The sequence below is a fragment of the Thermococcus sp. genome (assembly GCF_015523185.1).
In the GTDB taxonomy this organism is placed as follows: domain Archaea; phylum Methanobacteriota_B; class Thermococci; order Thermococcales; family Thermococcaceae; genus Thermococcus.
On the sequence record NZ_WAKV01000035.1, the window covers coordinates 1 to 57,671 of the forward strand.

Sequence of the window (57,671 nt, forward strand, 5' to 3'; positions counted from 1 at the left end):
CCATAACCTTGTAGAGTACTCCAAAGCCGAGAACCGTTAGGCCGGCCACAAAGCTCGCCACTATTCCGACTGCCGAATCAGGTGTAAAGCCGAGCTTTTCAAGCTGGGCGATGATTAGAACGATTGCAATCGTGACGATGAGCGCCACGAGGGTAACGAGGGCGTAGCTGTTGAAAATTAAGGCCAGAATCATTCCTAGAACAGCTCCAAAGAGGAGCGCGTGAAAGAGAGCATGGGTCAGAAAAGCCAGTCCCTTGGTGTTTATCAGCGGGCTCAGAAGACCCAGTAGAACGCTGACCATTATGCTCGCGAGGATTGCCCTGAGGATAAACTCCGGAATCACAGGCCACCACCTCTGTGGATGTGGAAGTCACCCGTTATGCAGTAGAGCTTTCCGCCGACAGGAATAACCTTGGCCATCGGGCCATAAACGGACTTTATGACCTCATCTATCAGGACTTCTTCGGGCTTTCCAAAGGCTATGAGGCGTTTGTTAATCAGCATCACAAGGTCGCCTATCTCGAGGAGCGGGTTGATGTCATGAGTAGTTATAATCATCGTGACGTTCCTCTCTGACTTTATCTTGCTGAGGACGTTCGTAACTTCGACCCTCGCACTGGGGTCCAACGCAGAGAGGGGCTCATCAAGGAGGAGTAGCCTTGGGTCGCTCATCAAAGCCCTCGCCAGAAGAACCCTCTGCTTCTGACCGCCCGATAGTTCTCGGAAGAGTTCGTCCTTAACGTGGTTTAAACCGACGAAGGTCAAAACTTCCTCCGCCTTCCTGAGGATTTCTTCAGGGATTTTGAAATGAAAGAAGCCCCTCCGGTATATGCCACCCATGGCGACGACTTCCAGAGCCGTTAAAGGAACGCGCTCGTTGAGGGAACTGCTCTGGGGAACGTAGCCGATTAAACTCCTAGCATTACAGGGCTTTTTTCCAAACACAAGGAGCTTCCCTGAGTATTCGCGGTGAAAGCAGGCTATCGTCTTGAGGAGCGTCGTCTTCCCAGCACCGTTTGGGCCGAGAAGGAGGAGAGTTCTCCCTTCATCTAAGCCAAACGTTACGTCGCTCAAGGCCGGTTTTCCTCCGTAAAATATCGTTAGGTTCTCCGCCTCAACCGCCTTCATCTCGCTCCCACTTCAAGTGTTCCGGTTCTCTTTTAAACTTTGATGTTCCTGTAGTGAACAAATTTGGGTAATTCTTTTGCAAAAATTTTAAAAATCTAGTGGATTAGTTCCCTGCAGAATTTTTGCAGGGGTAAGCTTATAAGGGCTCAAACATAGCGGTGGGAGGTGATGCTCATGGCTCCAAAAAAGAAGGACAGAAAAGTTGAGGGTGACGAGGTAATTCGAGTTCCCCTCCCCGATAGGAGTAAAGGACAGCTCTTCGGCGTTATAGAGCAGGCCCTTGGCGCCGGATGGATGGACGTCCGCTGTGAGGACGGAAAGGTTAGAAGATGCAGGATTCCGGGCAAGCTCAGGAGAAGGATGTGGATGCGCGTTGGTGACGTCGTCATAGTCCAGCCCTGGCCCGTCCAGACGGATGAGCGCGGTGACATTGTTTACCGCTATACGAGAACCCAGGTGGACTGGCTCCTCAGGAAGGGCAAGATAAGCCAGGACTTCCTAACCGGCGGGGAGCTGTTGTTCTGATTTCCTGAGTGGTGGCGATGCACGAGGAAGCACTTGAGCGAGAAATCGAGGAGATACTTGGTCTTAGAGACAGGAGGGAAAAGGACAGCGAGCTCTACAAGATAGCCAACGAGGTCTTTGACAGGACAACAAAGGAGACACTAGCATACCTCCACAGGCGCGGGAAAATAGAGGAGCTCTATGGTGTCATAAGCACGGGAAAAGAGGCCAACGTCTTCGCGGGCGTTGATTCCAGGGGAGAGAAGATAGCAGTTAAAATCTACCGCACCTACACCACCGAGTTCCGCCGCATCTGGGAGTACTTGGCCGGAGACCCGCGCATCGGCTACCTTCCAAAGGACATGAGGAAGCTCATCTTCGCCTGGACGAGGAGAGAATTCAAAAACCTCCAGAGGGCCATAAAGTACGCGGTTCGCGTTCCTGAGCCGATAATCTTCCGGAACAACGTTTTGGTTATGGAGTTCATCGGCGATGAGCTTCCCGCTCCCAGGCTTAAAGACGTTGAGAAAAACCTCGAGAAAAGAGACTTTGAGGAGCTTTACAGTTACTTAATCGGCGTCATAGAGAGACTCTGGAAGAGGGGAGATATGGTTCATGGCGATTTAAGCGAGTACAACGTCCTCCTCTGGGACGGGCCGGTTGTGATAGACTGGTCGCAGGCAACGGTAAGGAGAAACAGGATGAGCCTTGAACTGTTGAAGAGGGACCTGAGAAACGTTACAAACTACTTCGCGAGGAAAGGAGTGGACGTTGAGGATTACGAGGTGAAGTTCCGCGAGCTTGTTGAGAGGTGAGAACATGGACGAGTTTGAGAGGCTCCTGAAGAAGTACGAGCGCGTTGATAAGGACGGAAAACCCGTTGAAGAGCCCGAACTGGGAGAGATTGATTACCTTGCCGAAGGTGAACAGGAGGAGTTCGTGAGGATTCCGAGGGAGAGGATAGCTGTTCTCATCGGAAAGAAGGGCAAAACGAAGAGGGAAATCGAAGAAAGGACCGGGACGAAAATAGAAGTTGACAGCGAGACCGGGGAGGTTTTTATAACCTCCACAAAGGATACCAAGGATCCCCTCGCCGTCTGGAAGGCTAGAGATGTGGTTCTCGCTATAGGGAGGGGTTTCTCGCCTGAGAGAGCCTTCAGGCTCTTCAACGAGGGTGAAATACTTGAGGTTGTCAACCTCAACGATATAGTCGTTGGAAACGAGAAGAACGCCCTGCCTAGGGTTAGGGGTAGAATCATCGGAAGGAAGGGCAGGACAAGGGAGATTATCGAGGAGATGAGCGGTGCAGATGTGAGCGTCTACGGAAAGACCGTCGCGATAATAGGTAACCCCATTCAAGTCGAGGTGGCCAGAACGGCCATTGAAAAGCTGGCCAGGGGCTCGCCCCACGGGGTAGTTTACCGCTACCTTGAGAGGAGAAAGAAGGATTTGGAACTTGAGAGCTCAAACTATTACGAGGCCCTTGAAGGCCATCTTGATGAGCTGGAGGAGGAATGAAGATGGCAGAGGCAAGTCAGCTCTTTAAGGAGTTCAAAATCCAGAGTGTCAGCGAGTTCTTCAGACGAAACGCAGCAATGCTCGGCTATACTGGAAAGGTTCGCTCCCTAACAACGCTCGTCCACGAGGCGGTAACGAACTCCCTAGATGCCTGTGAAGAGGCCGGTATTCCGCCCTACATAAGGGTCGAGATTGAAGAACTCGGAAGGGAGCATTACAGAGTTGTCGTTGAGGATAATGGTCCGGGAATTCCCGAAAAGTACATAACCCACGTCTTTGGAAAGATGCTCGCCGGAACCAAGGCCCACAGGAACATACAGAGCCGCGGTCAGCAGGGGCTTGGGATATCTGGAGCCGTGATGTTCGCTCAGACTACAAGTGGAAAGGCTACTCGAGTAATAACCTCAACCGGCGAGGAGATAATTGAAGCATGGGTTAAGATTGACGTTGACAAGAACGAGGGTAAAATAGTCAAGAAGGAAAAACACCCAAACCCCGATGACTGGCACGGAACGAGGATAGAACTCGAAGTCAAGAACGTTCGCTACATCCGCTCAAAGCAGGGTGTTTACTGGTACCTCAAGCTAACCGCGATAGCCAACCCCCACGCCCACATAGAGCTAATCGAGCCCGACGGAAGGCTCATCGTTTTCCCGCGCTCGAGTGATGAGATACCCAAACCACCCGTTGAGATGAAGCCTCACCCGAAAGGTGTCCTGACGGACGACGTTTACAGGATGGCCAAGAAAACAAAGCGCCAAACGGTAAGGCGCTTCCTCATCGGCGAGTTCTCAAGGATAAGCGACAAGAAGGTTGACGAGCTTATTGAATACATCGCCGCCCTGAGGCTGATTAAGACCGTCGAGGACAAGAAGGTTCAGGAACAGCTCTACGAGAGGCTCATGAAGGGCGAGGTTAAGGCCGTCCTCCGCTCCTTCAGGGGTTACACCAAGGTCATCAAACAGGTCGCTAAGATTATGGAAAAGCCACCGGAGAAGTTGACTTGGCAGGAAGCGGAAGAGATAGTCGAGGCCTTCAAGTACATGAAGTTCTTAGCTCCTCCGACCCACGGTCTAAGGCCAATAGGTGAGGAGAACATTAAGAAGGGCCTTAAGGGAATCCTCAAGCCGGAGTTCGTGACTGCCGTGACGAGGCCACCTAAGGTCTATTCCGGTGGAATCCCCTTCCAGGTGGAGGTCGGCTTAGCGTACGGCGGTGAGATTCCGAGCGGTTTTGAGCTCTTGAGATATGCCAACCGCGTTCCGCTCCTCTTCGATGCTGGTTCATGTGTAACAACTCAAGCAGCCCGCTCCATAGACTGGAGGCGCTACAAGGTAGATGACCTCGACAGGGCGCCACTGGTCCTCATGATTAACGTGGTTTCAGTTCACGTCCCCTACACCGGGACGGGGAAGCAGAGCATAGCGAGCGTTGATGAAATATACAACGAGATTCGCCTCGCCATAATGGATGTTGCAAGAAGGTTACAGACTTACCTCAGCGGGAAGCACAGACGCCTCTACCAGGTCAAGAGGAAGAAGACCTTTGAGAAGTACGTTCCCGAGATAGCGAGGGCCCTTAGCATACTAACCGGCGAGCCGGAGGAGACGATTAGGGAGTACTTCCTGAGGTTTATTGAGAGCCATTTTGCCTCCAAAGAGGCCCCCGTGGAGGTGAGCGAGAATGCCTAGGGCCATACGACGCGAGAAGCCCAAGGAGAAGTTCTCATACGACCCCAAAAAAGTCCTCAGCAAGCTTGAGGAGTACGGAAGGAGCGTCCTTGAGGCGATAAAATCCGGTAAAAACCCCTACTTCGACATACCGACCCGTGGTTTAAACAACGTCTACTTCGACGAGAAGAGCCGGCTAATCAAGATGGGCGATAAACTATCGAGGCGTTACTTCCTCAACGTGGCACACGCCAGAAAGTTCATGCAAACCTTACTCATAATGGCATACGTTAAGCGCCTGGTTGCCGAAGGCAAGCACGCGAGCCTTCGTGAAGCATACTATGCCAACAAGCACACTATTCCCGGGACGAAGGAGAACACCTTCGAGGACCAGCGCGAGAGCGACCCGATTATCGAGGACTTGGAGAGAATGCTCGGAGTTCTGCGCGAGGAGATGCACATTACAGCCGACAGGCGCGGTTACATCTACGGTGACATCGTGATTAGGGACGGTGAAGACGAGTTCAACGCGAGCAAGCTCGGAAGCGGTGGCTGGGCCGTTCCTGGAACGGTTGAGCACATTCAGTTCCCGGAGATAAACGTGGATTATGCACTCGTTGTCGAGACCGCGGCTATGGCTGACCGTCTCATTGAGGAAAAGTTCCCGAAGAAGGAAAACGCCCTAATCATAGCTACGCAGGGACAGGCTTCGCGTGGTGTTAGGCGTTTAATCCACAGGCTCCACTATGAGGAGGGACTGCCCATTATAGTCTTCACCGATGGCGACCCCTACGGTTGGTACATCTACTCCACCATAAAACAGGGTTCGATTAATCTGGCCTACCTCAGCGATAAGCTTGCCACTCCCGAGGCGAAGTTCGTCGGCATGACCATGGACGACATAAAGCGCTATGGTCTGGAGAACGTTACCGAGAAGCTGAAAGGCATACCCCCCAACAAGAAAGGTGGTCCAACCGGGGACTACAAGAGAATCCTCGAGGAGATGGAGTACCCGTGGTTCCAGAACAGGGAGTGGCAGAGACAGCTCAAGATGGCACTCAAGATGGGGGTCAGGATTGAACAGCAGGCCTTAGCAAACAAGTCCCTCGAATTCGTCGCCAAAGAATACTTACCAGAAAAGATAAACAACGGTGATTTGCTACCATGACGACAACGGAGGAGCTCGTAGCCCGGGTCAATAAGATACTCGACGACATAGGCATAGACCTGGGCGAGCTCTTCGAGAACTTTGAACCGGTGAGGTTAGCCTATACCCTAACCCGGAACGTCTCCCTTCTTTCCGACCTTCAAGATGAACTGGAGAGGCGCGTTGGGGAAACGGCCCCTTCAGTTCGCTTCATGGACAAGAAGAACAAGGACCCCCACCTCCAGTGGATTTACAGGAAGAAGCACAACAGGGCACTGGCTCTGGAAAGGCTCCGCTCGGCTATAACGGCCCACAAAATGGCCCTAGCGTTGTTATCGGCCAACTACACCTTCAAGCTCGGCAGGAAGGAAATAACGGTCGACAGGATAACGCGGGAGAACCTAGGAAAGGTCAAGGCCGTTGAAAAGCCCGTAAAACTCGGCAGGCTTGAAGTTCTCCCCCATTTGGCTTACTCCGGTGACGTCCTCAGGCTTCTAGCCAAGGAAAGCATCGAGGTCAGAGAGACTTTCAAGTTCATAAAGGGGAAGCTCCGCGAGAAGGGGACGGTAAGGACAAAAGGCATAAGGATTGAGGTTGAATACTTCGAGAACAACAGGCTCAAGAAGGCCAGACTGGACCTTCCGGCCGATTCCGACATCGAGATGGAGCTTAGAAAACGCTACGGGAGGAGGTTCCGCTGGAGGGTTCTCACCTTTGTGAAGACAAGGGGAGTTCTGATAAACAACCACTACACTGTTGACAACCTGGCTTTAGCCTACGCTTCCCTCGACCCGGAGAAAGGAGCGGAAAAGCTCGGCCTCGATATATTCCGCTACTACTTCTTGACATCCTCGACCGAAAGGGAAACCCTGGGAATCTTTCCCGGGATAAAGCTCTGCGTTGACTGCCATTACTCCATACTGGACTTGCCCTTCAGGCACGAGGGGAACTTCAAAACAGGGCAGGGTAGTATGTACGTCATAAGGAAGTGCGAGATGGAGGGACAGTTAACCGGTAGAAGGAAGGACCTGAGTGGCGTTCCCAACTACCTCCTCGGGGGAGCCCTGCTCTACGGCATGAGTGATTACGATGAAAAGAAGGTTGCCGAGATACTCGGAATTGATGAGGAAGAACTGAGGGAGGCGATTAAGAAGTTCGTAATCTCGGGCCTCCACAAGGTTCTGTTCAGCGAGAGCGAAGTTAAGAAGTTTGATAAGTTCATGCCGAAGAGCGACAAGGCGAAGAGGTTCCTTGACCTTCTCCAGGGGTGAGGTGATGAAGGTCAGAGTAAGCGCTAAAACCTATGACGAGCTCTTGAGAAAGCTCTCCTCGCTGAACGAGAACGTTACTGAGGTCTACGTTAGCCTCAGGCCTACCAAGGAGGTAGTTGTCAAAATCCTTGAGAACGCGCCTAACGTAAGGAGAATAAGCTGTCCTCCGAGCCTTTACCCGAAGGTTTCCAAGAAGGTCATCTACGCTTTAAACCAGCTCGGGATAGAGCTAATTCCTGAGAAGAGACCCCGCGGAAGGCCGAGAAAGTACGACGAAAAAACCGTGAAACTCGTCCGCGAGATGGCGGAGAAAGGCGTCCCCATGAAGGAAATCAGCAAGCGCCTCGGAATTCCCCTGAGGACGGTCTACTACATGGTGAACGAACTCCGGGCTTAACTTTAAAAGACCTTTTCTTAAGGCAACCCGGGTGAGAGAAGTGATTGAGACCCAAGAGGAAGTTCCGGAGATTAGAGAGCCGCTCAGGAGGGTTGGAATAACGAACCTTAGGAGCGTTGCAAAGATAAACTGGAAGGGCAGGGTTTATACTTTCCTCCCCCTCTTCGAGGTCACGATAGACGTCCCGGCTGAGAAAAAGGGAATACACATGAGCCGTCTCGTTGAGAGTATAACCGAGGCAATGAGCGAGGCCGTTGAAGAGGAAGTCATGGAGGCCCACAGTTCGCTTGAGGAACTTGGGAGGGCGATAATTAAACGGCTTGAGGGGAAGCACCCCCACAGACGCGCAGAGGTGTGGATAAAGACCCACCTTATAATCCCGCGTGAGACCCCCGCGAGCGGAAAGACCAGCTACGAGCCCTACGACGTCGAGGTTGGTGTCATCAAGAACGAGGACGGGACCTTTGAGAAGGTTCTCCGCGTCAGGGTTATAGGGAACACCGCCTGTCCCCACGCGATGGCCAACAACAACGGGAAGACCCACATACAGAGGGCTATCGGCGAGCTGGAAGTAAGAACCGACTTCGACGAGGAGATAGCCCTCGAGGACATGATTGACGTCGTTGAAAGTTCGTTCAGTCATCCAACCTATACACTGCTCAAGACGGTGGATGAGAACGCGGTTGTGCAGGGCATGTTCGCAAACCCGAAGTTCGTCGAGGACGTTGCCAGGGAGATTCTTGTGAAGGCGAGGGAGAAGTTCAGGGGCAAAATCCACGTTAGAGTTATCAGCAACGAGAGCATCCACAAGCACGATGTGATAGCAGAGACGTGGAGCTGAGATGATGAAACTCGTCCACGACCCTATACACGGCGGAATTGAGCTTGATGACTTTGCCGTTAGACTGGTTGACACGCCGGAGTTCCAGAGGCTCAGGAGGATTACCCAGTTAGGTCTGGCTTTCCTCGTCTATCCCTCCGCCAGACACACACGCTTTGAACACTCCTTAGGAACCTTCCACATAGCGAGACTTATATGGGTAAGGAACCCAGAAATAGAGGAAGGAGTTGCTTACTCGGCTCTTCTCCACGACCTTGGACACTATCCCTTCTCCCACACCCTTGAATGCCTCTACCCAAGGCACGAGGAAAACACACGGTGGCTCATAAAACACGGCGAAGTCGGAGACGTTCTGAAGGAGCGGTTTTCTATTGGTGAGTTCCTTGATTTTCTCAGGCATCCGCTCGTGAGCGGGGACATTGACGCAGACAGGATGGACTACCTTGTGAGGGACGCTTACTACACCGGCGTTGCCTACGGCCTCGTTGACCTTGAGAGACTCATTAGAAACCTCAAGTGGGACGGGAGAAGACTGGTCCTCGGCGAGAAGGGCATAATGGCCGGCCAAAACCTCCTGATATCAAGAAGCATGATGTATCCAACGGTTTACCAGCATCACACGGCAAGAATAGCGAGTGCAATGCTCTGCAAGGCCGTTGAACTAGAAGGAACTGCCGAGAAGGAAATACGACAGATGGATGAAATTGACCTCGTCGCAAGGCTCAGGGCGAGCGATAAGGGAGAAGTAAGGGAACTTATAGGAGCGATAGATGGGCGGAAGCTCTACAAACGTGTCCTCTGGAGCGGTGAAAGGCTTGAGCCGAGACTCGTTGATGAACTGAGGAAAGGACTTGAGGGGGAATTCGGCCACCTCGCCTTACTGGACTATCCTGAGATACCCAAGTTTGAGGAACGTAACGCCTTCGTGGAATACAACGGGGAAATCAAGCGTCTCAGTGAGGTCTCGCCGGTTGTAAAGGCCCTCGTCGAGGCTAAGGAAAACCACTGGCGGTGGGGGATTTACGCGAGGGAGGACATTGTGGAAAAGGTTGCAAGGTTTTTGAAGTCCTTCCTGTAAAAAGCGAGGGTAAAATCAAAACCGGTATAAAACCGGAAGAGAGACCCAAAACTAGGAGAGTGTCTTGAGGATGAAGGCCAGCAAATCGGTCAGCTCTTTCGCCCTCGTCTCTGGAGATGCGCCCATATGGCCGCTCTTGGTCTCAACGCGGAGGTAAACTGGAGCCCCAAGTTCTTTCAGCTTCATGAAGAACTTCAGTGCGTGCGCCGGGTGAACGCGGTCGTCGTGAAGGCCGGTGTAGATGAGCGTCGGCGGGTATCTGGCAGGCTTGGCGTTGTGGTATGGGGAGTACCTCAGCAGGAACTCCCTGTCCTTCGGGTCGTCAGGGTTGCCGTATTCGGGAATCCATACTCTCCCGATGTAGAGTTTATGAAACCTGAGCATGTCTATAACAGGATAGCCTATTAAAGCTGAATCCATAACGTCTGGCCTCTGGGTGAGAGTTGCAGAAACAAGAAGCCCGCCGTTGCTCCTTCCCCATGCGGCCACTTTATAGCCATCTTTTTTGAGCTTTTCAAGAACCGCTATGAAGTCGTCAAAGACGTTTTGCTTGTTCTCCCGCATTCCAGCGCGGTGCCACTCCTCGCCATACTCACTGCCCCCGCGCAGGTTGGCCGTCGCAAAGGTTCCGCCGCGCTTGATGAAGGGGATAACCTGAGGGAAAAACCTCGGCGTCAGAGAAACGTTGAAGCCACCGTAGCCAAAGACCCAGACCCGTTTGTTGTCTTCACTTCCCTTCACGTGGAAGTAGTGGATTTTCGTTCCGTCCTTCGAGACGACAAAGTCCTCCTCTACTCTGAAGTTCCCCTCGACTTCCTGCTTTTCGACAAGTTTAAGCTTTCCGCCGAACTCGTAGAGGCGATATGGAACGGTGAAGCTCTCGTATCTGAGGAGGGCTCTCTTCCCATCGCTGTCAAGCGGGTAGACGCTTCCAGGAAGGTCGAAGGTTATCTCATCGAGCTTTTCGCCATTGAGCGAGTAAAGCTCAAGCCTGTGGCTGGCATTAACCAGCCTACCGGCGAGGATTTTATCGCCAATGATTACCGCCCACTCCAGCGGGAAATTCCCTTCAGGAATCACCTCAATAGTTTTTTCACTATCGATAGCAATAATCTTTCCAAGGCCCCTGCCTTCCCTCGTGAGAACGTAAAGTCTGCCGTTAACAACATCTATAGGCTCCGCTGGGACTTCTGCGGAATAAACCCTCTCCCATTTTTCAGGCTCGTCAATCTGGCCCGTGTAAATCTCGGCGCTGTTCCATCCAAATGTAACGGTCAGCATCGCCGTCCTTCCATCTGTGCTTTCCTTTAGGTAGAGGAGGTGGCCGGAGCCGAGCCCCTCTCCAAAGACCATTCTCTCCCCGTTCTCATCTTTGAAGAAGAGCCTCACCGCTGGAGCCTTAATCCCGTCCGGCGCCTCTCCGTGGCGGTAAAAGCGCGAGAAGTAGTAGCCGTTATCAGTAAAGACGACGTTCCTTATCGAGGGCCTGAATTCCTCGAGGAGTTCACCCCTTTTAAGGTCAACTATCCGCGTTATGCCCTCGTCGGCACCGCCCATGGAGAAGCTGTAGGCCAGAAACCTGCCGGCCTTATCAACCGAAAACGTCTGAAGGAGGATTTCATTGTTGAACTCCCTCTCCAGTTCCTTGGAGTCGACAACGACCCTCCCGTCGAGCCACCTGATGACCTGTCTGTCCCGTTCCCTGTACATCGCGATTGTGCCTCTCTCCGTGAGCCTCGTGTTGTAGATGACGGGCATCGAGTAGTATTCCCATACCTCGGGAAAGAGCTCGTCGCTAAGCTCTCCGACGAATTTTCTAAAGCGTTTGTTCTCCTCCTCGACAAGCCGGAGAACGCGCTTATCGTTGAGGTTCTCCATCCAGACGTAGGAGTCTTCCATTGAAACCACCGTTTTAACGCTAAACCTGTGACAATAAAAACATTGTTAGAAGGGTCTCCCAGACATCTCAACAGCCCACCTGTTTTCAGCTTCAGTAACACCAAAAGCCATGACCTTGTGCTCAAGGGGGAGCTTTAAAACTTCCAAGGCCAGTTCTCCGGCCGAACTGAAGCCGTTCAGGCCGAGTTCAACGAAGCCATCTACGTTGTAGGTCGCCGTAACGAAGGCTTTGCCCTCCTTCAGTCTCAGGCTTCTTACCCAGAACTCATCCCTGCCGGCGAAGCCGAGCCAGCCCCGCTCGCTCCCGCGCTCTATAATTCCAGCTATCCTCGGCGTGTTGTAGGCATCTCTCTCGTAGTCCATTGCATCGAGAACGTGAACCAAAGCCTTCCTCGGCTTTTCCCACACGAGGGCTTGGGAGATGAAGTCCGTGTGGAGGCCGTTTGTAACCACCGCGTACATCTCGTTCGTTCGCACGACGGGGTAGCTCACGTAGGGGTTGTCCGTCTCAGTTTGATTGATTATGTAAGCGGCGTTGCCCTTAATCACGGCCTTCCTATTCGGGAAGGAGCGGGAGCAGAGGAGGTAGAAGGCGAAGGGCTTGCCGTTCATCAGGCCAATTCCGAGGGTTCTTCCTGTGTAGGTCATGTCACCACCTCCTCAAGCCTGTTCTCCTTGAGGGCGAGCCTTATCTCCCGCGCTATCCTCCTCCCGACACTCATCGGCTCTTCCCAGTAAATCCTCCCGTACCAGTGGAGGGCGTTGCTTCCTCCGTCTATCCGCGAGGCGAAGCCGATTGCCTTAAACTCCCCGTCGTAGGCGAAGTGGAGGGCAAAGGGGCCGATTATCCCCGGTGGTTCGAGCTTTCTCATCGCTTCAGCGAAAGCCAATCCATAGTCGTAGAGCTTCGGCAGGAGAGACTCCCTAAGGGCAACCCCCACGTTGCCCACTATAGTGTAGGGAAGCGGTTTCACCGGCCAGCGGGCGTTCCCGTCCGCTATAACTACCCGTTCATCAACGCCCAAAAGCTCAAGCCTGCCCAGGACTGGTGAGTAGAAGAAGTGGACGTAGAGGTAAACGCCGGGGATGAAGCGCTCCACACGGTAGTTACTCTCAATGCCCTCCAGCTTGCCCCCTAACTCCCCTCCAAGGGCGATAAAGTGCCTGCTACCACCCCTCGGTCCCTCAAGGCGGACGAAGTAAAGCTCGTTGGGCTCAATCTCTTCCGGCTCAATCACCTCAATGCGTGGTATTCCCGCTTTATCGAGTGCTTTGTCCTGCAGTTCAAAGGTTGTCTCCCACTTAAGGAAACGTTTGTTACCGAAGAACCTCGCTTTAGCTCTCTCTATCGCCTCGAGGCCGAGGTAAGCCACAAAAGAACCGTGTGGGACCACTATTCCATCATCATCAAGAATCGCTCCTATGTCCTCCGTAACGACAAGCTCGTCCACGAGTCTTGTCGAAGAGTAGAAGGCCTTCCTCCCGGGCTTCACGTAGAGCCTCGTCCTAAAGCCCTCGTCTTTGGCCCCAAGGAGAATCTGGAGAGAGGAATGGGAAGCTATCGTTGAGATTATCATCCAATCACCTCCAGCAGTTCTTCCCTGGTTAGAAACCTTTCATCCTTTGCCACGCGCATCGTGTCCCCGCTCAGCTCGTCTATAATCAAAAGCTCACCGTCCAGCCTGCCGAACTCGAGCTTGAAGTCAACAAGCTGAAGGCCCTTTAAGGAGAAGAACTCCCGCAGGATTTTGGCCACCTTCCTTGTAGTTTCCTTCATTTTTTCAATATCTTCCCCACTCGCGATGCCGAGGGCGACTACTGCATCTTCAGCTATCAACGGGTCGTCGAGGAAGTCATCCTTGAGTGTGAACTCGACTATTCCCAAAGGATGGAACTGTCTTACCCATCCTCTATATCTCCTCAGAAAGCTCCCGTAGGCGAGTTCGCGGTAGATTACCTCAAGCGGAATCCTTTCGGCCTTCAGGAAGCGCGCCTTTCTCTCGTCAATCCTCTCGACAAAGTGCGTCTTTATCCCGTTCTCTTCGAGGAGCTTGAAGAAGAACTCGGTCTGCTTCAAAACAACGCTCCCCTTTCCGGTCTTTTCGCCAACGACTTCGTTGCCCCCGCTGTCTTCTTTCCCTTTTCTGCCGAGGACTGTGTCCTTGAAGTGGAAAATGAGGTAAGGACCGTCTTCGTAGACGTCCTTGGTCTTGCCCGAATAGATGAGTCTCAAGCTCTCACCTCTTCTGCAGCATGTCGTTGATGAGTTTTATCGCACACAAATCACCGCACATGGAGCAGGCCTCAGTTTTTGTCGGTCTCTTCCTCCTTATCTCGATGAACCTCTCTTTGTCCTGGCTCAGCTCGAACTGCTTCGCCCAGTCGAGCCTTCCTCTGGCCAGGCTCATGAGGTAGTCCTTCTTAAAGTCGGCCTCGAAACGAGTCAGATTTACCGCATGCGCCGCTATCTTCGCCGCTATAATCCCTTCTCTAACATGCTCCACCGTTGGCAGTCCAAGGTGCTCTGCCGGCGTTACGTAACAGAGGAAGTCCGCACCGTTAAGAGCGGCTATTGCTCCTCCTATCGCGGCTGTAATGTGGTCATAACCGGGAAAGATGTCCGTAACGAGAGGCCCGAGGACGTAGAAGGGCGCGTTGTCCGTCGCTATCTTTGCCAGCTTCACCTGGGCCGCTATCTGGTCTATGGGTACATGCCCGGGTCCCTCGACCATCGTCTGGACTCCGACTTCCCTGGCTTTTCTTACGAGCCTTCCGAGGGTGTACAGTTCAGCTATTTGAAGCTCGTCGCCGGCATCTGGAAGTCCTCCGGGCCTCAACCCGTCGCCTAAACTAAGAACCACGTCGTATTCCTTTGCCAGCTCGAGCAGATAGTCGTAGTTTTTATAGAATGGATTTTCCTCGCCCCAGTGGAGTATCCAAGCCGCTAAAAACGTCCCACCGCGCGAGACCATGCCAACAACGCGCTTTGTCCTCTTCATCTTCTCGACGACTTCCTTGGTCACCCCAACGTGAATCGTCGTGTAGTCAACTCCATCTTTAAAGTGCCTCTCAACAGCCCTCCACATATCGTCCTCGCTCATCTCGATGATTGCCTTTCCCTTTGCCAGCATCCCCTCGGCGGCCTGATAGATTGGAACCGTTCCAATTGGCACATCAACGGTGTGCATTATGGTTCTCCTTATCTCGTCAAGGTCCCCGCCGGTTGAAAGGTCCATTATCGTGTCAGCGCCGTATTTGACGGCCGTCTTGGCCTTTTCTATCTCCACCTTGACGTCAACAATATCGCGGGATGTCCCTATGTTCGCGTTCACCTTAACTCTAACGACGTTGCCAACCGCGACCGGCTTCACCCAGTCGTGGCGGACGTTTCTGAAGATGACCGTGTGACCTTTAGCCACACTCCTCCTGAGCTTTTCAGGGCTTATTCCTTCCCTTTCTGCTATAAATCTCATCTCCTCGGTTATCTCTCCCCTCTTCGCGGCCTCAAGCTGTGTCATTCTTATCACCCGATTTTAAAACCTGTTTATAACAAAGTTTTTAAATTTCAAAACTAAGTTTTGACCGCGGCTTAAAAGGTTTTGGGTGGTCACTATGAGGGAGGTTGAGATAAGCAGGGCGATAATCGAGGCATACTTCAACGACCTTCTCGAGAACCTCTCGCTCGACGTTGCAATTGTAGGTGCCGGCCCCTCCGGAATGGTTGCCGGCTACTACTTAGCCAAGAACGGTGCAAAGGTGGCAATCTTCGAGAAAAAGCTCTCAATAGGAGGTGGAATCTGGGGCGGTGCGATGGGCTTCAACAGGATAGTCTTCCAGGAGGAAGCGAAGGAAATCCTCGACGAGTTTGGGATAAACTACAGGCCCTTCAGGAACGGCCTCTACGTTGCCGATGCGATAGAAACAGCAACAACCCTTGCAAGCAGGGCCGTTAAGGCCGGGGTGAAGTTCTTCAACATGATTGAGGTCGAAGATTTAGTCGTCAAGGAGAACCGCGTCGCCGGAGTCGTAATCAACTGGACGCCGGTGATGATGACGGGTCTTCACGTGGACCCCCTTACAGTTGAGGCGAAGTTCGTGGTCGATTCTACCGGTCATGGAGCGCAGATAAGCCAACACCTCCTCAAGCGCGGGATGATAGAGAGGATTCTTGGAGAAGGACCTATGTGGGCCGAAAAAGGAGAAGAGCTGACGGTGAAACACACGAAGGAAATCTTCCCGGGCCTGTACGTTACAGGCATGGCGGCGAACGCTTTGGCTGGAGCACCTAGGATGGGGCCTATATTCGGCGGGATGTTCCTGAGCGGTAGGAAAGCGGCCTTCGAAATCATCAAGAAGCTGAGGTGATAGGGTTGGCCGTTTTAATTATAGCAGGCCTCGACACGGGGGGCGGAGCCGGTTTAAATGCCGACATCGAGACTGTCTCAGCTTTGGGCGAGCACCCGCTCCCCGTTTTAACCACCGTCACCTACCAGAACCCTTCGGAGGTCAAGGGTTATCATACGCTCCCGCCTGAGGTCGTGAGGGAGCAGATAAGGGCAGTCAAAGGGCACCTTGAAATCAGAGCGGTTAAAATCGGAATGGTCGGAAGCGGAGAGATTGCCGAGGCAGTAACGCAGGAGACGGAGGGCCTAACGAGGGTTCTTGACCCTGTCATGGAATCGAGCACGGGCGCAAAGCTCGTGGACTCGGTTGAGTCCGTTAAGGCCCTCATCCCGGGTTCGATAGTAACCCCAAACGTTCCCGAGGCGGAAGCGCTAAGCGGGCTGAAAATCTCCTCGGTTGACGATATGAAAAAAGCGTCTAAAACCATCGCCAAGGAGCTTGGAGCAGAGGCTGTCATCGTCAAGGGCGGGCATTTAAGTTACACGGACGTCCTCTACTGGAAAGGTAAGTTTTACGAGTTTCCCGGCGAGAGAGTGGAAGGCTTCACCCACGGAACGGGCTGTGCCTTCTCATCGGCTTTAGCCACTTTCCTGGCAAAGGGCCTTGAGCTTCCGGAAGCAGTGAAAGGAGCCAAGCGCTTCGTTGAAGGCTCAATAAGGTTTTCGAAGGTCGAGGCGAGAGCCGTTAATCCACTCTGGGAACTTGAGAGGGACGCATACCGCTGGAGGGCCAAGGAAGAGCTTGAGAAGGCCGTCGAAGGGCTCGTAGAGCTTGGCGAGAGAATTAATCCCCTCATCCCTGAGGTCGGGACGAACTTTGCCCTCACCACAACTTTTAACGAGGTCTTCGCGGTCAAGGGCAGAATCGTTCGCTATGGGAATACAATAAAACCCGTTGGCCCGGTCGAGCTTGGAGCGAGCGACCATCTTAAAAGGGCCCTCCTCAAGATGCGCGAGTTTTATCCAGAGGTCAGGGCAGTTCTGAACCTCCGCTATTCGGAGGAACTCGTTGAAAAAGCCAAAAGGCTCGGCCTCGTCGTTTCCTTCTACGACAGGGGGAAGAGCCCGAGGAGGTGAAAAGGGCCGAGAAAGGAACCATGGAATGGGGCATCGAGAGCGCCGTGAAAAGAGCAGGTAGGAGGCCAGATTTAATCTACCACCTCGGGGACTGGGGTAAGGAGCCGATGGCTTTGGTGTTTGGGAGGAGCGCGCGGGAGGTCGTTGAGCGGGTTGAACTGCTCTTAGATAGTCGCAGTATGGGAAAGTTTTAATATCCACTCCTCTCTCAAATTTAGGTTAGGTGAGGCAGAGTGGATAAGATAGAGGCCCTTAGTAGAGATCTCGAAGAGCTCGTCACAATGGAGAAAATCCCGCTCCAGGAAGTTGATGAAATAAAGTCAAAGCTCAGGAGCGAGGATATGAGGGAGTACCTGGAGGCCATTCTTGAGAGGGCAAAACCTGAAGAAAGTCTGAGGCAGAAGTTCTTCTACAAGGGATCGCCGATAATGGGGTTTTTAGGTGTTAAGGGGTCTCCAGAGGTAAAAGTGGGTTCCGGATACGTTGATTTAATACTCAGGGATTCTCTCGGAAGGAAAATCATCGTCGAGTTCAAACGCCTCTTCGAACTTAGGAGAAACAAACTTGCAAGAAACGAACTGGACTGGAGAGAGTACGAGGAGCAGATAAAAAGGTACGTGTTCTCGGAGGAGGCAAGGTTTGTGGTTTTAACGAACCTTTATGAGTGGTACTTCTTCAGCTCAAAGACCATTGTGAGGGGCTTTGCTCCGTTCCACTATGCAACATTCTCCGACCTTGTGGACGACTTGAAGAAATATGGGAGCCTCTATGAGCTCCTCGAAAGGAAGGAGCATGGGATAAAGAAGGGCGAACTCGACGAGCACTTCTTTGATAGTCTGCGTGAGTGGATAAAAATCCTTGATGGGGTTGAGTTTAACGCCAGTGAGAGGGAAAAGATGCACCTTATCCTCCACCTAATTAACAAGTTCATCTTCATTCAGACCCTCGACGATTATGGTGTTATAGAGTTCAACTGGCTCTACAAGAAGTGGGCGAGCTTCCATGACAGGATTCAGCTGGCAGAAAAACACAAGAACAAACCTGAAGTCGCTGGGAAGTACTACCGGGCATTCATCTGGAAGTTCCTTGAGGAGATAAACGACTTCTTCTATCCCCTCTATGACACGGAGCTGTTCTCCGACAGTTTGCTGGAAAAAGTTAAGGACGAACCGGAGAACTGGGCGCGTTTTTACAGTGCACTCGCCACGGTCCTTGGTTTTACTCCTTGGCAGGAAACCGGGCTTAAGATGGGAATAACCCAGTACGACTACAGCCAGATAGACGAGGACATCCTCGGAAAGGCCTACGAGACCTACCTCGCGGAGGAGAGGAAGGAAAAAGGCATCTACTACACGCCAAAATACATCACCCAGTTCATAGTCGAGGAGACGCTTGGAAAAAGGCTCGCAGGGCTAAAGGAGGGCATAGCAAAGGCCATTATGGAGAACGACTTTGAAACTGCCGAGAAGCTCAGCAGGGAGCTCTTTGATATCCGGGTGGTTGACCTTGCCTCCGGCTCTGGCTCATTCCTGATAAAGGTTCTCAGAGCCTTATGGGACGTTTATTCGGCTGTAATTGAAAGCCTACGCGAGAAAGAGAACGAGCTAGTGGGCAAAAAGACCCGCAACTTGTCGCCACTCGTTCAGAAGAAGGAAATCTTAGAAGGCATTGCAAGGATGAGAAAGCTCTTCCCAAGCGACGAGAGAATTCTAATGTCCCAGATGGTCCTCAGGCACGTCTTTGCTGTTGATCTGGATGAGAACGCGGTTGAAGTCGCAAAGATGAACCTCTGGAGAGAGCTGATAAAGCTCAACCCCAAGGCCTTCCGCTGGGATTCCCTCGGTGAGAACGAGCACGTCCTTCCCAACCTGAGCCTTAATCTCATAAGCGGTGATTCCCTCATGGGCTTTTCTGATCCCAGTATTCTTGAGGGGAGGGAAGAGATTAAAAAGCTCCTTGAACTGTGGAGCCAGTTCATAGAGAATCCAGAGAACCTGGAAGTCCTTGAGGAGATCGAGAAAATAAAGGACTACGTCAGGAAAGAGCTCGATGAAAAATACCGTGAGCTGTTAAAAGAAAAGCTTGGGGATAAGGCAGAAAAGCTCGACCACCGCTTCGTTCACCACCCACTTGAGTTCTTCATGGCCTTCTTCAACCCGGACGGCTCTGTCAGGGGAGGCTTCGACTTCATAGTGGGGAATCCACCTTACGTGAGGATACAGAACCTCAAGAAGGAGAGCCCAGAGTACGTGGAGTTTCTGAACAAGTTTTATGAGAGCGCCCACAAGAACTACGACTTAGCTATTCCCTTCATCGAGCGCGGATATTCCCTTCTGCGGGAGAACGGCGAGCTCGGCTTCATCGTCACCAAGAAGTGGATGAAGATTGACTACGGCGAGGAGCTGAGGAAGATTCTTGCGGAGGAGAAAGCGGTCAGGCTGATAATTGATTTTGGCGATGAGCAGGTGTTCAAAGGTGCAACGACATACACGATGATACTCGTGCTGAGGAAAGCGAAAAACGAGAGGCTCACCTACGCGAAGGTCGAGGAGCTCAGGGAGAGCATTGACCAGCTGAGAGCAATCTGGAAGCCCGAAAAGTGGAAAGAGGAGAGGCTGAGCGTCATTGAGATTCCCGAGGAGGAGCTCTCGGAGAAGCCCTGGGTCTTCCTGACGGAGAAGGAAAGAGAGATAGTGCGGAAGATTTACGAGGGGAGCGTGAGGCTGGTAGAATTAACTTCTAGCATCTTCCAAGGATTAGCCACAAGTGCCGACAAAGTGTATCACCTCATTTATCAAGGGGAGGAGGAGAGATACTTTGTAGTTTTATCAAATTCCACTGGGAAAAGATATCGTCTTGAAAAAGAACTTCTTAAACCCTTAGCATCTGGGGAGAATGTAAGGAAATTCATTGTCATCCCATCAACCAAGTTACTCCTGTTCCCATATGAACCAGACAGCAGTGGAACTTACCATCTAATCCCTGAAGACACCTTCAAACGAAAATACCCTAACATATGGAAGTACCTTCTGGAGAATAGGGAAATCTTAGAAAATCGTGAAAGGGGCAAGATGAAGGGCAGGGCTGATTGGTATGGGTACATATATCCAAAGAATCTCGAAAAACACGTTATGGAGAAAATGCTTGTTCCAAGGCTAGTTAGCGACCTCAGAATAGCATATGATAAAGAGGGCAGATACTACGTGGATAATGTGGACGTTAATGAGATAATTCTCAAAGACAGAAGATTATATCCCTTAATCCTCGGCATCCTCAACAGTTCAGTACTCAACTACGTCTTCAAGCAGAACAGCGTCGAGTTTGCCAGTGGCTACTACTCGGCAAACAAGTAGTTCATCAAAGACCTCCCCATCAAGCTCCCCTCCACCGACGAGGAGAAAGCTCTGGCCGAAGAGATAGAAACTACCGTCGAGGAGATAATAAGCCTCCTCAGGAAGCACTACCAGATAAAGGTCCTCTGGGAGGAGTGGAGCGAGAAGCTTGGAAAGAAGAAGCTTACCCTTAAAAAGCTCGTTGAGACCTGGGAGAAGGGAGTAGGAAAGCTCCCTGAGGAAAAGCTCTTTTTCACCAATGTGGAGATAAACTCGGACGAAGAGACAGAATACGATGGCTTTGAGCTTGAGCTAAGCAACGGCACGCTCAGGGTTCTCGGAAGGGAGGGGGACATACTCACGCCAATCCTCGAACTCGAAGGAAAGGAGGAAATCCTCGAGCACGTCTATTTCTCAATACTATCACTGCTGGAATCGAGGAAGAAGGTGAAGACTCTCGGTGACATTCTAAACAAGACGGTGGTTCCAACGATCGAAGGAAACCCGGTCGAGACGGAGAGGATAACGACCATCGTAAAGGGAAAGGCCAACGCCAAGCACTTAACTTCCTTTATCAGCCTCGTAAAGGAGAACGAGGCCTACCTTGATGCCCTGGTTTTCAAGCTTTACGGGCTGAGCAGAGACGAGGCAAGGCTCGTCCTCGAAAGCCTTAACAAGAGCCAAGATTACATTGACAAAGTTCTGAAACACCTGTGAGCTAACGTTTTAACCTCCTTTCCCTATTCTTTCCGGTGGTTCCATGCTAGTGAGGGGCAGAGTTACGGGTAGTGAAATCCCCCGCTTCAAGCACCGCTGGTTCGGTGTTCTGGAAGTTGAGGCCGAGGGCGAAAGGTACCGCATCTACATGACAGGCAACGTTGCCCAGTGGTTTCTGAGTGGGGACGAGGTTGAGATTGAGATAATGGGCAAACCCAAAGAGAAGGAAGGCTTTAAAGTTCTCGACTTTGATGACTACCGGCTCTGGAAGTTTTATGAAGGGGACAAAATCCCAGTTTGGCCCCTTTTCGAGAAGGAAGTTGAGGCAAAGCGCTACTCTCCCCTCACCGGTGAGCTCCTCTACACCTATAAGATAAGGGCCAGGGAAGCCAAATACGAGAGCGACTTCGAGGCGATAGCCGAGCTCGAGCAGTACCACTACGCGAGCCAGAAGGAGAAAGTGGCTCTATGGCGCTGTGAGAACGGGCACATCTTTGAAGCAAACACGAAACAGAACTGTCCAATCTGCGGTGCGGAAAGCCACATTCTTGAAATAAAAGGCTCAACCCCAGCCTCACGCTTCCTGATTCTTGAGCTCGTCGAAAGGGAGGAGTACGAGCCGAGGATTTTGAGCTACGTAAGAGTTGACCCGCCCATACCGTTAATGCACCGCCGTTTGCCGAACGGTGAAATCGAGAAAAACATCCGTGAGAAGGTCTTTCCTGAGGAATGGTTCCATCCAGCCTTCTGGCCTGAGCGGATAATGAGGGAACTCTACGAGGAGTTAAAGAGGAAATACGGAAAGAAAAGAATAGCCCGCTCCTACCTCTGGGAAAAGGCCAAGTGGAAGGCTTTAGCTGAGACCAACACCGCCGGGGCGAGAATAGCTAGAGTCGTCGTCCATCCCGACTACCGCTCCGACGGTTTGGGGCAGTTAAGCGTTAGGTCGGCCCTTGAGTGGATAGCCGAGAGAAGGATTCCCGAGATGAGGAAGAGGAAGCACATCGTTGAAACCATAGCCCAGATGGCGCGCTACAACCCCTTCTTTGAAAAGGTCGGTTTCAAGTTCCTCTGGGAAACAGCGAGCGGAAGGCCCGTGCTATTCTACCCGCTCACCGAAGAGGCTAGGGAATACATAGAGCGCTTTCTGAAGGAGGACCCTTACGCACCTGAGGACGGGAGGCTGTGGCGCCCGAGCTACGGGAAGGTTGAGCCCCTAAAGAGCCCGATAATCTTCAAAAACGTCTCCAAGGTCTTCGAGAGCGAGCTTGACATAAAAGGCCTGCCCGAGGAGATACAGGAGCTTTTGAAGGCCTTTGGCGTCAGGCACCGCGTTATCCAGAGGCCAGTCTTGAGGAACCTCAACTTTGAGATAAAGCCCGGTGAGCTGGTAGCGGTTGTTGGAGCAAGTGGAGCAGGAAAAACGACTCTGCTAAGGCTAATTCTCGGCTCGGCTAACGGCTGGTGGGAGGAGCTCTTCAGGCCTACGAGCGGGAAGATAGAGGTGCCCGACAACGCCAGGGTTTCCGTAATGATTCCAGGTGAATTTGAGCCGAGCTTTGGTTCCGAGAGCATTCTGGAGCACGTTTACAGGAAGATTAAAGACCTTAACGCGGCAGTTGAGGTTCTCAACAGGGCTGGATTAAGCGATGCCGTTCTCTACAGGGCAAAGTACAGTGAGCTGAGCACTGGACAGAAGGAGCGGGCGAGGATAGCGTCGCTTTTGGCAGAGAGGCCGAACCTCCTCCTTATAGATGAGTTCGGGGCACACCTTGACACCCTCACGGCCATGCGTGTCGCCAAGAAGGTAGGAGAAATAATCCGCGAAGCGGGGATAACGGCGTTGATAATCACCCACAGGCCAGAGGTTCTGAAGGCCCTTGACCCCGACAAGGTGCTCTTCGTTGGCTACGGAACCGCGAAGCTTGAGGCGCACAGCAAGTCGAAGAACGCCGAGCCGAGCCAGTGAAGGAGGAAGCTCGGCAGGAAGCTCTTTCCCTTCAAATCCATTTTTGCAAAGATTATTCCTGCCACAAAGGCGTAGGGCACTTCAATTCCCGGTTTTCCAAGGTGGACGATTGTGTAAGGAACGTCCTGGAGGATTATCGCGAGCCATTCGTTTTTACTGGCGAGGGGAAATAGCAGGAATCCCCGATAAAAGGCCTCGTGGGCGAGCATTATCAGACCCATCCCGAGCTCACCGAGGAGGAAGGTTGTAAGGCTAGAGTAGTGGAAAACTGGATAATAATTTCTCATTGAGGGTATCGTCGCCCCGTAGATGCTGAGGGGAATCGAGAGAACAAAGAGGATAAGAAAGAGCTTAAGCCCTTCTCTCCCCGGCTGGTTCAGACCGACTTCTTCCCGAGAAAAGCCGAGTGCCCGGGAAATCACGAGGGGAAGCGCAAGGTAAAAGAACAGAACAACGGCAACATGGCCCCAGAACGTGGAGGAGATTAACCAGGGGGCGAAACTTAGGGGGAGAAGAACGAGATAAAGGAGGGCACTCTTTTCCATGTCTCACACCATGAAGTTTATCTGGGCCGTGTTGACGTAGCGCCTTACATCTATTCCCCTGTTCGTGAAGGCGATTCCAATTTCGAGGGGCCTCTTTGGATTTGCCCTCCTGATGACCCTTATTCCAACTTCGTCGCCTATCCTGTCCTTGTTGAGCCTGTTGATGTGGTCATAAAGCAGACGGAGAAAGTTCCTGTAGTCCTGCATCTCCTCAAGGAACTCCCTCTGCTCGGGGTTCAGCCTCGGATAGATGTAACGGTGGAAGAACCAGTCGAAGGAGCTGTATGTTTCAGAGGCGTGGGCAAAGAGGAGCTTGTAAAAGTCGATGTTCTTGTTTCCGAATGCCGAATCCATATACTCGATGGCCTTTCCCAGGTAGCTCGATGCCTCGCTCAGCTTCATCCTTATGAGCCTGACCTCGAGGTCGTTGCCCCTTAGGAGGAGCTGGATGTATCGTCCGCCGCCGTAGTCCATGTAAATCGTGTTGTAGAACAGCACGAGCTTTGAAGGGCGGATGCTCATATACTGGGCCAGCCTCCTGATGATGTCACTCAGCCTGTTCAGACCGCGGGGGTCACCTACGAGGAGTGCCTCCATTCCATAGAGGTTTTCCTGAATAACGACGTCGTTGTCGAGCCAGAACTCGACTTCTCTCCTCCAGCCCGGCATGTTGTAGCGGTTCAGGATTTTGAGGTCGAGTATCGAGACAGGAACTTCCTTCTGAACCCTGCCGAAGCGCTTCTTAAACACGACAACAGGATGGTAACCACTCGATGGGTTAAGATAAGAAACGGGAATCTCCATGACACGCCTCAGGGCGAGCAGTGCGTCCCTAATCTTCGGTATGTCATCCTTCGTGAACCTGCTCCCAAGGTCCTGGAGAAGAACTTCAAAGCGACTCGCCATGCGCACCCCCTAAGAAATAAGATTGAAAGTGGGGGTTAAAAACTTCACTCAGACTTCTCTTCGGTGGCCTTGGCCTTCTTCTTGCTGGTGGTCTTCTTGGTGGTCGTTCTCCTCGTCTTTCTGCCCTTGGTGTCCCTGGCCTTCTTGGGTTTCTCCTCCTTCTCTTCGGCCTTTTCAGCCTCCTTACTCTCGCTCCTCTCTTCGGTTTCTTCGACCTCATCAACGGCTTCCTGAGCCTCTTCGGATTTCTCTTCGGTCCCAATAACCTCAGTACTTTCAGTCTTCGCTGCTTCCTCTGTTTCAGTCTCCTCTTCAGCTTCAGGCGGCTTGAGGAGCTCATCAACGCTCGGCTTGAAGGTTATCTCCTCGTAACCCAGAAACTTCAGGTCGCTCTCGAGGAGAATCTCGCCGAGGGCGAGTGTTGCCCTGTCAACCTCATCCTTAACAGGGGTGAAGTCAACGACGACATCCTTCTCACCGACCTCGATGATGACCTTGTTCGCGTCAACTCTCGGGAGGCGGAGCTCAATCATGGCCTTGACCTTCTCTATCGGGTCCTCAATCTTTTCGACTATCTCAACATCGTAAACGAGGTGCTTGCCAGCGTAGGGGTGGTTGAAATCCACCCTAACGCGACCCCCGCTAACGGTCAGAACCCTGCCCTTGAGCTTCCTTCCGCCTTCGGTCTCAATCTCGACGGGCATTCCCGGGAAGGGGATTATACCCTGTCTTCTGAACTGGCCGAGGGTGAACGTCTTTATGAGCTTCCTATCGCGCTTTCCAAAGCCCTTCTCCGGCGGAACCTCAATCTCGTACTTCTTGCCGACTTCGAGTCCTTCCAGAGCTTCGTCAAGACCCTTTATGACGTGGCCGGCCCCAACGGCTATCGGGACGGGTCCGTAAACGCCGTCCTCCCTGTATATTCCAGCCTTCTTCGCTATCTCCTCATCGGTGGTGTCGAAAATCTCGCCGGTCTCCTTTATCCTCCCGGTGTAGTGGAGCTTTATGACGTCCCCCTTCTCAACCTTGGTCATCTTTACTACCCCCTTTTCAGGCTCTAACCCGAGTTGTGGAGTTGGTTTTTAAGCTTTCCCGCAACGATAAGCTAATAAAAAACCCCTCCCAAAAGGGCCCGGTGGTGGGAATGACGATTAGGATATACAACACCCTCACTAGACAAAAGGAAGAGTTCAAACCGCTCCGCGAAGGCGAGGTCAGAATGTACGTTTGTGGTCCGACGGTCTACGATTACCCTCACCTCGGCCACGCGAGGACGTATATAGCGTTTGACGTTGTCAGGCGTTATTTTGAACACAAGGGCTATACCGTCTTAATGGTCATGAACTTCACGGATATAGACGATAAAATCATAAAGAGGGCCAACGAAACCGGTGAGGACCCGAAAAAACTCGCCGAGAAGTTTCTCAGGATTTTCCTGGAAGACATGGAGGCCTTGAAGGTAAAACCCGCCGATATCTATCCCCGCGTTACCGAGCACATGGAGGACATAATAGACTTCATCAGAAAGCTCCAGGAGAAGGGCTACGCCTACGAGGGGAGCGATGGGGTTTATTTTGAGGTCAGAAAGTTCAAGGACTACGGGAAGCTCAGCAAGATAAAGCTCGAAGACCTCGTCAAGGGGGCACGTGTGGAACCTGGTGAGGGAAAGAGGAACCCAGAGGACTTTGCCCTCTGGAAGAAGGCGAAACCGGGCGAGCCAAAGTGGGAAAGCCCATGGGGCGAGGGAAGACCGGGCTGGCACATAGAGTGCTCCACAATGAGTAGCAAATACCTAGGCGAGAGCTTTGACATCCACGGCGGCGGTAATGACCTAATCTTCCCGCACCACGAGAACGAGATAGCTCAAAGCGAGGCCTGCTTCGGGCACGAGTGGGTCCGCTACTGGATGCACACGGGCTTCCTCATGGTGAACGGGGAAAAGATGAGCAAGAGCCTCGGCAACTTCGTAACGGTGAGGGAACTCCTCAAGCGCTACGACCCGGAGGTAATAAGGCTCTTCGTGCTCCAGAGGCACTACCGCTCGCCCCTTGACTACAGCGAGGAGGGTATTGAACACGCCAAGAACAACCTTGAGAGGCTTTACAACACCCTTGAGAACATCCGCGTGGCGATGAAAAAGGCGGAGATTTCCTTCCGCTGGGAAAAGCCGGAGTTTGAGGCCTATGAGGCCATCAGGGATGCGAGGAAAAAGTTCTACGATGCAATGGATGACGACTTCAACACGGCAGAAGCGTTAAAGGCCGTCTTTGAGGCCAGCAACGCCGTAAACCGCTACCTCACGGAAGTTGAGACCCCTAGGGAGAGCATTCTGAGAAAGGCGTGGGAATTCTTCAAGGCGATCAGCGAGGTCTTCGGCATATTCGAGGACTACTTCAGAGAAGAGAAAGTTGGGAATGAAGATGCGCTCATAGAGCTTTTAATCAACGTCCGCTCCCAGCTGAGAAAGGAGAGGCGCTTTGATCTCGCCGATAAGATAAGGGACGAGCTGAGAAGCCTTGGAATCCAGCTTGAGGACACACCCGAGGGAACGGTTTGGAAGAGGATTAAGGTTTGAGTTTTCCCTGTGTTTTTAGCTCTTTAGGGAGTTTTCAATTTTTTCTGGAGTCTTATTGCAACTAGGGTGGGATTTTCCTCGGTTGGGCCTACAAACGAATAAGAATGCTCGAATTTTATAATCCTTTCTCCAAAGTGGCTTTAAAACTCCCACCAAAAGCCTCGAACTCGAACAATAACAGCCAATCCAAAGCCCGCATATTCAATGCACAAAACCATACAAAAGACTTCCAGAAGCAGGAACAAGCTTTAAATTAGATTTTCCAGAATTAAAACACGCCATCACAAAAAACATCACCTTTCCATGGATTTTAGCCCGATAAGAGCACTCTCCGAGCTTCTTTTAAACTCCAGAAAAATCTCGTTACATATTAACAAACAGAATACAACAACCTGTTAAATAACAACAAAACATAACCAAAAACTTCCAGAGTAGTTTAGACGGACAAATTGGTTGAAAAAGGCTCTTGAAAGGGGACAACTTCAAAAGGAATGCCAAAAACGTAATATTGAGGAAAAAAGTCTAAGAGCCATTATTAATCAGCGCTTCATTTTCGCCTTCTCTACTACCCCGAATCCTGCCACCTTTCATAACCTCAACGATAGCCAAGCTGAGGATTGATAGGAAGAGATATATCACTGCAGATGTCCCAAAAAGCACTTCATAGGCTTTCGTCGTCGGGATTTTTATCTTGACCCATGAGGGAGCCCCCGGGGGGTGGAAGAGCACGTAATAGGTGCTCATGACTGTTCCTGCTATAGCAGGTCCCCAAGTCGAGCCGAAGTTCCTAAAGAGGCTGTTCGCACCGGTCGCCACACCCATGACCCTCTGGGGAACGCTGAATACAAGGACGTTGATTAGTGAGATATTCATTAGCGTTATTCCCGTCCCGACGAGAGTTATCAAACCAACAAACGTCCAGAGGTGGTTCGGCGGAAGCTGGGAGGCATATTTGGCCAGGACTCCTAGGCCAACGCTGGCAGTCAGCGCACCGAGTATAGCCAGTGGTTTTGCGCCGATTTTTGGCATCAGTTTTCCAGCGATTGGAGCGACGATGAGCATGACACCTGCCATGGGGGTCATGAGGAGCCCGCTCTCAAGAATGCTCTTGCCGAAGCCGTAGGGTGGTTTCATCTGGAAGATGTAGGTGTTCGCCTGGCTCATCATGGAAATACCGAAGGCGGCGAACATTATTCCCACATTCACTAGGGCCGGGTTACGGGAAGTAATAATGCCAAGAGGAAGTATTGGATTTTCAACCCTCCTTTCCCAGAGAACTAAAAGGACTGTGCCAACTATGGAAATACCAAAGAGGATGAGCGTTTCCCTAGCCGTCCAACCGGTATTTGGAGCGCGGGTTACTGCAACAAGAGCCGGAACGACCGCCCAGGTGAGGAAGAGCGCTCCCGGCCAGTCGAGCTTTCCGGGATTTATGTAGCGACTCTCTCTGAGAACTTTCCATGCAAGGATAAACATCAGGACTGCAAATGGAGAGGCTGTGTGATACGTCCAGCGCCAGCCCCAGTGCTGGGTAACGTAAGCCCCGAGCGGAAGGGCTATAACCATACCTACGCCAAACATTGCACTTATCATTCCCTGAACCTGCGGCACCATTTCAGGCGGGAACTCCTCGCGGACGAGAGAGAACGCCAGAGGGAAGATGGCCATTCCGAAACCTTGTATGGCCCTTGTTACGAGGAGCCACCTGAAGCTTGGGGCGAAACCGTTGAGGATAACCCCCAGAGTGTAGAATCCCAATGCAACGAGAAACATCTTCTTCTTCCCGTACATGTCGCCGAGCTTTCCGAAGATTGCCACGCTGACGGTTCCAACGAGGAGATAAATTGTGAGAACCCAGCTGACGTCGTTCGGGTTTACTGCGAACTCCTTCTGTATTGTCGGCAACGCCGGAGTGAGCATCGCTTCCGTGTACATGACGAGCAGAGGCAAGAGGACGACAACAAGGGTGGCCCTTTTGGCGTAGCCGAGGTCATAATTCTCGCCGTTTCTTGTGGCGTGCATATTCTTCACCGATATGTCGAACGATATATCGCCTTATAAAGTTAGTGGTTATAGTTATAAATCCAATTCAGAATCCACGACCATGCACATCCTCCTGAGAAAGACTATTAAGGAACGCTTTGGAAGGCTCAACCGGCTCCAGCAGGACTCTTTCAAGGAAATTAGCTCGGGAAAGAGCGTTCTGATTATAGCCCCAACCGGCTCCGGAAAGACTGAGGCGGCGGTTCTGCCGGTCTTCAATGAAATCCTTGAGGGTAGATTGAAACCTATTTCTGCCCTCTATATAGCCCCGCTGAAGGCTCTCAACAGAGACTTACTCGAGAGGCTCGAATGGTGGGGACAAAAGCTCGGGATAAGCGTGGAAGTCAGGCATGGGGATACATCGGCCTACAAAAAGGCAAAGCAGGTAAAGAACCCGCCCCAGATACTCATCATAACTCCCGAAACCCTCGGCGTTATCTTAACAGTTAAGTCCCTAAGAAAGCATCTCGGCAACGTTGAATTCGTCATCGTCGATGAGATAGCCGAGTTGGTGGACAACAAGCGCGGTGCACAGCTCCTTCTCAACCTTGAGCGTTTAGCGGAGATTGCCGACTTCAGGAGAATAGGAATGACCGCGACAGTCGGCAACGAGGAGGAAGTTAGGGACTGGCTGAAGACAGAAGTTATAGTCAGGCCAAACTGGAAAAAGGGCTACCACTTTCACGTGCTCTACCCAGAACCAAAGGAAAAGGACAAGGAGCTGGCTGAGGGGCTGAGCGTCTCCCCCGAAATAGCTTCCCGTCTCCGGGTTCTGTGGGAAATCGTTGAGAACCATGGCAAGGCATTAGTTTTCACCAACACACGTCAGTTCGCGGAGGTTCTGGCGCACCGTCTAAAAGCCTGGGGGAAGCCTGTCGAGGTTCACCACGGCTCGCTCTCAAAGGAGGCGCGCGTTAAGGCCGAAAAAGCCCTCAAGGAGGGAAAAATTAAAGCCCTAATCTGCACGTCCTCGATGGAGCTGGGCATAGACATTGGCGATGTTGATGTGGTGATACAGTATATGAGCCCGAGGCAGGTCAACCGTCTGGTTCAGCGCGTCGGAAGGGCAAAGCACAGGATTGGGGAGGTAAGCGAGGGCTATATCATAGCGACCAACGTGGAGGACTACCTTCAAAGCCTAATCATAGCCAAGAGGGCCCTTGAAGGGCGCTTCGAGGCCGTTGAGCCTATAGGTGGCCTCGACGTTTTGGCACATTTCGTCGTGGGCCTGCTAATCGAGCACAAGAAACTCCCCCGCGAGAGGCCCTATGAAATAGCGAGGAGGACTTACGTGTACAGAGATTTAAGCTGGGACGATTACCTCGACGTTCTGGGCGTTCTCGAGGAGGCGAGGCTAATCGGTTTCGACGAGGAGAAAAACCTCCTCTACCTCCGCAGGGGGGCATTCCAGTACTACTACGAGAATCTCTCGACGATTCCAGACGAGGTTTCCTGGCGGGTTTTCGATTCAAAGAGCGGACACATAGTTGGCAGGCTCGACGAAAGCTTTGTTATGGACCTTGAGGAGGGCATGGAGTTCGTTATGAACGGGCGGAGCTGGATTGTGCTCAAAATCGACGAAGAGGCGAGACTTTTGAAGGTCCGCGAGAGCAAGAGCCTTGAGAGTGCAATTCCAAGCTGGGAGGGCGAGATGATTCCAGTTCCCTTTGGCGTTGCCTTCGACGTGGGCAGGCTGAGGAGGGAGCTGGCCTTCGACTTTGATAGGGCAAAGGAGCTTCTGAAGGGTGTTGAGTTTAAGGAAAAGGAACTCAGAAGGGCCCTTGAAGAAATCAAGGATGAGCCGTTCCCAACCGACAGGGATATAGTTGTGGAGAGCACTCCGAAGGCATTGATAATCCACGCAGATTTCGGAAGCAGGACAAACGAGGCCATTGGTAGAATAGTGCACTCGCTTTTAATCCTTCACTACGGCAGAGTCTTCTCTGTGAGGAGTCAGGGACACGCGATAGTGTTCAAGACTCCCTTCCAGCTTAACCCTGAGGAAGTTAAGAGATACATCTATCAGGAACCGGGGAGCGTGGAGTTTATGGTCTCGCGCGCCCTGAGGGATTCCCACCCCTATCGCTGGCGTATGCTGAACGTTGCAAAGCGCTTTGGCGCTCTGAGAAGGGATGCGAAGATAAAAAGAATAGAGAGACTCTTCGAAGGAACCGTGATTGAGAGGGAGACCTTAAACGAGCTCTACCACGACAAGGTAGATATCAAAAGGGCCGAACTCGTCATGGAGCTCCTCAAGGTCGGCTCGCTGAGGGTAAAGACAACTCTCAGGAAAGAGCCTTCAAAGCTGGCCAGGCTCAACATGACGGTAAGTGGGGAGTTTCTGCTCTCAGGCGTTATGGAGAGGGACGAGCTGATAGAACTCTTCAAGAAGAGACTCCTTGAGCACGAGGTCGTTTTAGTTTGCACAAACTGCGGGTGGCATTCAAAAACCAAAGTCTCCCGTCTGCGGAACGTAAAGCTGAGACAGTGCCCGCGCTGTGGCTCGAAGATGTTGGCCGTATCCCACCCGATTGACGCGGAGGAATTCCTTGGGGTTCTTGAAAAGGTTCGCCACGGGGAGCCCCTCGGGAGAAAGGAGGAGAGGGCCTACAGGAAACTGTTGAAAGCGGCCGACCTAGTTGATTCTTACGGTTTTGAGGCTGTCTTAGCTTTAGCCAGCTACGGAACCGGGCCGGACACGGCAGCGAGGTTGCTCGCACAGTACAAGGGTGATGCCCTAATCCTGGCCCTTATGGAGAGGGAGAGACAGTTCATAAGGACGAGGCGGTTCTGGGTTGGGAGAAAGGAAGACGAAGAGGATAAAACCGCATAACGGGTTTTTCCTCGGTGAGCTGGGCGCTTCATTCACTTCCATAGACCTCGTTAAGAGCCTTCAGGAACTCGCTCGCGGTAACGACGTCCCTGACGTCAATGCGCTCGAACTTTGTGTGCGAGATGTCGAGGTTGCCGGGGCCAAAGACTATGGTTCTGGTTCCGTTGTACATGAAGTTTATCGCATCCGTCCAGCTACGCATTCCGCCGAACTCATCCAAGCCGGTCTTTTCCATCGCCTTCTTGGCGAGCTGGACTATCTCCTCATCGGGCTCAAGCCTGTAGCCGTCCCATATCTCCGTGTACTCGTAGCTCTTCGTGTACTCGTCGAGTATCGGGTCCATAAGGTCGAGTACGTCCTCAACCTCCTGCTCGGGCAAAAGCCTCGCCTCAAGCCTTCCCCTGCAGAGGGCCGGGATGAGATAAACTGGGTTCTCGCAGACGAGCTCCTGAATGCCGATGTGCGGGTCAAAGAATTCGCCCTTTGCATTGAAGGGTTCGAGCTTTTTAAGCTCCTCAAGCATCTTGTAAGTTTCCTCAATCGCGTTTATCCCGCTTTCGGGGCAGGCTCCGTGAGCCTCTTTGCCGTCCACCTCGAAATAGGCCTCTATGTTGCCGGCGTGTGCTATGTGGACCTCTAAATCTGTCGGCTCCAGAACGACTGCCATCTTTGGGCGATATCTCTCCATGAAGAGTGCCGAACCCCTTCCTCCCTGCTCTTCGTCGCTGACGAAAACCACTCCAACGTTGAGGTCCTTCCCTTCCTTCCTGAGTTCCTCAAGCATGAGCAGAATTGCCGCGGCACCGCCTTTAATGTCGCTTGAGCCCGTTCCGTAGATTATGTTGCCCCTGACGAAGGGTTCCGCCCTTATGGGTATCGTGTCCACGTGGACTTCATAGAACAGCTCGGCATCTGGGTTAACAACGAGGTCTATTATCTCGCCGTCGCTCTCAATCTTGACGTCGTAGTCGAGCCTGTGGAGGAACTCCATAATGTGGAGCATAATCCTGTCTTCCTGGCCGGATGGTGACGGGATTTTCAAAAGCTGGAGGAGTATCTCCTTCGCTCTCTCGGTCTTCATTTGGGTCACCTAATGTGTTTTGGAGGGTGAGTTTATAAACCCACCACATCAGAAAACCTCTTATTCTTTGGCGACATAGTAAGGGAGGTGGTCTCCGTGAGGAAGGCACTGATACTCGTGGCGATTCTCCTGCTGGCACTGTTGCCAATGGTTAGGGCGGAAAGCTCCGGCCTCTGGTGGGCGAAGACTTATGGTGGAAGCTATTGGGATAAAATTGCCGACGTTAAGGTTCTTCCGGACGGGAGTATTATTGCGGTTGGCTACACTGGCGGCTTCGGCGCTGGGGCTCGGGATGCCTTAGTAATGAAGCTGAACCCTGACGGGAGCGTAGCATGGGCCAAACTCTACGGAGGAGAACATTGGGATTATGCTTTCGCGGTTGCCTTAGCTCCAAACGGTGACATCATCGTGGCTGGGTTACACTTACAGTTTCGGCGCTGGAACTCCAGACTACTCAAACATTTGGGTTCTTAGGCTTGATTCTAATGGTAACGTGAAATGGCAGAAAACCTACGGAGGAGAGTATGGTGATGTGGCTACCGCGGTTGCCATCGCTCCTAACGGGGACATCATCGTGGCTGGATTAACTTACAGCTTCGGCGCTGGTTATTATGGTAATGTTTGGATTCTCAGGCTTCCGCCCGATGGGGTTTTGCCCGGTTGCAACTTCTGCAGTGATTCGAACGCTCAGGTAAGCAACACCGACGCCAGTATGGAAAACACTGACGCCACCGTGGAAAACACCCACGTAACGCCTCAACCATCAGACGCCACTGTAAAACCAGCAAACTTAGAGGTCGAAACTCAATATTCTTATCCCGAAAGGGCAAAGTCAGTGCTTGACAAAGCGAAGTCAACGATTTCAGAGTATAAATCCGAGGGAATAATTCTAACTCCAGCCGAGAACTTACTTAACGAGGCCGAGAAGGCTTTCAACTCAGGAGACTACGAGAAGGCTTACGATTATGCGAGCCAAGCAATCCAAAAGGCCGAGGAAATCAAAAGCCAGTATGAGAGGGCCAAACCTGAAGTTGAAAAAGCCAAAAAACTCGCCTCTGAAGCGGGCCTCACCGTAAACCCCCTCCTGAGCGTTTTCAACTCAGGAGACTACGAGAGAGCTTATAAAATGGCCATCGACGCTCAGAAGGCGGTGGAGGCTATAAAAACTGCCGAGGGCTTCCTCTCGCCTATTGGAGATGCCAGAAAGGCCTTCGAAAAGGGCGACTACGTCAGAGCCTACCAGCTCGCAATAGAGGCCGAAAAGAAAAGGGATCTCTACCAGAAGCTATTCGCCCTGGGAGTTGCCCTTGCAGTTGCAGTAACCGGCAGTTCGGCCTATGTGACCCACAGGAAGAGGAGGGAGCGCGAGAGGAAGCTTGGGGAACTGAACGCCCTCCTCAGGAAGGCCGAGAAAGCCCCCCTCCTTGAGAGAATCAAAATCCTGAAGGAGGCCGAAAAAATTGCCGTAACTTTGGGTTCGGATGCCCTTCCAAGGGTTAGGAAGCTACTCTCCTCCGCCGTCAACGAAGCCACCGAGACCTACCAAGGCATCATCAACGACTTCACCTCCGCCCTTGAGAACCTCGACGTCAAAACCGCTGAGGCGAAGCTGGAAGAAGCTAAAGCCTACGCCGAGGCCCTCGGCAAAGCTAAGGACATCGAGGAGAGGAAAAAGCTCCTCGAACGCATGAAGAAGGAGCGGAGGAGCCTTATGAAAGCGGAGAAGCTCGTGGAAAATGGAAACCTTGCGGAAGCCGCGAGGCTTCTCGTTCCCCTCCAGTCATCTCCAATCTCTGGAATCAGGGAGGGGGCAAAACAACTCCTTGAAAGAATAGAGAGGCAGATGGAGGAAACGGTTGCGCGTGGTGATTCCCTGCTGGCTTCGGGGGACTACACGGGCACGATAAGAACCTACGAGTCCGTCCTGCCAATAGCCGAGGCCCTTGGAAAAGGCGAGTTTCTCAGGTCCAAGATAGAGGGCTCAAGGAGAACCCTCGACGAACTGAAGAAAAGGGAGAGCCTCAAAAAGATTCTCGGGGAAATCACCTCCGCCGTTTCAAGGAGGGACTACTCCCCACTCGGTGAACTCCTGAAGGAGGCCGAGAAGCTGGCTAAGGAAATAGGCGAGGAGGGCAAGGTGAAGGCCCTCAGGGAGGAGCTCTCCACGAGGCTCGACAACCTGCTCTCAAGGGGTGAGGAGCTGGAACTCGGAGGGGACTACGCCGGGGCGTTATCTGCGTACACCGAGGCTCTCTCTTTAGCCGAGGCCCTCGGAAGGAAAACGAACCGCATAAAGAAGGCCATCTCCCGCATAGAGGAGGAGCAGAAGAGGGGCCTCCTCAAGAGGAGCATTAAGCTCGACGTTCCAACGGAGATGCCCCACAAGGCCGAGACTGAAGTGTCTATAATCGTCACCAACCGCTTTTCCAGCGACCTGGCACTTACCGTTGACCTCTCCGAAAACAGGGACTACTTCGAGCTGAGCGAGGAGAAAATAGAGTTCCCGCGGGTTAAGCCGGGCAAGACGATAGGCGAGAGCGTGACCGTAAAGCCGAAGTTCATCGGCGACTTCGACTTCACTGTCAAGATAGACTCCAACTTCGGCTCCATTGAGAGCAGGATTCCCGTGAAGGTCACGAAAACCGCCAGAATGGCAGGGGGAACGCCAACTCCCGTAACGTCAACGCCTATCCTCAACCCCGTGGAGGCTCTCCAGGAGCTCTACTCCGACTTCCAGTACATCGGTGAGGGTGGTTTTGCGAGGGTTTACAAAGCTAAAAGGAAGGACGGGAAGGTCGTGGCTTTAAAGCTCCCCAAGACCCTCGACCCGGCCGTTGGAAAGGCCTTCATAAGGGAGATAACCAACTGGCTCCACTTAAAGCATCCGAACATCGTCGAACTCTACGACGTCAACGTCCTCCCTGTTCCCTATCTGGAAATGGAGTACTGCGAAAGCTCCCTCGCGAGACTCCAAAAGCCCCTGCCGGTAGATGAAGCAGCTCTCATCGTCTTCAACATCGCTGAAGGCTTAAAGTATGCTCATTCCAAAGGCATAATCCACCGCGATTTGAAACCGAGCAATGTCCTCCTCAAGAATGGACTCCCGAAGATTTCCAACTGGGGATTGAGCAAAGTCCTTGAGGAGAGCATGAGCGCGACTACAACGGCTTCGTTCACGCCCTTCTACGCTGCACCGGAGCAGATTGACCGCAAATATGGAAGAACCGATGAGAGGACGGACATCTGGCAGTTGGGAGTTATCTTCTACGAACTCGTGACCGGAAGGCTACCTTTCGAAGGCTCTCTGAGTCAGGTTATGATGGGTATCCTGAGGGACGAGCCGATACCGCCGAGCCAGCTCAATCCAGAGGCAAAGAAGGTTGAGCCGATTATCATGAAGATGCTTGCCAAGAGGAAGGAGGAGCGCTACCAGTCGATTGATGAACTCCAGAAAGACCTGGCAAGAATCCTGAACATGACCTACTCAGAAAGCCTGAGGGAGAGCAAGACCCTCGGCGACGTTAGGAGGGCCACCTATTACCTCACGGAGCTACTCCTCATAAACATGAAGACCAACAACATCGGAGAAGCCTACAAGTACGCGAGCGATTTAAGATTCTACGCCAAAGGCGAGCTAAAGGAGGGAGTAGAAAAACTCGCGGAGCAACTAAAACTCCGCCTTGAAGAAGGCCTCAAAATACCACCCGAACTCATAGAAAAAGCCGAAATAATAGTGCACAAAATCAGGGTGGGCATGACGAAGCCCTGACCTTTCCCTTTTCTTTTGCCAGCCGGTCCGGGGTGACTCCGATGGCCGGTTCCGACGGACGGGATTTTCCTGAACGTCAATATAAGGCTATTATCCAAAATGGAGAAAACTTTAAATAGGAAAAATACCAAACAAAGCTGAGTGGTGTGTATGGGATACATAATCTTCGTCGGCTACGATACTGACGCCGAGAGAAAGCGCATCGACTACCTTCTTGAAAAGTGGTCGGGCAGGGCCGTCATCAAAAAACCCAGGGGAACGGTGATTCACATTGAAACTGAGGAGCTGAGTGAGTTTCTGGAGGAGCTCTTCTCGAAGCTTGAGGGGGACGTTGAGGAGAAGGTCGAAATCTATGAGGCAAAGCCCGTAAGGAGGAAAGTTGAAACGAGGCGAAGGAAGCTTGAGTACTCTATTCCGGAGGAAAAAAAGGTCGTGGAGCGATTTGTGGAGTACCTGATGTCCAAGCTGAACGCGAGTTTTGCCGGAGCCGATGCACTTGCAAAGGTTTACAGCGCCTACACGAGAAAGGGTAGGGCCACGATAAAGGTCATCGTACTCGGCAATGGCACCTCACGCGTGCTCTTTGAAGTTGAGGGTTTTGGGGAGGCCGTGGATTTTCTGGCCGAAAAAATTGATGAGGAACTCAAACTCTTCGCGGGTGGTTGATATGGGGCTGTTTGAAGAAGGAAAAACGGACTGCGTTAAAGAGCTTTTAAAGCCCGCCGAACGGGTCTTGAAGCAGGGCCTTGACGTCCAGGTGGAGAGCTTTGAGAGAAGAGAAAAGCTGTGGAACCGGATTATGGACAACTACGACCGCTACCTCGACGGGGAATGTGGGGACTTTCTCAGGGATTTGGACATGCACTTCAGGAGCAAGTTTGAAGGGGCTCTGGCAATACTCGCCTGGAGCTTCTGGAGGAACGGCGAAACTTACTTGCCAGCAAGCAGACGCTACAGGGATAGGGAACTTGAGGCCGTTGAGAGAATCCTGCGCTACAACGTCTTCGAGATATACTCCAAGGAAGACGTTATGAAAAAAATAATGCACAGAGACAGCAACGTTCTCAATCTCCTGCGGGACTACTATCATGGCGTTGACAGGTGGATTGAAGACGTTTTAGCCGACCCCGAGATAAAGCTCCCCCTTAGAAACTTCCTGAAGGGCAAGTGGGACTCCTACAAGGGCAAAGTGAACGAGGCAATAAGTGAGGCAACCCTCCGTTTCGACTGGTTCAGGGACATTCTCACGCGTGTTGAAGAGGAGGAAGGGGCGATAGAGAGAACATACAAGAAACAGCTCAAGCGCAAGGAGGAGGAGATAGAAGAGCTTCGGAGCTCCATAGAGGAGTTGATTGAAGACTTCGAAAGGGAACGCGAGGAGATAGCCAGACGTATTGAAAAAGCCAAGGAAGAGGAAATAGAGAGACTCAGACGGGAAAAGGAAGAGCTTCAAAGAAAATTCGAAGAGGAGAGAGCAAGGCTCGTTGAGGAGATAAGCCGGATGAAAGATGAGGAACTACAGCGGAAACTAAGGGAGGAACTCGAAAAAGCTGAGAGGCAGATGATGAGCCAGATTGAGGCCATGGAAAAGGAGATACGGAGAAAAGAGCTTCAGCTGAGACAGAAGGAGATGGAACTCAGGCGGAAGGAACTCGAAATCCAGAGGAAGGAAGATGAGGTTTCAAAGAAAATCCGTGAGGTAATGGAGCTTACGGGTAAGGTCGAGAAGGGTTCACGTTTCGTCAGAAGGGACGAGGCCAAGATAATGGAAATGAACTTCATGGGCAGAATGAAGAGCAAGTTCAAGGACGAGGTTAAGCTCCTTGGAAAGACCTTCAAGGTGGAGGCCGTAAAAGAGATTGGTACCTTCGACAAGTCAAAGTTCGAGAACAAACTGAGCGACCGCGATTTGAAAAACGTCCCCGACAACAGGGTTCTGGAAGTAAAGCTCAAAGAAAAGAAGCTCTTCGGAAAGAAGGAAGAACTGACCGTGAAGGCCATTTTCTACGGAAGGCCCGAGCGTTACGCGGAGATTGGCTTCGACACCGACCCCCTTGAGCTGGCCGATGTAAACGCACTCCTCGTTGATGCGAGGGAGGAAGCGAAAAGCGGAAGAATAGTCCTTCTCGTTGCATCTCCCACTGGATTCGAGAAGAGAATAGCTAACTACGTTAACTCCGCCGACTTCCACAGGAACTTCATATCCGAGAACATTTCTCTGGCATTGCTCGACCTTGAGAGCGGTGAGCTGAGCTACAATCCCCACGACGAATACGCCAGGGCCTTCGAACCCTTCCTGAGGCTTGAGAGGGATAAGGAGCTCCTCGCCAAGGTCAAGGACTTCCTTGAGGAGAGAATGAATGCAAAGGGCTACGTCAGGCTTGAAGAGGCGGTTGAGCACTTCGCCGAGGATCTCGTGAAGAGGGCCTTCCAAGAGCTCGCCAAGGAGAAAGGCTACATAACGAAGTTCATCGAAGGCGTTGGCTACGTCCTTGTAAAGGAGGGCTTCCTCTGAGGTGGTGAGGTACCTTGAGAAGGGAGGAGATTGAGGAGAAGCTCGGCCTTGAGGTTGACGTTAGAGCTTTAAACGACGCTCCCCCTGCCTTTAGGTACAGGGCGATTAAAGGGGAGCTCTTAATCGACAGAAACCCCGAGCTGAGGCTCAGGTTCATTGAGGAAACCGTTTGGGAGTACCTTGACTTCGAGCCGATAGAGAGGCGCATGAGGAAGGAACTCCTCGCCGGGTGAACCTTTCGTTGTTTCCGACGGGAAATGCACGCTCACTGGAGGTGTTGAGAATGGGAATCCGCGATATCTTCGGAAAAAAGAACACCATCGAAAAGCTCTCCCTGAGGGAACTTCAGGCGGAGGAGATAAGGCTTAGAAACAGGCTTGAGCGCCTCAAAAAGGACATCAACCGGATTGAGAAAAAGAAGAAACAGCTCTTCCAGGAGGGAATAGGGGCGGACAAGCTCAAGAAGAAGATGCTCGCCCAGGAAATTAAGAGCCTTGACATGGAGCAGAAGCTCAAGCTCAAGGACTTCACCACGGCCCAGAAGCAGTATACCCTAATCAAGAACATGATAATCATCAAGAAGTACGAGAAGGAGCTCAGAAAGGTCGGAATATGGCAGAAGCTCAGCAGTGTGGAGCCCGAACAGCTTGAGCAGGCGCTCATCAAGATAAACCTCGATGGAAAAGAGTTCGACGAGATGGTCGAGGGACTCAACAGGGTCTTCGAGATGGAGGTGGCTGAGTTCGAGGAAAGCGAGGATCAGACTGAAAGGGAGCTTATGAAGGCCTGGAGCCAGGTTGAGGCAGGAGAGGCCGACGTTGAAGAAGTAACCGACAAGGTCGTTTCCATAGACAAGAGGCTTGAGGAGGAAGAGGAGCTATGAGCTTCTTCTCCAGATTTTTTGGAAAGAAGAATCCCCTCGACATACCCCTCAATAAGCTCAACGAGAGCAGAATCAAGCTTGAGGTCCAGATACAGAAGATAGAAAACGAGATAGCGGGCATAGACAGGGAGATAGCTCTGCTCTTCGAGAGGGCGAAGAAAGCGAGAAGCAAGAGCGAGGAGCTCACCATAGCGACGAAGATAAAGACGCTGAACCAGCGCAAGAAGAACCTCCAGGCGACCCACTCCCAGCTCAACAAACAGTTAATGCTCATAAGCAACCTTTTGATAATCAAGGAGAACGAGGCGATTCTGAAGGAAACGCCGACGTGGAACATGCTTCGCAACATGTCGCCGGAGGAACTTGAGAGAAACCTGGCAAACGTACAGCTCGACGCCCAGAACTTCAGCGAGAACCTTAACAGAATGCTGGGCATAACCGACCAGACGCTCAATGCAGGCGTGGATTTCGAGGAGGACGAGGAGTTAGCGGAGATAATGAAGACTATCCACGCGGTCAAGGAGGGCGAGCTTGAGCCAGAAGTTGCCGCTGAAAAAGTGACGGGCGAGGAGAAGGAGAAGAAAAAGGAGTGGCTGGAGGTGGTTTGATTTTTCTACCACTAAATCATTTGCTTTGAGTCATGCCAGAGATTGGTCTCTATTGGGGGCGATAGTATGAAAAAATCCCTTGCATTCGTGATAGTGTTATTGGTAGTCTCCGCCATAGTTATGGATCTAAACTGGAGGGGACTTGTTAGCGCTTCAACCGGTGCTCTTATATTTTTTGATGATTTTAATTCTGGAGACTACTCTAACAATTGGATTGCTGGAAACGTATCACTTCATTATCCATCCAGAACAACAGTAGTCATAACCCCAATAGTAGATGCTTGGAAGGAGTATGGAGGATACCTAATAGGTACTGATGGGATAAACCCCGAAACAGGAGAACCAGCTGGAGGAGACTGGATTTACATATATGCCAAATTTAAAATACCAACTAGGGGCATCATCATAACTGCCAGGGTTAAACTTCAGGACGATTCAAATGCAGTCATCGCACTCATACCCGATGACCCAAAGAACAACACACACATTATCGCCGGAGCTGATATAGTTGCATATCCGTCCAATAGCGGATGGTATGCCTTTTCTGGAAACGGGTATGAAGTTCATCGTACAGGAAATGTTGATGGGAGCGTTGTTAATGGTAAGTGGTACACGGTTAAGATTGTTATCCCGCCCAATGGATCACAGGTTAAAGTGTACGACGGTGACACTGGTGAGCTTAAGGTTGTTGATGATTATTATACTGTTCCAAACACAACGGCGTATCTGGTGTTGGATGCTAGAGGAAGCTGGGGCAGTGGAGCAAATGTGACATTTGATTATGTCAAAGTTACATCACTAACGTCTGCTCCTTCATCCCCTGTCATATATAAAGATAAAATTCTTGAGATAAATCTCAGAGATTATAGCATACTCAAAATGTATGGTTATGACTGGCTGAAGAACTATCCAGAACCAAAATTGCCCTACCTATGGATAGTCGTGACTTATGGACAGCCGGGTTATTACTCCAGCTTTAAAATAGGACAATGGGAAAATGTAAAACTTGTTGAAAATAACAGTGAAAAAACTGTTTACCAGCTTTCAACGACCCTCCAAGGTCCCTCGGCACTGCCTTTTACACAGACAATGACGTTTTACAGAAACAGTGGTCTGATAAAGATAGAGAGGTACAAAGTTCTCGACAATGGATGGGGAGTGGAGGACACTATAAATGGCATATCCCCCGGAGGGGACACAGCAAATGATTATATAGTCTCAAGTGAATTTAGTGAGCATCCAATAAACTACAGGGACACATTCTGTACAGGAACCGATTGGACAGCATGTCAGGAATATACTGCGGAGAGCCTTAAAGGATATCATGGGTACGTGTACTTAGCGGCATATGACAAACAGAAGAAACAAGGTTTTGCAATAATAGTTCCTAAAGAATATATCAAGGATACATACTCTGATATCAGATATTCAGTCCTTCGTGCGTTTTTTACAGAACCCACTACATACTGGAAAGCATGGCGCTGGTATATATCTATCCAAACAGACTCTACAAAAAACGTTGTTTATTACTGGTATTTCTACAAGTTTACTAACGACCCAACAGCTCCAATTAAGAAACTAATTGACAGTGGAATGAACCCCCACGTTGCTAGAGAACTCACAGGAACATCGAGTTATCCCTCAACTCAAACATCAACAACTTCCTCGACCTCAACTAGCACCACAACAACAAATACTCCCCCGGTAACAACAACGTCAACGGTTACAACTACTACAACTACCTCAACACTTGCTCCCATTGCTAACTCGGCTATAGACACTGCCAAGGATATTCTCTCAAAGGTGCCGAGCTCCGTGGACACGGGTGATGCCCAGACGATGCTCGATGAAGCTCAGAAGGCTTATGAAAACGGCGACTACGAGCTGGCTGAAAAGTTCGCCAAAACGGCACAGGCTTTAGCTGTAAAGGCTTACTACGACGACCTCAGGGCAAAGCTCCAAGTGAAAGAGAGCCAGGGTCAGGACGTTAGCGAGGCCTCCAATCTTCTCCAGCAGGCCTACAACGCCTACCAAAGGAAAGACTACACTGCGGCGCTTGAGATACTTACCAAGGCTGACCTTGTCCTCCAGGGCGTTCAACCGAAGGAAAACAGCCTGTTGAAGTATCTGCCAGTTCTGCTCGGATTGGTAGGACTGGTTGTCGTGGGCTTTGTGTATTCAAAAAGAAAGAAAGTCGAGGCCGAAAAGCTCAGGGCGGAGTTTGAAGCCAGCCTGAATTCCGGTGACAACATAGTCGAAAAGGACCCGTTCAGTGCCCTGGAGTACTATTCAAAGGCATTCTCGATGGCGAAGAGGCTCGGCGATTCCCACCTGGTAGCCAAGGCTCAGGAGAAGCTCAACACAGTTCGCGGCACGGTGACGGGAGAGATAAACTCCCTTATGGCGAAAGGCGATGAAGCTCTGAAGAACGGTGACTACGACAAGGCTTTAGCGTACTACCGTGAGGCCCTCAACCTCGCAGAAAAGCTCCACGACGCGAAGAGAACCGAGGAAGCACGGGAAAAGATGGAGAGCGTCCACAAGGTGAGAAAGATAAGGGAACTCATCTCGGAAGGCGACGTTTTGATGGAACAGGAGAGGTACTCCGAGGCCCTCAAGCGCTACCGTGAGGCACTGGAAATAGCCAAAGGGCTCGGGGATAGCTACTTCATCGAGCTCCTCAAGGGAAGGGCCTCAAGGGCGAACGAGATAGTTGAGAGGCTCAACGGCGAAGTTTCCTCGCTCGTGGCTTCCGCTGAGAGGGACATGATGGAAGAGGATTACGAGAGCGCCAGGGAGAAGCTTTCACAGGCCATCGTTCTCGCTGAGAAGATAGGCGGAACCGTTAGTGTTGAGGAGATAAAGGCGAAGCTTGAAGAAGCAAAGGCCAGAAACGAGCTCAACGAGAAGCTTAAGGCCGCGAGGGGAAGCGGGGACTACTCCAAAGCCGTTGCCCTTTACAGGGAGGCCCTAAAGCTTGCCCAGAGCATCGGCGATGAAAGGATGGTGGCACAGATAAACTCCGAGATCGAAGAGGTTGAAAAATCCCGCGTCCTCGAAACCCTGAGGAACGGGATAGAGCTGATCCTTCCGAAGGAAGTTCCCTACGGGAGGGAGACAACGCTGAGTATCAACGTTGAGAACAGGCTCGGCGAGACGATAAACGACCTCACAGTTGATCTGTCAGAACTCTCACCCTACTTCGTAATGGACGAGGAGAAGGTGACGTTCCCACCTATAAAGCCTAGTAGGAGGCTTGGGAAGGACATAAGACTGAAGCCGCAGTTCAAGGGCGACTTCGACTTCAACGTCAAGATATCGTCCAGCATTGGCGAGACGGTTAAGCCCCTCAGGATCAAGGTTGGGGACTATTATGCTCCTTCACAGTTTACACCCAGACCTCTGACGCCTAAATCCGCCCCGGAGGAGCTTGAGGCCCTTTACGAGGACTTCCAGTACATTGGTGAGGGCGGCTTTGCGAGGGTTTTCAAGGCGAAGAGAAAGAAGGACGGCAAGGTCGTTGCCGTCAAGGTGCCCAAAACCCTCGATCCAGCAACGGGCAAGGCCTTTGTGAGGGAGATTAGCAACTGGCTCCACCTCAAGCACCCAAACATCGTTGAGCTCCACGATGTAAACGTCATTCCCATCCCATACCTTGAGATGGAGTACTGCGAGGGCTCGCTGGCAAAGCTCGGAAAGCCCATGGACGTCGAGAGGGCGGCACATATAATCTTCAACATCGCCGAGGGTCTGAAATACGCCCACGCCAGGAAGATAATCCACCGGGATTTAAAACCGAGCAACATACTCCTCAAGAACGGCCTTCCCAAGATTTCCGACTGGGGATTAAGCAAAGTCATGAGCGAGAGCCGCTCGTCAACTCTCTCAAGCTTCACCCCCTATTACGCCGCTCCAGAACAGCTCTCCCCGAGGCGCTTCGGCGGAACCGATGAGAGAACCGACATCTGGCAGCTTGGAGTTCTCTTCTACGAGCTGGTTACTGGGAAGATGCCGTTCGAAGGCCGTGACCTCGGGGAGATAACATACGCGATAATCAACGAAAACCCTGCTCTACCGAGCGAACTCAATCCTGAGGCGAAGCTCGTCGAGCCGATAATCATGAAGATGCTCGCCAAGGACAAGGAAAAGCGCTACGCGAGCGTTGAGGAGCTCCAGAGAGACCTCGCCAAAGTTCTCAACATGACCTATGTTGAGGGACTGAAGAAGAGCACCGACCTCAAGAGGACGGTCTTCTACATAGGCGACCTGGCCCTGATCAACCTCAAGGCCGGAAACCTGAAGGAGGCTCTCAAGTATTTCATCGAGCTCAGGGACTACGCCGGCAAATACGGAAAAGAGCTTGACAACCTCATTGATCAGATCAAGCTCGCGATGGATGAGGGCGTTAAGCTCGGTGAAGAGGCCGTGATGAAGGCCGACGTCATAGTCCACCAGATAAAGATGGGACGATGACGGTGGGACATCATGCCCCACAGGCGCAGAACTCCCGAAGAAGATTTCCTCTATCGGCTCTTTGTGGCTTTCTTTTTAATCGCCCTTCTGAAGAGCTTAGGCTTAGTTCTGGCCTTCTTCATTTTTCTACCTTTCATTAGGAAAATCCTGCTGGAAACGACCGTCCCCAAGAAACCTGCCCCTCCCAAGGAGAGAATTCCCCCGAAAACTAAAACACCTGATATGAAAGACTTTCTGGCCCGTGGACTGAAGGTTGAGGTTCCAGAAAACCTTATCCCGGGCGCTACCGTTCTTCTCAAGGTGGGCTTCAGGAACACGTCGAAGAGACCTGTGGATGTGGAAATAGACCTTGGCGGATTCTCCGGTATCGGGAGGATATCTCATAGAAGGATTCACCTGAGTGTAGGCCCCAATGAGGGAAGGCACGTCTTCGTTGAGTTTATCCCAACGAAAGAGGGTTCGTTTTCCGTCCCAATTAACGTGAGAAGCGGGACCGTTAGAATCAGGAAAGATGTTGCCCTTACAGTTAAAGCCGCTGGAAAGCCCGTTTCGCCCGAGGAAGAGAGTGCCAAAGGAACCTTCGGAACCCTCGACGAACTCTTCTCCCGCTACCGCTCGGTTGAACTTATCGGGAGCGGCGGTTTCGGACGGGTTTACCGGGCGGTGAGAGGCGATGGGAGTGTGGTTGCCCTCAAGGTGCCTCACTCGCTGAACGAGCGGACTGGAAAGGTTTTCCTGCGCGAGATATCGGTCTGGTTCTCCCTGAGGCACCGAAACATCGTCCGCCTTTACGACGCCAACCTCTACCCATACCCGTACATCGAGATGGAGTACTGCGACGGCTCGCTGGAGAACCTCAACGTCCCTCTGAACTGGGAGCAAGCCGGCAGGATTGCCTTCGATGTCACCGAAGGGCTGAAGTACGCGCACTCGAAGGGAATTATCCACCGCGACCTAAAGCCGAGCAACATCCTCCTGAAGGGAAGAACGCCGAAGATAAGCGACTGGGGGCTGGCTAAACTCCTCACCGAAACGAGCACAAATTCTTCGGCCTTCACACCCTACTATGCCGCCCCGGAGCAGATAAGTAAAGCGAGGTTCGGCCCAACTGACGAGAGGACAGATGTCTGGCAACTCGGCGTTCTCCTCTACTGGCTGACCACTGGAAGGCTTCCCTTCGAGGGGGAGGACTTCATCGAGGTGGTCGAGAAGATAACGATGGAAGAACCCGTCCCACCGTCGGAGATACATCCCGAGTCAAAGCCCCTCGAGCCGGTCATTATGAGGTGCCTCGCGAAGAGGAAGGAGGAGCGCTATCAGTCCGTTGCTGAGCTCCAGCGCGACCTTGCGGGTCTCTTGGGCAGAAAGTACTCCAGAGAGCTTGAGCAAAGCACAGACTTCTCCCGTTCGGCGTACTACACGGGGGAGCTTGCCCTGCTGAACCTGAAGCTCGGGAACACAGCGGAGGCTCTCAGGTACCTCATCGAACTTAAGAAGTACGCCGGGAATCATAAGAAAGAGCTTGAGCAACTCATCTCTCAGTTAAAGCTCGCAATCGAGGAGGGTGTAGAGCTCGGAGACGACGCGATTACGAGGGTAGAAATTCTTGTGAACGAAATACTGGCCGGAGGGAACTTAGGTGAAGTGCACCTATGAGTACCGGAAATCCATAAAGGAATGCCCCCATGAGGCCGTTTTCAACGGCCTCTGCATATTCCACCTGCCAGATGGTGGAAAAGACTTCCGAAAGGCCAACCTGGAGGGCGAAGACCTTGAGGAGGCCTATCTCAGCGAAGCCGACTTGAGGGAGGCAAACCTTTCCGGGGCTAACCTCACCCGCGCCGACCTGGGCGACGCCAACCTCTCTAAGGCAAACCTGAGCTGGGCTGTCTTATACGAGGCCGACCTAAGCGGAGCCAGGGCAGAGAGGGCAGATTTCACAAGCGCCGATTTAAGGAGGGCAGACCTCAGCGGGGCTTCACTGATAGGGGCGGACTTATCTCTGACGAACCTCTCGGGGGCGAATCTAACGAGGGCTGATTTGAGGGGAACTGAGTTATACGGGGCAAATCTCGATGGCGTCAGCCTCGTGGGCGCTGACCTTAGGGGTTCAAAACTCTACGGTGTCAGCCTGTCCGGTGTAAGGGGGATTGAGTACGCGCGGCTGGACGCGATAATTGCCGAGGAAAAGGAAGGGGACAGACTCCTGAAGGAGGGGAAGTTTCAGAATGCTGTTGAAGCATACAGGAAGGCCCTTTCGGTTTACATCTCGCTGAAAACGCTCTTCAGGGAGCGAGGTCTCTACGGGAGAGCCTCGACTTACAGCATAGGCGAGTGGCGCGTTCGGGGAAAGATTCAGAGGATCGCTCACAGGCATCCTAAGCCGGTGGAGCTTGCGGACTTCGTTCCCCTGACGGGAAGGAGTGGAAAGCGCTGGCTCATCGCCCTTGAAGGAAAAATTCGTTACATCGCCAACGTTCTCTACAGGATAACATCGAACTATGGCGAAAGTCCATTGAGGGTTCTGGCAACGACGGTGGTTGTTATAGGAATCTTTACTCTCATCTACTGGATGGGCAACGGTATTCAAAATAACTCGGCAAGGAACGCACTCTATTTCAGTGTCGTGACCTTTACGACGGTCGGCTACGGTGATATAGTCCCAAGAGCTGGCTACCGGCTGGTAGCAGCCACAGAGGCGTTTATTGGAGCATTCATCATGGCTTTCTTTGTTGTCGTGATAAGCAGAAAAATTATTAGATAGGAGAAAGAAATGACGCGTATATATAAAACGGGGTGGTATCATGCCGGTTGACCTATCCGGGCCGCTGATGAGCGCCTTCAAGAAGGCCAAAAGGGAATACGAGGAAGCACTCAAGAGGGGCGATGCCGAGACTGCTAGGAAGAAGGCCCTTGAGTGCGCCCGCATACTTAGACAGCTCTCGAAATACGACGAGTTCAACCGCGAGAGCTATCTCAGGAAGGCCAAGAAGTGGGAAACGCTGGCCAGGGACATAGAAAGCGGGCGCCTCCAGAGGACAAAAAACAGACCTATGAGGGAAGGCAACTCAAGATGGGATAAAGCTGAGGAGAAAGGAGACAACGAGGAGGAGAAGTTCAAGGCCTACGTAAGGAACAACCTCATAGCCAGATCAAAGGTTAAGTGGAGCGACATAGGGGGCCTCGACGAGGTTAAGGCTCTCCTCATGGAGACCGTTGTCATAGCGGCCCTTCAAAGGCCAGAGTCGATACAGCCGTGGAAGGGAATCCTTCTCTTCGGTCCGCCGGGAACGGGTAAGACCCTGTTAGCTTCAGCGGCCGCTGGAAGTTTGAACGCGACATTCTTCAGCGTTAAGGCCTCAAACGTTTTGAGCAAATATTTCGGAGAGTCGGCAAAGATAATCTCGGCTCTCTATGAGGTTGCCAGAGAGGAAGCGCCAAGCATAGTCTTCATGGATGAAATCGATGCTCTAACAACGAAGCGCTCCGGCGAGCAGAGCGAGGCCAGCAGGAGAATGTTGTCCACGCTCCTGACTGAGCTGGACGGCTTTCAGGATAAGGGAAGCGACATCCTGGTTCTCACGCTTGCGGCGACCAACACACCCTGGGATTTGGATGAGGCCGTTCTCTCGCGCTTCCCGAGGAGGATTTACGTACCTTTGCCCGACAAGAAGGCCACCAAGGAGATAATCAAGATCAACACGCGCGGGCTTGACATTTCCCGCCTAGACCTTGACGCCATAGCAGAGGAGAGCGTTAAAAGGCTGTACTCTGGGAGGGATTTGAAGAATCTCTGCCAGCAGGCAATATGGAACATGATACGCGAGGAGAATCCCGACCTGCACAAATTAGCGGAGCTTCCCTTCCACGAGCTGAGGAAGCGCTCACTAAGAACGAGACCGCTGGAGATGCGCGATTTCGAGGAGGCGTTCAAGAAAATCAAAAGCCCGCTGACAAAGAGGGACATCGAGCGGTACGAGAGGTGGGCGGAGGAGTTCGGGGGATGACGGTGAGCAAGATCCTTAGAATTACACTATTGGTTATTTTATTCTCTTTCCTATTAGTTATTTATGGAAAACAAACAAGAGCAGAGGAGTTCATATCTTGGGAAAATCCTCTAGTGATTAACATCCCCAATAGTGCCGGATATCTTCAGTTCTGCTCGCAGGGGAACTCGACATTTGCAGTGGCATCAAATAACACAGTTCTGGTATATTCTTTTTCGGGAGAACTCGTATGGGAATTAACATCGCAATGGACAGGGAATGTTTTTTCAGTGTCAATCTCTCCCGATGATAAGTTCTTAGCTATTGGAACAGACAAAGGAGAGCTACTTCTTTACAACATGTCCAGTAAGAGGCTACTTTGGAAAAGGTTTCTCCCAAATAAATATGTACGCTCTATTAGCATTGCGTCCAACAGAATTACTGTAGGTAACGAGAATACCATTCTCGTTTACAACCTTAACGGGAACCTTCTATGGTCTCAGAGTGGATTTCCATACATTTATCAAGTTAAAATTTACAAGGACTTGATTATAGTAGGAGCGGCTATCACTGGGGAAGGCAAAAATCTTTATGAACTTTCGATTATAGACGGAAGTATATTGAAAAGCTTTAGAGTAGGGACTGGAAACGCAGAGCTTATTGATGTATCCTCCAATGGAATGCTGGGAGTTTTCGTCAACACCCAAAATCCTAATGGCTCTTGGAGCGGTCAGGTTTACCTCGTGCAGGATGAGAAGATAGTGGCCGTTAAAAACTGGCCTTTCCCCCTGTATAGGGGATATATTAGGTTTATTGGACCTGAAGAGCTAGCAGTACCAAATTACAAGGGATTTGTTGGGATAGTCAATTCCTCAGGAAGAGTTACTCTTTTAGGTGTTCCATCAACTTTAGCGGTCTTCTACAACGGAAGAGATTTCGCATCTATTGCTGAAGGGAGAATATTCATCTATCACAAAGGTACTAACAATCAGTATACTAAAACCAATGAGTCTCTCAATGTAAATCAAGCAAAACTTTCTATATTTTCCGTTCCCGAAAAATCCAAAGTGTATATCAATGGAACTTACAAGGGGTTAACACCCCTGGTTCTAAATCTCACACCAGGGGCTTATGAGATAAAGCTCTCGAAACAAAATTACAGGAATTACACAACAAGTATAATCCTGACTCCAAAAGAAAACAAGACCTTAAAAGTTGAGTTGACACCTACCTTCGGTTATTTAAGCGTTGACTCCTCCCCCTCTGGAGCGAAGGTTTACATTGACGGGAACTACGCCGGAGAAACGCCCTTAAGCGATTACAAGCTTTCACCCGGTGAGCACACGGTTAGGATTGTTAAAGATGGTTACGAGGAGTTCACCAGAAAGGTAACTGTGAGCGCCGGAGAAATGGCCAGCGTTACTGCGAGCCTTATAATGATAACAACCACGACCAGCTCAACTTCTATAACAACCAGTTCTGCTACAACAATCTCCCCGACCCAAACCGTTCAGGCAACGACGGGGGGAATCCCGAAGACTTACGTTCTGGTGGGACTTCTCGTCCTTGGATTAATCGGCGGAGTCGCGGTAAAAGCCAAGGGTGGAAAGCCGAAATCCCCTCCTTCCCCGGGTGAAACCGCAAGGCCATCATCAACCCCGGCGAGGAAACCAGAACCCAGAACCCCGCCAAGGGTTCCAGGCTTCCCGCCCGAACTTCTGGAAAAATACGAACCCCTCGAGTTCCTCGGCGAGGGCGGCTTCGCGAAGGTCTTTAAAGTCAAGCGCAGGAGCGACGGAAAAATCATCGCCCTTAAGGTCTCCCGCCTAGACGAGAAGGCCAGGAAGTTCTTCCTCAAGGAAGTCAAAGCGTGGCGCCTTCTTGACCATCCAAACATCGTCAAGCTCTACAACGCCTACGATGAACCTCTGCCACACCTTGAAATAGAGTTTGTTGATGGCGTAAAGCTCAACGGCGAAGTAATCAGGGACCTCGGAAAGTATCCGAAGCCCGTCGGTGAAGAAAAGGCGCTCCACTTCATCATGGGAATTGCTGAAGGACTAAGGCATGCACATTCAAAGCAGGTCTACCACCGCGACCTGAAGCCACAGAACGTTCTGATAACGAGTGATTTAACGCCAAAGATAACCGACTGGGGGCTGGCAAAGGTTGGAGCAGTATCAACGACCGCAACCACAACCAAAGGATTAACGCTCCTCTACGCCGCTCCAGAACAGCTCGATGACGAGACCTACGGGCATACCGATGCCAGAACGGACATCTATCAGCTCGGCTTAATCTTCTACGAGCTTTTGACCGGCAAACTTCCCTACCAGGGGACTTCCCCAGCTGTAGTAATGGCCAAGGTGATAAACCCCGACGTCAAGCCAAAACCCCCGAGCCACTTCAACAAGGCCTTAGCCAAATACGATGGCATCTTTGAGAAACTCTTAGCGAAGAAGAAAGAAGACCGCTATGGGAGCGTTGAGGAGTTCCTGAGTGACCTTGAACTTCTCAAAAAGCTTGAGGCGGAAAGGGCAAGGCTCGCCGAGGAGATTGAGAAGACGAAGACGACTATGAGTTTAACCACGGACAGCAGGGAGCTTAAAAAGCTCCGCAGACAGCTCGTGGAACAGCTGAGCAGGAACGCCCTTTTACTGGCACAGCTCAACGACAAGGCCGAGTTAATCAACGCGCTTGAGGATTTGAAGGCCTTCTCAAAGACCCACAGGAATGAGCTTGAAAACGCTATAAGCCAGCTTGAGATTATGATGCGTGAAAGCGTTCCTATAAGCAAATCAACCTTGGACGAGCTTAAGGTTCTCCTCCACAAAGTCCAGAAGGAGGTAGAAGAATGAAGAAGCTTCTCTCCCTCTTCATCCTTTTTCTGTTGCTTCCCACCGCCGGCGCCGTAGTCTGGGTAAAGACCTACACACCGAAGGTTCCTGTCCAGGAGGGCGCCTACCTCAACGGAGCGGTCTACCTCGCGGGCACCCTGAACAGCAGCGTCGCTCTCATCGCCCTGACCGAAAACGGTTCACCCATCTGGGGGAAACTCTATCGGCTTGACAACTGGAGCGTCGTGAGGTACATGAGAGTGGGCGGGAACTCCATTTTCCTTGTGGCCTCAATCGGGAACGTTACAAACCAGACGCCTGTGGTGCTCAAACTCGACCCCAGTGGAAACGTTCTGTGGGCGAGAGAGCTTTCTCTCAACTCCCAGATGGGCGTGGTTGTTCCAATTGGAGGAGGGATCCTCGTCCTCCTCAACTATAGAAGGGGCATCGTTGTGGCAAAAATGAACGGCAACGGCTCTATAGCGTGGGCGAGACTCTATGTTCCAGATAACGGAAGTCTCTCCGTAGAAGATGCCCTTCTCTGGAACGAGAGCCTCTTCGTCTGCGGTCAGGCAGAGGTTGGAGGAGTTACAAATCCCTTCGCCATGAGGATCTTATCCAACTGGAGCGTTGCGTGGGCGGAGGTTTATCCCTTCGGGAAAAAAGAGGTCTTGGGAAACGAGGTGAGAAGTAGCAACGGTTACTCGTGGGGAATGGCAGTTTCAAATGGTACCCTCTTCATTAGCGGCAATCCCGCGGGTCCCGGGTTCTTTCTACTTGCATTGAGGGACAACGGAAGCCTTTTGTGGATGAGGGAGGGAGTACCCGAAATATCCCAGTGGAAGACCTACGGAGTATTTCCCAACGGCCCTACAGCCATCCCGAATGGTGTTTTCCTCCCTGGCTCTTCACTGGTTGATGGATTCGCCCTCGTTTTCAACAGCAGCGGGGATTTGATGTGGGGCGGCGGAATCAGCGTCCCAGAGGGAGGACTATACACGTCCAGCGATTTTTCCGGTGACGGGGTTTACGTTGCAGGCTTCACGAGGTTGGGGTACCCGGTGCTACTCCACGTCAACGGTAACTGCCTCTCCAAGCTCTGCCTTCCCTTCAGGCCACTTCACGTTGAATGGAAGAACGCCTCAATCGAGGTGGAAAGGCTGGGTGTAGGGGTCTCTGAGATCGGCCTGAAAAGTAAGGAGATTACTGTCAGAACCTCGCACTTTCGAGTTTCGTTGGACGCCTCCCGGAGCACAATTGTTGTGAACGTCACGTCGAAACCGGGAGATGCGCTTCTGCTCGTTGACAACGTGACCGTGGGGAGAACGCCGACAGCGGTGTTCCTCTTTCCAGGCCTGCACAGGTTCACATTGAGGAAGGAAGGATACTTCAACGTCAGCAGGTGGGTTCGGATTGGGGAACAAACGTCCCCCCTAACCTTCGAGCTAATCCCCCGCCAAGCTGAGCTCAACGTCTCCTCAACCCCGGAGGGTGCCGAGATCTATCTAGACGGGCTCCCCCTTGGAAAGACTCCCCTGAGCAGGCACGTGCAACCCGGAAACTACACCCTGACCATCGTTCTCAAAGGGTACTTTAACTGGACGAAAAACGTGACCCTCGGCCCGGGTGAAAACCTCACCATAAACGCAGCCCTGAGGCCCAAACCGGGCGTCATCAGCGTAGTCTCCCATCCAGAGGGCGCGAAGGTCTACGTCGATGGAAACTACACGGGAAAAACACCCCTCAACGTCTCCGTTTCGGCCGGAAAGCACGAGGTAAGGCTTTCCCTCAGGAACCACGAGACCTACTCCACCACCGTCGAAGTTGAACCCGGGGCTTTGGTGTCCATAAGCGAAGTCCTCAAGCCCCTCCCTGGGATGCTCTTCATCAACTCAACTCCCTCAAACCTGACCGCTCTCGTAACCGGGACGAACATCACAAAGACGTGCATAACCCCCTGTTCCCTTTTACTACCACCCGGAGAATACATCGTTAACGTGAGCGACGGCAAAAGCTGGAACGCAACGAAAGTCGAGGTAAAGGCGAACTCCACCTCAACGGCTTTTCTTATGGTTGGCGCCCCCAAGAAGGGGTCAAAGGTTCCTCTACTGATTGCCCTCACCCTTCTCGCGCTGGGCAGTACAGGTGCTTACCTCTACTGGAGAAAGAACGGTGTAGGTGTTGAGGAGGTAACGAGAACCGAAAAGGCCATCGAGGTGAAAGCAGGCAAAGCCTTTGGCATAAGCCACGTTGGAGCAAGGGACAACAACGAGGACAACCTTCTGATAATGAGGCTCCCAGATGCATACCTCTTAGCTGTGGCAGATGGCCTCGGCGGTCACAATGCAGGGGAAGTTGCTTCACAAATCGCTGTTGATACCCTAAAAGAGGTCTTTGGACAGGGTTATCGCAAGGGTATGAGCAACAAGAAGATAATGAAACTGTTGAGAATATCCCACGAACTCGCTCATAAACGCATACTGGAGAATGCTGTAGGGGATAAGGAGGGAATGGGCACAACACTTGTTACAGCTGTTGTTAAACAAAAAGAAGCGGTTATAGCGAACACTGGCGACAGCAGGGCTTATCTGATAAGAAATGGAAAAATAATCGGAAGAACAAAAGACCACTCCCTCGTTCAGGAGCTACTCGACAAGGGCGAGATAACGGAAGAAGAGGCCAAGAGGCACCCGATGAGGAACATCATAACGAAGGCACTCGGAATAGACTTCGGCGTTGACCTCTACGAGTGGAAGCTTGAAAAGGGCGACGTTCTTCTTCTGAGTTCAGATGGTCTTCACGACTACGTTGATGAGAAGAAGATAGTCGAAATAGCCTCCGAAGGAAAGAGCGCGGAAGAGATAGCTAAGAAGCTGATTGAAGAAGCCCTGCCGGTCACAAGGGATAATGTGACTGTTATAGTTTTTCAAAAAATAGGAGGGTTCTAAATGGTTAGATTTTGGAAATCTAAGGAGGAAAAAGAGATAGAGCGCAAGATGCGCATGAGGAAGGCAAAGATGGCCCTGAAGCAGTACATTAACAACCTCGAGAACCTGAAGCGCAAAATATTTCTCCAAGGAAAGGAAGCGGCAAAACTTGGAGATGAAGCCCTTCTAAAGAGGAGCGCCATGAAATACCTCGCCCTTGAAGAGCGAATAAAGCAGGCTAAAAGATTGCTCCTCCTCATGGAGGAGGCCGAAATCCAGAGAGAGCTGGTGAAGGTCTCGGCTAACTTCATCCAGTTCAGCAGGGACATAGTCGAGAGCATAGCTGAAGGACCGGGGGCTCAGGACATAGCAAAGATGCAGATTGAATTCGAAAAAGCCATGGGAAAAGTTGAAGAACTCGATGAAGCGCTCGCTTCAATGCTCGATCTGACGAGTGAAAGCATACTAACAGGAGATTTCGACGCAGAAACAATTGAAGAGGCAACATCTCTCTTTGAGTCCTCTGCCTCCTCAGACTTAGAGCCCAAGAGCAGACTTAAGCAGATTGAAGACGCCATGAGGGATTGATAATGCAGTCCCTCTATTTGTCACTTTTTGAAGATTGCAAACGAGAGTACGAGAAAGCCCTTGAAGCCGGTGACTTAAGAACTGCAGCGGATCTAGCCAAGAAATGTGCCGAGATACTTGCCAAGATATCCGAGAAAATACCATCCAGACGAGAGTTCTACCTGGAGAAAGCCAAGAAATGGAGTATAGTTGCTGATAACCTGATAAGAAGTACAACTGCAACTGAAGCTAAAAATGCCACTTTTGGAAACAAGAGAAGAATAGAGGACGAATACGTCTCCATTGTGGAAAATTTAATCTCCCACTCGACTATTACCTGGGACGACATAGGAGGACTCGAAGACGTTAAAAGACTTCTTGCGAAAAACGTTGCCCTTGCACTCGCCAAAAAACCCGATGCAATTAAACCATGGAAGGGCATTCTTCTTTTTGGACCACCCGGAACCGGAAAAACGCTCCTTGCTTCAGCAACAGCCGGTAGCCTCAATGCCACGTTCTTTAACGTCAAAGCCAGCGCCGTACTTAGCAAATATTTTGGCGAATCCTCCAAACTAATTTCAGCATTGTATCAAGTAGCAAGGGAAAGAACACCGAGCATCGTGTTTATCGACGAAATAGATGCCCTCACGCCAAAAAGGGAAAACGTTCATGAGGCGACTCGGAGAACCCTTGCGACACTTCTTACTGAGATCGATGGTTTTAAGAGCGAGAAAGATCGTTTTGTTCTTACATTGGTCTCAACGAACACGCCATGGGACTTGGATGAAGCTATTCTCTCGCGTTTTCCCCTCAGGATTTATGTTCCCCTACCCGATAGAGAAGCCACTAAGGCAATAATAAGAATCCACACAAAAGGACTTGATATATCCCACTTAGACCTTGACACTATAGCTGAAAAAAGCATGAAACGACTTTACTCAGGGAGGGAAATCGCTGCATTGTGTCAAGTTGCAATTCACAATATGCTTGAGCACGAGAATCCTGAGCTTTTAGACATAAAGAGGCTCACGAACTTAGAAAACCTTGAGCTAAAGGTTAGGCCACTTGAGATGTGGGACTTTGAGAAAGCTTTCAAGAAAATCAAGAGTCCACTTACAAGAAAGGACATAGGGCGTTATGAACGTTGGGCTCAGGAATTCGGAACATAGGAGGAGAATGAATTTATAAACCCACCCAAAGAATACACTTGGGCGATGAAGAGATTCATTATTGACAATTTTTTACCTACTTTAACTCACACTTGAGCCAGAAAATACCGTCTTTTATTTCTCCAATCTCAAATCATCGCCTACTTTATTGGATCAGCACTATGTTTTTAAGGCTAAAGTAGGTAATAATCACAACGAGGTGAACCCCCATGGCACGTAAAACATTCTCTAAAATCAAAAAACACGACCACTACATTAAACAGCCAGAGGTAGTGATATCGCTAGAGGTTATTGACGACTACAAAGAAAAACTCGCACGCAGAAGAGATGAAGGACTACTCAGGCGAGGCACCTTTAGAAACAGATCAACCTCATTAAACATACTACTAGAAAATCTCTTCGAAGTCAAAGGGCTGGACCCTGAAAATCCAGAAGTCGACACAATTAAGATAAACGCAAATGACATCTACAAAGCATTTCAGCACTACATCCAAAAGAGACGCCCCGCTAAACACACACTAGAAGTGTATTTAGAAAGCTCACGAATATGCTTGGAGGAAATCTTGTTTAACTACTACGGCCTCCAGCTCTCCCAGACGTTAGGACTTGAAGTGTTTAAGCCATTATTTTACCTAAACAAGCTTTCCGTATCGGTAATCCAGGAAAAAGGGAAACAACTCAATGAATACCTGAAAAACGAACAGAAGAAAGTGGTAACTGACGAAAGGGTCAAGGACGCCATACGCTGGACAGCCCTGCTATTGCAGACTAAAAGAGAGAGCAGAACACTGGAAAACCTCAGATTGGCACTGATCACGCTGTTGCTAACGGGAGCACGTTCATCCGAGCTAAATGACCTCCAATTTGAAGTTCTCTTAAAAGAAGAAGGCAGAGTTCTAAAGCAAATCGATCTTAACAGAAGAATAATCTACTTCAGAAGAATGAAGATAAAAGATAGTCCTGTGAGAAGCTTCACGCCTGTTTTCATTCATCCATTGCTGGC

The 57,671-nt window shown here is 51.4% G+C and carries 43 protein-coding genes and 2 pseudogenes (1 of these 45 running past the window's edge); 33 read left to right on the forward strand and 12 right to left on the reverse strand.

Annotation, left to right across the window (positions count from 1 at the left end; all coding sequences use genetic code 11):
- Together F7B33_RS03970 and F7B33_RS03975 are read right to left on the reverse strand one after the other, a co-directional pair.
- On the reverse strand, positions 1 to 343 hold a 343-nt coding region (locus tag F7B33_RS03970), incomplete at its 3' end, for a metal ABC transporter permease (protein WP_297073223.1).
- Positions 340 to 1,128 (reverse strand): metal ABC transporter ATP-binding protein, encoded by a 789-nt coding sequence (locus F7B33_RS03975; RefSeq protein ID WP_297073225.1) that lies wholly within the window; start codon positions 1,126 to 1,128, stop codon positions 340 to 342. The genes F7B33_RS03970 and F7B33_RS03975, both read right to left, overlap by 4 nt.
- Before the next feature lie 174 nt (positions 1,129 to 1,302).
- On the opposite strand from F7B33_RS03975, the gene eif1A reads away from it, so the two are divergent.
- From eif1A to F7B33_RS04020, 9 genes are read left to right on the forward strand one after another with little or no spacing between them, the layout of a single operon-like run.
- Positions 1,303 to 1,653 (forward strand): translation initiation factor eIF-1A, encoded by a 351-nt coding sequence (eif1A, locus tag F7B33_RS03980; RefSeq protein WP_297066257.1) that lies wholly within the window; start codon positions 1,303 to 1,305, stop codon positions 1,651 to 1,653.
- Between the two features lie 17 nt (positions 1,654 to 1,670).
- The gene (locus tag F7B33_RS03985; RefSeq protein ID WP_297066254.1) at positions 1,671 to 2,447 is read left to right on the forward strand and encodes a serine protein kinase RIO; all 777 of its coding nucleotides are present in this window, start codon (positions 1,671 to 1,673) and stop codon (positions 2,445 to 2,447) included.
- 4 nt (positions 2,448 to 2,451) lie between these two features.
- The gene (locus F7B33_RS03990; protein WP_297066204.1) at positions 2,452 to 3,150 is read left to right on the forward strand and encodes a KH domain-containing protein; all 699 of its coding nucleotides are present in this window, start codon (positions 2,452 to 2,454) and stop codon (positions 3,148 to 3,150) included.
- 2 nt (positions 3,151 to 3,152) lie between these two features.
- A complete protein-coding gene (gene top6B, locus F7B33_RS03995) occupies positions 3,153 to 4,841 on the forward strand; it encodes a DNA topoisomerase VI subunit B (protein WP_297066251.1) in 1,689 nt (562 codons plus the stop codon).
- A complete protein-coding gene (locus F7B33_RS04000) occupies positions 4,834 to 5,988 on the forward strand; it encodes a DNA topoisomerase IV subunit A (protein ID WP_297073226.1) in 1,155 nt (384 codons plus the stop codon). Before top6B ends, F7B33_RS04000 begins: the two co-directional genes overlap by 8 nt.
- Positions 5,985 to 7,238 (forward strand): DUF530 family protein, encoded by a 1,254-nt coding sequence (locus F7B33_RS04005; RefSeq protein ID WP_297073229.1) that lies wholly within the window; start codon positions 5,985 to 5,987, stop codon positions 7,236 to 7,238. Before F7B33_RS04000 ends, F7B33_RS04005 begins: the two co-directional genes overlap by 4 nt.
- Positions 7,239 to 7,242: 4 nt before the next feature.
- Entirely contained in the window at positions 7,243 to 7,635 is a 393-nt protein-coding gene (locus F7B33_RS04010; RefSeq protein WP_297062343.1) for a DUF1699 family protein, read from the forward strand.
- Positions 7,636 to 7,675: 40 nt separating this feature from the next.
- Entirely contained in the window at positions 7,676 to 8,476 is an 801-nt protein-coding gene (locus F7B33_RS04015; RefSeq protein ID WP_297062352.1) for a GTP cyclohydrolase IV, read from the forward strand.
- A 4-nt stretch (positions 8,477 to 8,480) separates the two neighbouring features.
- Entirely contained in the window at positions 8,481 to 9,554 is a 1,074-nt protein-coding gene (locus F7B33_RS04020; protein ID WP_297073287.1) for an HD domain-containing protein, read from the forward strand.
- 51 nt (positions 9,555 to 9,605) lie between these two features.
- Here F7B33_RS04020 and F7B33_RS04025 read toward each other — a convergent pair whose 3' ends face one another.
- From F7B33_RS04025 to thiC, 5 genes are read right to left on the reverse strand one after another with little or no spacing between them, the layout of a single operon-like run.
- Positions 9,606 to 11,453, reverse strand: coding sequence for a prolyl oligopeptidase family serine peptidase (locus F7B33_RS04025; RefSeq protein WP_297073289.1), 1,848 nt, complete (start codon positions 11,451 to 11,453; stop codon positions 9,606 to 9,608).
- 45 nt (positions 11,454 to 11,498) lie between these two features.
- Entirely contained in the window at positions 11,499 to 12,101 is a 603-nt protein-coding gene (locus F7B33_RS04030; RefSeq protein ID WP_297073231.1) for an IMP cyclohydrolase, read from the reverse strand.
- A complete protein-coding gene (locus F7B33_RS04035; protein ID WP_297073233.1) occupies positions 12,098 to 13,030 on the reverse strand; it encodes a formate--phosphoribosylaminoimidazolecarboxamide ligase in 933 nt (310 codons plus the stop codon). Before F7B33_RS04035 ends, F7B33_RS04030 begins: the two co-directional genes overlap by 4 nt.
- A complete protein-coding gene (locus tag F7B33_RS04040; RefSeq protein WP_297073235.1) occupies positions 13,027 to 13,686 on the reverse strand; it encodes a phosphoribosylaminoimidazolesuccinocarboxamide synthase in 660 nt (219 codons plus the stop codon). Before F7B33_RS04040 ends, F7B33_RS04035 begins: the two co-directional genes overlap by 4 nt.
- 4 nt (positions 13,687 to 13,690) lie before the next feature.
- On the reverse strand, positions 13,691 to 14,971 hold the full coding sequence (gene thiC, locus F7B33_RS04045) for a phosphomethylpyrimidine synthase ThiC (protein ID WP_297073294.1): 1,281 nt from the start codon (positions 14,969 to 14,971) through the stop codon (positions 13,691 to 13,693).
- Between the two features lie 94 nt (positions 14,972 to 15,065).
- Here thiC and F7B33_RS04050 point away from each other — a divergent pair, with 94 nt between their 5' ends.
- The 5 genes and pseudogenes from F7B33_RS04050 (at position 15,066) to F7B33_RS04070 (ending at position 22,951) form a co-directional block, all read left to right on the forward strand.
- On the forward strand, positions 15,066 to 15,818 hold the full coding sequence (locus F7B33_RS04050; RefSeq protein ID WP_297065628.1) for a sulfide-dependent adenosine diphosphate thiazole synthase: 753 nt from the start codon (positions 15,066 to 15,068) through the stop codon (positions 15,816 to 15,818).
- A gap of 5 nt (positions 15,819 to 15,823) precedes the next feature.
- Positions 15,824 to 17,127, forward strand: a pseudogene (gene thiD / locus F7B33_RS04055) (bifunctional hydroxymethylpyrimidine kinase/phosphomethylpyrimidine kinase).
- 39 nt (positions 17,128 to 17,166) lie between these two features.
- Complete coding sequence (locus F7B33_RS04060; protein ID WP_297073237.1) at positions 17,167 to 20,286, forward strand: N-6 DNA methylase; 3,120 nt, start codon at positions 17,167 to 17,169, stop codon at positions 20,284 to 20,286.
- A 240-nt stretch (positions 20,287 to 20,526) separates the two neighbouring features.
- Positions 20,527 to 20,982: a hypothetical protein gene (locus tag F7B33_RS04065; RefSeq protein ID WP_297073239.1), complete on the forward strand. Its 456-nt coding sequence runs from the start codon at positions 20,527 to 20,529 to the stop codon at positions 20,980 to 20,982.
- A 43-nt stretch (positions 20,983 to 21,025) separates the two neighbouring features.
- Entirely contained in the window at positions 21,026 to 22,951 is a 1,926-nt protein-coding gene (locus F7B33_RS04070; protein ID WP_297073241.1) for an ATP-binding cassette domain-containing protein, read from the forward strand.
- Here F7B33_RS04070 and mrtA read toward each other — a convergent pair.
- Genes mrtA through F7B33_RS04085 form a run of 3 tightly spaced genes read right to left on the reverse strand, consistent with a single transcriptional unit; the run spans position 22,891 to position 25,436 of the window.
- Complete coding sequence (mrtA, locus tag F7B33_RS04075; RefSeq protein ID WP_297073243.1) at positions 22,891 to 23,496, reverse strand: CPBP family archaeomyxosortase MrtA; 606 nt, start codon at positions 23,494 to 23,496, stop codon at positions 22,891 to 22,893. The genes F7B33_RS04070 and mrtA overlap by 61 nt on opposite strands.
- 3 nt (positions 23,497 to 23,499) lie before the next feature.
- Positions 23,500 to 24,402 (reverse strand): hypothetical protein, encoded by a 903-nt coding sequence (locus F7B33_RS04080; RefSeq protein ID WP_297063498.1) that lies wholly within the window; start codon positions 24,400 to 24,402, stop codon positions 23,500 to 23,502.
- 44 nt (positions 24,403 to 24,446) lie between these two features.
- Entirely contained in the window at positions 24,447 to 25,436 is a 990-nt protein-coding gene (locus tag F7B33_RS04085; protein ID WP_297073245.1) for a peptidylprolyl isomerase, read from the reverse strand.
- Between the two features lie 110 nt (positions 25,437 to 25,546).
- Between F7B33_RS04085 and cysS the strand changes: the two genes are divergently transcribed.
- A complete protein-coding gene (gene cysS / locus F7B33_RS04090; protein ID WP_297073297.1) occupies positions 25,547 to 26,977 on the forward strand; it encodes a cysteine--tRNA ligase in 1,431 nt (476 codons plus the stop codon).
- 522 nt (positions 26,978 to 27,499) lie between these two features.
- Here the strand turns inward: cysS and F7B33_RS04095 are convergent.
- Positions 27,500 to 28,999, reverse strand: coding sequence for an MFS transporter (locus F7B33_RS04095; RefSeq protein ID WP_297064248.1), 1,500 nt, complete (start codon positions 28,997 to 28,999; stop codon positions 27,500 to 27,502).
- A gap of 82 nt (positions 29,000 to 29,081) precedes the next feature.
- On the opposite strand from F7B33_RS04095, the gene F7B33_RS04100 reads away from it, so the two are divergent.
- Positions 29,082 to 31,853 carry a DEAD/DEAH box helicase gene (locus F7B33_RS04100; RefSeq protein WP_297073249.1) on the forward strand — a complete coding sequence of 924 codons (2,772 nt, stop codon included), beginning with the start codon at positions 29,082 to 29,084 and terminating at the stop codon, positions 31,851 to 31,853.
- Positions 31,854 to 31,881: 28 nt separating this feature from the next.
- Here the strand turns inward: F7B33_RS04100 and F7B33_RS04105 are convergent, their stop codons facing one another.
- The gene (locus tag F7B33_RS04105) at positions 31,882 to 32,934 is read right to left on the reverse strand and encodes a M20/M25/M40 family metallo-hydrolase (protein ID WP_297073250.1); all 1,053 of its coding nucleotides are present in this window, start codon (positions 32,932 to 32,934) and stop codon (positions 31,882 to 31,884) included.
- A 96-nt stretch (positions 32,935 to 33,030) separates the two neighbouring features.
- Between F7B33_RS04105 and F7B33_RS04110 the strand changes: the two genes are divergently transcribed.
- From F7B33_RS04110 to F7B33_RS04185, 17 genes and pseudogenes are all read left to right on the forward strand, one after another.
- The gene (locus F7B33_RS04110; protein ID WP_297073251.1) at positions 33,031 to 33,408 is read left to right on the forward strand and encodes a hypothetical protein; all 378 of its coding nucleotides are present in this window, start codon (positions 33,031 to 33,033) and stop codon (positions 33,406 to 33,408) included.
- 19 nt (positions 33,409 to 33,427) lie between these two features.
- On the forward strand, positions 33,428 to 36,703 hold the full coding sequence (locus F7B33_RS04115; RefSeq protein WP_297073252.1) for a protein kinase: 3,276 nt from the start codon (positions 33,428 to 33,430) through the stop codon (positions 36,701 to 36,703).
- Positions 36,704 to 36,853: 150 nt separating this feature from the next.
- Positions 36,854 to 37,369 carry a hypothetical protein gene (locus F7B33_RS04120; protein WP_297073299.1) on the forward strand — a complete coding sequence of 172 codons (516 nt, stop codon included), beginning with the start codon at positions 36,854 to 36,856 and terminating at the stop codon, positions 37,367 to 37,369.
- 1 nt (position 37,370) lies between these two features.
- On the forward strand, positions 37,371 to 39,218 hold the full coding sequence (locus F7B33_RS04125) for a hypothetical protein (RefSeq protein WP_297064242.1): 1,848 nt from the start codon (positions 37,371 to 37,373) through the stop codon (positions 39,216 to 39,218).
- 14 nt (positions 39,219 to 39,232) lie between these two features.
- On the forward strand, positions 39,233 to 39,451 hold the full coding sequence (locus F7B33_RS04130; protein WP_297064245.1) for a hypothetical protein: 219 nt from the start codon (positions 39,233 to 39,235) through the stop codon (positions 39,449 to 39,451).
- Between the two features lie 50 nt (positions 39,452 to 39,501).
- Positions 39,502 to 40,101: a chromosome assembly protein gene (locus F7B33_RS04135; RefSeq protein WP_297073253.1), complete on the forward strand. Its 600-nt coding sequence runs from the start codon at positions 39,502 to 39,504 to the stop codon at positions 40,099 to 40,101.
- Positions 40,098 to 40,709: a hypothetical protein gene (locus F7B33_RS04140; protein ID WP_297073254.1), complete on the forward strand. Its 612-nt coding sequence runs from the start codon at positions 40,098 to 40,100 to the stop codon at positions 40,707 to 40,709. Before F7B33_RS04135 ends, F7B33_RS04140 begins: the two co-directional genes overlap by 4 nt.
- A gap of 66 nt (positions 40,710 to 40,775) precedes the next feature.
- A complete protein-coding gene (locus tag F7B33_RS04145) occupies positions 40,776 to 45,182 on the forward strand; it encodes a protein kinase (protein ID WP_297073255.1) in 4,407 nt (1,468 codons plus the stop codon).
- A gap of 12 nt (positions 45,183 to 45,194) precedes the next feature.
- Positions 45,195 to 46,838, forward strand: a complete 1,644-nt coding sequence (locus tag F7B33_RS04150; RefSeq protein WP_297073256.1) for a serine/threonine-protein kinase — start codon at positions 45,195 to 45,197, stop codon at positions 46,836 to 46,838.
- Positions 46,822 to 47,946 (forward strand): pentapeptide repeat-containing protein, encoded by a 1,125-nt coding sequence (locus F7B33_RS04155; RefSeq protein WP_297073258.1) that lies wholly within the window; start codon positions 46,822 to 46,824, stop codon positions 47,944 to 47,946. Before F7B33_RS04150 ends, F7B33_RS04155 begins: the two co-directional genes overlap by 17 nt.
- Positions 47,947 to 47,986: 40 nt before the next feature.
- A complete protein-coding gene (locus F7B33_RS04160; RefSeq protein ID WP_297073259.1) occupies positions 47,987 to 49,189 on the forward strand; it encodes an ATP-binding protein in 1,203 nt (400 codons plus the stop codon).
- Positions 49,186 to 49,779 (forward strand): annotated as a pseudogene (locus F7B33_RS10200) (PQQ-binding-like beta-propeller repeat protein); the annotation flags it as partial. The gene F7B33_RS04160 and the pseudogene F7B33_RS10200, both read left to right, overlap by 4 nt.
- Positions 49,780 to 49,788: 9 nt before the next feature.
- Positions 49,789 to 52,026 (forward strand): PEGA domain-containing protein, encoded by a 2,238-nt coding sequence (locus tag F7B33_RS04165; protein WP_297073260.1) that lies wholly within the window; start codon positions 49,789 to 49,791, stop codon positions 52,024 to 52,026.
- Positions 52,023 to 54,953, forward strand: a complete 2,931-nt coding sequence (locus F7B33_RS04170; RefSeq protein WP_297073261.1) for a PEGA domain-containing protein — start codon at positions 52,023 to 52,025, stop codon at positions 54,951 to 54,953. Before F7B33_RS04165 ends, F7B33_RS04170 begins: the two co-directional genes overlap by 4 nt.
- Entirely contained in the window at positions 54,954 to 55,520 is a 567-nt protein-coding gene (locus F7B33_RS04175; protein WP_297062493.1) for a hypothetical protein, read from the forward strand.
- 2 nt (positions 55,521 to 55,522) lie between these two features.
- On the forward strand, positions 55,523 to 56,668 hold the full coding sequence (locus F7B33_RS04180) for an ATP-binding protein (RefSeq protein WP_297062500.1): 1,146 nt from the start codon (positions 55,523 to 55,525) through the stop codon (positions 56,666 to 56,668).
- A gap of 209 nt (positions 56,669 to 56,877) precedes the next feature.
- Positions 56,878 to 57,671: the 5' portion of a hypothetical protein gene (locus F7B33_RS04185; RefSeq protein WP_297073263.1), read on the forward strand. 565 nt of this gene lie beyond the right edge of the window; 794 of the gene's 1,359 nt are visible here — the first part of the coding sequence; its start codon is at positions 56,878 to 56,880; its stop codon lies beyond the right edge, outside the window.

Coding starts and splice junctions, on each gene's coding strand:
- F7B33_RS04005 (WP_297073229.1), top strand. CDS start 5,985: ATGACGACAACGGAGGAGCTCGTAGCCCGGGTCAATAAGATACTCGAC.
- F7B33_RS04035 (WP_297073233.1), bottom strand. CDS start 13,030: ATGATAATCTCAACGATAGCTTCCCATTCCTCTCTCCAGATTCTCCTT.
- F7B33_RS04020 (WP_297073287.1), top strand. CDS start 8,481: ATGAAACTCGTCCACGACCCTATACACGGCGGAATTGAGCTTGATGAC.
- thiC (WP_297073294.1), bottom strand. CDS start 14,971: ATGACACAGCTTGAGGCCGCGAAGAGGGGAGAGATAACCGAGGAGATG.
- mrtA (WP_297073243.1), bottom strand. CDS start 23,496: ATGGAAAAGAGTGCCCTCCTTTATCTCGTTCTTCTCCCCCTAAGTTTC.
- F7B33_RS04125 (WP_297064242.1), top strand. CDS start 37,371: ATGGGGCTGTTTGAAGAAGGAAAAACGGACTGCGTTAAAGAGCTTTTA.
- F7B33_RS04135 (WP_297073253.1), top strand. CDS start 39,502: ATGGGAATCCGCGATATCTTCGGAAAAAAGAACACCATCGAAAAGCTC.
- F7B33_RS04170 (WP_297073261.1), top strand. CDS start 52,023: ATGAAGAAGCTTCTCTCCCTCTTCATCCTTTTTCTGTTGCTTCCCACC.
- F7B33_RS04070 (WP_297073241.1), top strand. CDS start 21,026: ATGCTAGTGAGGGGCAGAGTTACGGGTAGTGAAATCCCCCGCTTCAAG.
- F7B33_RS04095 (WP_297064248.1), bottom strand. CDS start 28,999: ATGCACGCCACAAGAAACGGCGAGAATTATGACCTCGGCTACGCCAAA.
- F7B33_RS03975 (WP_297073225.1), bottom strand. CDS start 1,128: ATGAAGGCGGTTGAGGCGGAGAACCTAACGATATTTTACGGAGGAAAA.
- F7B33_RS04085 (WP_297073245.1), bottom strand. CDS start 25,436: ATGACCAAGGTTGAGAAGGGGGACGTCATAAAGCTCCACTACACCGGG.
- top6B (WP_297066251.1), top strand. CDS start 3,153: ATGGCAGAGGCAAGTCAGCTCTTTAAGGAGTTCAAAATCCAGAGTGTC.
- F7B33_RS04105 (WP_297073250.1), bottom strand. CDS start 32,934: ATGAAGACCGAGAGAGCGAAGGAGATACTCCTCCAGCTTTTGAAAATC.
- F7B33_RS04145 (WP_297073255.1), top strand. CDS start 40,776: ATGAAAAAATCCCTTGCATTCGTGATAGTGTTATTGGTAGTCTCCGCC.
- F7B33_RS04030 (WP_297073231.1), bottom strand. CDS start 12,101: ATGACCTACACAGGAAGAACCCTCGGAATTGGCCTGATGAACGGCAAG.
- eif1A (WP_297066257.1), top strand. CDS start 1,303: ATGGCTCCAAAAAAGAAGGACAGAAAAGTTGAGGGTGACGAGGTAATT.
- F7B33_RS03990 (WP_297066204.1), top strand. CDS start 2,452: ATGGACGAGTTTGAGAGGCTCCTGAAGAAGTACGAGCGCGTTGATAAG.
- F7B33_RS03985 (WP_297066254.1), top strand. CDS start 1,671: ATGCACGAGGAAGCACTTGAGCGAGAAATCGAGGAGATACTTGGTCTT.
- F7B33_RS04150 (WP_297073256.1), top strand. CDS start 45,195: ATGCCCCACAGGCGCAGAACTCCCGAAGAAGATTTCCTCTATCGGCTC.
- F7B33_RS04120 (WP_297073299.1), top strand. CDS start 36,854: ATGGGATACATAATCTTCGTCGGCTACGATACTGACGCCGAGAGAAAG.
- F7B33_RS04180 (WP_297062500.1), top strand. CDS start 55,523: ATGCAGTCCCTCTATTTGTCACTTTTTGAAGATTGCAAACGAGAGTAC.
- F7B33_RS04010 (WP_297062343.1), top strand. CDS start 7,243: ATGAAGGTCAGAGTAAGCGCTAAAACCTATGACGAGCTCTTGAGAAAG.
- F7B33_RS04050 (WP_297065628.1), top strand. CDS start 15,066: ATGAGGGAGGTTGAGATAAGCAGGGCGATAATCGAGGCATACTTCAAC.
- F7B33_RS04100 (WP_297073249.1), top strand. CDS start 29,082: ATGCACATCCTCCTGAGAAAGACTATTAAGGAACGCTTTGGAAGGCTC.
- F7B33_RS04175 (WP_297062493.1), top strand. CDS start 54,954: ATGGTTAGATTTTGGAAATCTAAGGAGGAAAAAGAGATAGAGCGCAAG.
- F7B33_RS04160 (WP_297073259.1), top strand. CDS start 47,987: ATGCCGGTTGACCTATCCGGGCCGCTGATGAGCGCCTTCAAGAAGGCC.
- F7B33_RS04000 (WP_297073226.1), top strand. CDS start 4,834: ATGCCTAGGGCCATACGACGCGAGAAGCCCAAGGAGAAGTTCTCATAC.
- cysS (WP_297073297.1), top strand. CDS start 25,547: ATGACGATTAGGATATACAACACCCTCACTAGACAAAAGGAAGAGTTC.
- F7B33_RS04025 (WP_297073289.1), bottom strand. CDS start 11,453: ATGGAAGACTCCTACGTCTGGATGGAGAACCTCAACGATAAGCGCGTT.
- F7B33_RS04080 (WP_297063498.1), bottom strand. CDS start 24,402: ATGGCGAGTCGCTTTGAAGTTCTTCTCCAGGACCTTGGGAGCAGGTTC.
- F7B33_RS04140 (WP_297073254.1), top strand. CDS start 40,098: ATGAGCTTCTTCTCCAGATTTTTTGGAAAGAAGAATCCCCTCGACATA.